This is a genomic window from Actinoplanes sp. GCM10030250 (genome assembly GCF_042666575.1).
GTDB lineage: Bacteria > Actinomycetota > Actinomycetes > Mycobacteriales > Micromonosporaceae > Actinoplanes.
The window spans coordinates 175,015-223,360 of the sequence record NZ_JBHTDO010000011.1; the positions used below are offsets into that span (position 1 = coordinate 175,015).

Here is a 48,346-nt window from a genome sequence, read left to right on the forward strand (position 1 = left end):
GGGGACGTTTACCGATGGGGATGATCAGCGACTGGCCCAGCATGGCGGCGTGTCAGAGTGGCGACCCTGACGCGTTGTTCGTGCAGGGCGCCGAGCAGAACGTGGCGAAGAGGATCTGCCGCAGCTGCCCGGTGCGCTACGAATGCCTCGCCGACGCCCTGGACAACCGCATCGAGTTCGGCGTGTGGGGAGGCATGACGGAACGGGAGCGGCGAGCTCTGTTGCGTCGGCACCCCCATGTGGCGAGCTGGCGGAAGATGTTCGAGGCCGCACTGAAGGAGAAGGGCGCCGACAAGGTGCTCGTCTCCACCCGCTGACCGCCTGTCAGGCGAGCAGTGCTCCGATCGTCCGCAGCCCGTCGACGTCGTGAACGTCGGCGGGCTGCGCGGCGACGGCGGTGGTCGGCACCGAGGGGAATGCCTCGGTGAACGTCGCGGCCACCCGTACCTCACGCTCGGTCTGCCGCAGCAGGGTGGCATGGATGCGCAGGACGTCAGCGGTGATCTGCTGGTCGCCCTCCGCCTCCAGCCGTGCCGCGGCGGCATCGCTCTCGTCGGCCGTCAGGCCGGCCGGCTCGGTCTGGTGCATCCGGTTCAGCACCAGCCCGCCCAGCGGCATCCGCTCGGTCACCAGCCGCTCCGCGAAGTAGGCCGCCTCCCGGATCGCATCCCGTTCCGGCGCCGCGACCAGCAGGAACGCGGTCTGCGGGTCCTGAAGGATGCGGTACGTCTGGTCGGCGCGCTGCCGGAACCCGCCGAACATCGAGTCCAGGGCGGCGACGAAGCCGGACAGGTCGGTGAGCAGCTGGGCGCCCAGCACCTTCTGCACCGCGCGGGAGAACAGCCCGAACGAAGCGGTGACCAGGCTGAACATGCTTCGCCCGCCGGTGCGAGCCGGTGCCAGGAGCATGCGCAGCATCCGGCCGTCGAGAAACCGGGAGAGCCGGGCCGGCGCGTCCAGGAAGTCGAGTGCGGACCGCGACGGCGGGGTGTCGACAACGATCAGGTCCCACTCGCCGCCGGCCCGCAGCTGACCCAGCTTCTCCATCGCCATGTATTCCTGGGTGCCGGAGAACGTGGAGCTCATGGCCTGGTAGAACGGGTTGGCGAAGATCTCCGCCGCGCGCTTCGGGGTGGTGTGCTGCTCGACCACCTCGTCGAAGGTGCGCTTCATGTCCAGCATCATGGCGTGCAGCTCGCCGCCGGTCTCGGTGGCGTCGATGCCCTTCACCTGACGGGGTGTGTTGTCCAGCTCGGTCAGCCCCATCGACTGCGCCAGCCGGCGGGCCGGGTCGATGGTCAGCACGACCGTCCGGCGGCCGTGCACCTCGGCGGCGCGCAGGCCGAGCGCCGCGGCGGTGGTGGTCTTGCCGACACCGCCCGCGCCGCAGCACACCACGATGCGGATGGCGGGGTCGGCGAGAAGGCCATCGACGTCGAGCCGTGGAGCGGTCAAATCAGCCACCGTTCAAGCGTAGTGCGTCTTGATCGGACATTGCCCTGATCAAGCCCGCAACAGCCGGGCGGCGAACTGCTCCAGCCCGGCCATGTCGACGCCGTCCGGCAGCAGCGGAAGCTCGATCATCGGCCGTTTCAGCTCGGCCAACTCCAGCCGCAGCGACTCCTCCAGCTCGCGCCGGGTGAGATGGGCCTGTGCCTCGCCTGCGAGTTGGCTCACCGTTGCCTGAGCGGTCGTCACGCCCGCCGCCGTGAGCCCGCGCTTGATCTCCGCCTTGGTGACCTTGCCGGAGCCGAGCAGGGCCGGCCGGGCGCCGTTGACGATGAGCCGGCCGACCCGGATGCCCAGCGCGCTGAGCTCGGTGATGGCGTCCAGGCTCTCCTGGACCGGCATCTCCTCCAGCAGCGTGACCACGTGCACTGCTGTCATCGGCGAGCGCAGCAGGGAGGCGACACCCTCGCTCTGCGTCTTGATCGGCCCCACCTTGACCAGCCGGGCGGTCTCCTCGGTCACGTTCAGGAAGCGGCCGACCCGGCCGGTCGGCGGAGCGTCGAGGACGACCGCGTCGTACACCCGGCGGCCCTCGTGCGACCGGGTGGTCGCCTCCTTGACCTTGCCGGTGAGCAGCACGTCACGCAGGCCGGGTGCGATGGTCGTGGCGAAGTCGATGGCGCCGACCTTGCGCAGGGCCCGGCCGGCCGCGCCGAGCTTGTAGAACATGTCCAGGTATTCGAGGAGCGCCTCCTCGGGGTCCACGGCCAGGGCGCGGACCTCGCCGCCGCCGGTCGTGGTGGCGACGCGGCGCTCCGCGTAAGGCAGCGGGTCGAGGCCGAACAGCTGGGCGATGCCCTGCCTGCCCTCCACCTCGACGAGCAGCGTGCGCCGGCCGCCCGCCGCGAGTCCCAGGGCCAGGGCGGCGGCGACGCTCGTCTTCCCGGTGCCGCCCTTGCCGGTGACCACGTGCAGTCGCTCCGGCCAGTTCCGGTGTTCACCCATGCGTCAAAGGTACGGCCGTGTGTCAGCCGGACACGTCACAGACCAACCAGCCGGTCTTCCGGATGACAGTGAACTTGAGTTCCTGGGCCGCCGCCTTCTCGTCGTCGGTCGACAGCACGACCCGGACACCGACCAGGGCCTCGTCGTCCTTGCGGTCGGCGACGGCGGGATCGTCCCAGCGGAAGACCGCACCCTGGTAGCTCTTCGCGAAGGTGCTGATCTGCTCCACCCGGTCGGCGAGCTTCTTCTCGTCGCGGGACTTGCGGCACACCAGGTCCTCGGCGGCGGTGGCGTCCTGCTGCGTGTAGACCGCCGTCAGGAATCGGTTGACCGCGGTGGCCGGGTCGGGGGAGCCGGGGTTGTCGGCGTCGCGGAAGAGGAAGTACGCCGAGACCGCACCGCCGCCGCAGAGCACCAGCGTGGCGGCGAAGGCCAGCGAGAGGAAGACGGTCGACCGGCGCCGGGGGTCGGCGGGCAGCATCCCGGCGTGCCCGCTCGGCGGTGCCACCCAGATCGGCTCCGGCTGGGTCTCCGCCGGGGGCGAGTGCTGGAAGGCCAGATGCTCGGGCGGCTGATGCTGCCACTCGCCGGGTTTCTCGTGCCGGGCGTGCCAGGGCCCGGAGGGTGGCGGCTGCTGCCAGCCGGCCGGTGGCGGGAGGTGTGAGATGACCTGGGTGGGGTCGGGTGGCGCGAAGTCCGGCTGGATCGCGGTCCCGGCTGTCTCGCCTGTCTCGCCTGTCTCGCTTGCCTCGGCGGGCACGATCGGGTGCTCCGCTGTCGCTTCCAGGAACGGTCCGGTCGCCCCCGCGGCGGCCGGACCGGCTGAAGGAAAGGCCGGGCCGGCTGACGGGAAGGCCGGCGGCGGTGTGCCGCCGGCGATCGGGAACTCGACCGGCGGTCCGGGCCCGGGCGGGACGGCCAGGTGCGGCGGTTCCGGTACGGGTATCGGCTCGGCGGGCGGGATCGGCATCGGTGGTTCCGGCTCCGGTGACGGCGGTGGCTCGGGATGCCCGTGCCGGCCGCCCTCGGCGTGATGCGTCATGATCACTCTCCAGCGTCGCGCTCAGTGATGGTTCATGCGCGCTCCGTACATTGTTCGGCTCAGCCTAGCCAACCACCCGGACCGCCGGGTCCTAAGCTGTGCCGGTAGCCGACGGATAGGGAGAAGTCCAGCCATGCAGAAGTGGGAGTACGTGACCGTGCCCCTGCTGGTCCACGCGACCAAGCAGATCCTCGACAACTGGGGCGAGGACGGCTGGGAGCTCGTCCAGGTGGTCCCCGGGCCGAACCCGGAGCAGCTGGTGGCGTACATGAAGCGGCCCAAGTCGTGACCACCACTCCGGCGCCGGTCAGCGGCGAGGGCGGGGTCGACGCGTACGCGAAGCTCGCCCAGCTGGGCCTGACGCTGCCCCAGGTGGTCCCGCCACTGGCCGCCTACGTGCCGGCCGTGCAGTCCGGGAACTACGTCTACGTCTCCGGCCAGCTGCCGCTCGTCGACGGCAAGCTGCCGAAGGCCGGCCGGGTCGGCGCCGAGGTCACCCCGGAGGAGGCCGCCGAGCTCGCGAAGATCTGCGGGCTGAACGCTCTCGCCGCGATCGAGGCGCTCGTCGGGCTCGGCCGGCTGGTCAAAATCGTCAAGGTCACCGGGTTCGTGGCGTCGGCGCCGGGCTTCACCGGTCAGCCGCTCGTTGTCAACGGCGCGTCGAACCTGTTCGGCGAGGTGCTCGGTGAGCAGGGGCGGCACGCGCGCAGCGCGGTGGGCGTGGCGGAATTGCCGCTGGGCGCACCGGTGGAGGTCGAGGTCATCGCCGAAGTGGCGTGATCTTGGGGGGATTCGGCCGCTTTTGGTGACCCAAGGTGACCGGATCGGACATCGTGTCTCGGCCATGGCCTTGCGGGCGACGTACGATTCCCGTCATGGGGGGTGCTGATCCCGAGTCGGCGGAAGTCGACCGGTTACCGGGTTGGGTGACGTTGCTGCGAGCGCCCAACCCGGGGCCGATGACGCTGGAGGGCACCAACACCTGGGTCTTGAGGGCTCCCGGTGCGGATTTCGCTGCGGTGATCGATCCCGGGCCGCTCGACGAGGCGCACCTGCGCCGGATCGCTGAGCACGGGCCGTTCCAGTTCATCCTTGTCACGCACGGTCATCATGATCACGTGGAGGGCGCGGAGCGGTTGTCCGAGCTGCTCGGCGGCACCGCTGTGCTGGCCGCCGACCCGGCTCATGCCCGGCACGGTGCGGCGTTCGGCGCGAAGGAGCACCTCGGCGGCAACGGGCTGGAAATACAGGTGCTGAACACTCCGGGACACACGAGTGATTCGGTGTGTTTTCTCGTCGAGTGTGGGAACGACCGCGCGATGTTCACCGGTGACACGATCCTGGGCCGTGGGACCACTGTGGTGGCCCGGCCCGACGGCGACCTCGGTGCATATCTGGGCAGTCTCGAGGTGCTCACCGCGTACCCCCAGATCTTGATGTTGCCGGGCCACGGACCGGCGCGTGCCGACACGGCCGAGCGCGCCCGTTTCTATCTCGACCACCGCAGGCAGCGACTGGCGCAGGTCCGCGCCGCGATGGATGCCGGGGCGCGGACCCCGGCCGCGGTGGTCGACCTGGTCTACCCGGACATCGATCCGGGCGTGCGGTTCGCCGCGGAATGGTCGGCCGCCGCGCAGATCGATTACCTGAACCGGGAATCCGGCACCGGCGTCCATCGGTTGGATCGGCCGTGACCTGCCCCGTGTGCGGGACCGTCGCTGTGCCCGGCGCCCGCTTCTGCCATCACTGTGGCGCCGCGCTGCCCGCAGCCGCCGCGCTGCCCGCAGCCGAGCGCCGGATCGTGACAGTGCTCTTCGGCGACCTCTCCGACTTCACCTCCTGGTCGGAGGACCTCGACCCGGAGCGGGTCGGCGCGGTGACCGACCGGGTGCTCGCCGCGCTGGCCGGTGCGGTGAAGACGTTCGGCGGGCACGTGGACAAGCTGACCGGCGACGGGATCATGGCGGTCTTCGGCGCCCCGGTGGCGCACGAGGACGACGCGGAGCGCGCGGTCCGGGCCGCCCTGAGCATGCAGCGGGCGGTCCGCCGGGTGCTGGACGACGAGCGTGGCGGTGGTGCACCCCTCGGCCTGCGGGTCGGGCTGAACACCGGTGAGGTGGTCGCCGGCATGCAGGCCGGCATCGAATACACCGTCATCGGTGACACCGTGAACACCGCGGCCCGGCTGGCGGACGCCGCCGCGGTGGGCGCCGTCTACGCCGGCGAGCGGACCAGCGCCGGGACCCGGCACGTGGCCTCCTGGCGGCAGCTGCGCCCGCTGCGGCTCAAGGGCAAGAGAGAACCAGTTCCGGCGTACGAGCTACTGGGTCTTCACGACGCGCCGGGCACCCGGTCGGGCCTCGGTGACGAGGCGCCGTTCGTGGGCCGGGAGACCGAGCTGGGCCGGGTCTCCGGCCGGCTCGCGGAGGCGATCGACTCCGGCACCCCGCGGATCATGGTGATGACCGCCGAGGCGGGCATCGGCAAGTCCCGGTTCGCCGGCGAGGTGAAGCGTCTCGCCGCCGGCTTCGAGGCGGGCGGGCCGTACGCGGGACACGGCGCCCGGGTCCTGCGAGTGCGCTGCCGCGCCTTCGGCGAGCGCCGCCGCTACGCACCGCTGGCCGACCTGATCCGCAAGGCGGCCGGCCTGCCCAAGGACATGGCCGCCACGATCGGCCGCTCGGTCGTCGAGGAACGCCTCCGCAAGCTCGCCAACCGGCTCGGTGCCCAGTTCGACACCGACCGGCTGCTGGTGCTCCTCGGCTACGGCGAGGCGCCCGGCAACCCGGTGGGACCGGCGGCGCCCCCCGACTGGCCGCGAAGCGCGAAACGGGTCGACGCGGAGGCCATCTCGATCGCGGTCGCCGACGTGCTCTCCGCGCTGGCCGCCGAGACGCCGCTGATGCTCATCGTGGACGACCTGCACGACGCCACCGCCACCACGCTCGAGGCGCTCGGCAGCACGCTCTCCCGGCTGGACGGCCCGGTGGTGGTGCTCCTGCTCGGCCGGCCCGAACTGGTGCGGACCGCCGGAGCGATGACCCGGCTCGCCGACGCGGAGGTGCACACCCTGCCGCCGCTGCGGGGTGCCGACGCGTCCCGGCTGCTCACGTCGTACCTGCACGGCGGAAAGTTGTTCCAGGCCGACAGCGACCGGCTGCTCGCCACCGCGCAGGGCAACCCGTTCTACCTGGCCGAGATGGTCACGCTGCTGATGGAGCGGGGTGCGCTCACCCCGGCGGTCGGCGCCAACGCGGCCGGCCGGTGGCACCTCGCCGCCGGCTCGCTCGGCCGCCAGCTGCTCTCCCGGGACCTGGCGGCCGTGCTCGCCGCCCGGATAGACGCGCTGCCCAGCGAGCCGCGGTCGGTGCTGCGGGACGCGTCGGTGGCCGGGACGACGGTGCCGAGCGGTGTGTTGGAAGCGCTCCAGGAACGGCGGGCCGGCAGCGACATGCTCCCGGGAGCGGTTGCCGCGGTCGAGCTGGAGAAGGCGATCGACGAGCTGCTCCAGCGCCGCATGCTGCACCGGTCCAGGGGCGGGTTCTCGTTCACCACCCCGCTGATGCGCGAGGCGGCGTACGCGAACATCGGCAAGGCGGATCTCGCCGAGCGGCACGCCTATCTGGCGACGTGGGCGGCACCGGAGTCGGTCCGGGAGGGCCACGATGGAGCGGTCCGGCTGCACCTGACCGAGAACGAGCGGGACGCGTTCATCGCCTCGCACGTGGAGGCGGCCGTCGAGCTGGCCGACGCGGTGCGGCTGCGCCCGGACGCCGTGGCCCGCGAGGTGGCACCGCTCGGTGTCGCGGCGCTCGGCCGGATGGCGCGGCGGGCGCTGGCGAACATCGAGCCGGCCGCGTCGATCGAGTACGCGGAACGTGCCACCGCGCTCACCAAGGATGGCTTGCCGCTGCCCGACCAGCTGGTCCACGCCCGTGCGCTGTTGCGCCTGGGGCGGGCCGAGGAGGCGCTGGCGTACGGCGAGAAGATCACCAAAGCGGCGGCTGACGACCCGGTGTGCCGTGCCGAGGGGACGATCCTCGTCGGCCGGGCGTACGAGGCGCTCGGCGACACCAGCAGTGCCGTGGCGGCGTGGCAGGAAGCCCTTGAGGTGGCGACCGAGGCGCAGTTGCTGCCGGAGCGGGCGAACGCGATGCGCCGCCTGGGCATGGCCGACTTCCTGTCCGGCAAGCTCAGCCAGGCGAGTAGCCGGTTCGCGGCCGCGTATCAGGTCACGCTCGCGGCCGGCGACCGGCACGGACAGGCCTGGGCACTGCAGAACCTGGCGTGGGTGACCACCACCCGGGGCGACTTCGCCGGCACCGACGCCGTGCTCGGCCGGGCCGCGCGGCTCTTCGCCGAACTCGGCGACCCGGTCGGCCGGTCCTGGCTGCGCGGCACCACCGCCTTTGCGAGGCTGCTCGCCGGGCGGCTGCAGGAGGCACGCCGGCTGGCGCGGATCTTCCTGCCGTTCGGTGACCGGGTCGGTGAGGGCTGGGCGGTCGGCACGCTGCGGGTGGTCGAGGCGTACGCGGCCGCCGAACTCGGTGACCTCGGTGCGGCCGACAGCCAGGCCCGCCGGGCGTTCCGCGAGTTCAACGAGCTCAACGACGACTGGGGCCGCGGGCTCGCGATGGTCGTCCGCGGTGCCATCGCCCGCAGCCTCAACGAACTGGACCACGCGGCTGATCTGCTCTCCGACGCCCTCGTCTACGCGGAGCGCACCGGCCACCCGCTGCTGCTCGGCATGGCCGGCACGCTGCACGGTTTCGTGGCGCTGCAACGCGGTGACCTGGCGACCGCGGAGGCCGACGCCCGCCGGGTGATGACCGCAGTCGAACCGCACAACCCGCTCGCACCGGCCCAGGTCGGTCCCCGGGTGCTGCTCGCCGAGGCGCGCAACCGGGCCGGCGACGCGGCCACCGCGATCGGGCTGCTGGCGCCGATCGCGAGCGACACCGCCACTCCGTCGCTGCTCTTCTCACGGCGGCACGCGCTCGCGGCATACGCATCGGCGCTGCTCGCCGAGGGCCGGGTGGAGTCCGCGCTGACGTGGATCGAGCGGGCGCGCGACGTACCGGCCGAGGACGTGCGCAGCGGTGTGATCACCGCCATGATCCGGGCCCGGGTCCTCGCGGCGTCCGACCGGTGCGACGAGGCGCGGGCCGCGGCCGACGAGTCGGTGCGCCTGGCGTGGGCGACAGAGCAGGCGAGCGAGCGGACAGGTGCGGAGGAACTACGCGATACGCTCGAGTTGGCCGGTGTCGAAACGGTTGCAGCCGAAACTGTCGCCTTCGCGTCTGACGTGCCCGGATGATCTCCGTTCCGGCTGGCGTATTTTCTTTAGCGTGACGGATACACCGCCTGGCGCCCTGCCCGTTCCCTACGTGCCAGGCATGTCCGGATTGTCGGTAATGGCCCGCGGTGGTTACGCCACCGTGTATCGAGCGACGCAAGATTCGGTGGGCCGCGAGGTCGCCATCAAGATGGAGAACCGCACCCTCGACAGCGCCCGGGACCAGGCTCGCTTCCTCCGTGAGGCCCGTGCGGCCGGCCGCATGTCCTCACATCCGCACGTCGTCGACCTCTTCGACGTCGGTGTGACCGTGGACCAGCACCCGTACCTGATCATGGAGCTCTGCGACGGGTCGTACCTCGACCGTATGCGCGTCTCCCCGCTGACACCGGCCGAGGCCCGCGATGTGGGCATCAAGATCGCTGATGCGCTGGTGCACTCGCACGCCAACGGTGTGCTGCACCGCGACGTGAAGCCGGCGAACATCCTCTACTCGCAGTTCAACGCGGCAGTTCTCGCCGACTTCGGGCTGGCTGTGCTCGGCGAGATGCGGGATTCGTCGGTCACCCTCGAGGTGCTCACGCCGGCCTATGCGCCGCCGGAGATGTTCCGTCACGACAGTCCGTCCGGTGCTGCTGACGTTTATGCGCTCTGTGCCACGCTTTATGCGGTCATGAGTGGTCGCCCGCCTCGCTGGCAGACCGACCGGAGCCCCAGCCTGATCACGCTGATGGATCTCTTTCATCAGCCGATTCCTGAGCTGCCCAGTGTGCCGCGGGCGCTCACCGACGTACTTCGCTATGGCATGGCCAACGATCCGGCGTCCCGTCCTACCGCCGAGCAGATGCGCGACCTGCTCAACAACCTTCAGCTGGATCCGAATACGCCGCAGCCTCCGCCTACTGTCTATCGGTCCACGTCCACGTCGCCTCCGAATCATCTGCCTCGGCCGCGGCCGGTTGCGCCCAGTACGCCGACTCGTGAGGACGAGACGCCTACTGTTCACAATCCGGGCGCTCGTAAGGGGTTCTTCAGCCGCTGGTTCTCCTAGCGTTGGTAGCTGCACACGTTGGGGTTGCGTGTGCGCTGACGAGGCCCATGACGAGCCCATGACGTGGGTAAACGCGCACGCAACCTCAATGTGCGCGCCTACCCACGCCCGCGCCGCCGCGCCGCCGTGTGTCGCTTGCCGCGCCGCCGCGCCGCCGTGTGTCGCTTGCCGCGCCGTCGGGTCCCCGCTCGCCCGTGTCGTCAGTGGGGGAGGTGGGTCCAGAAGTGGAGTTTGTGGTCGTGGCGGAACTCGGTGGATGTCCAGCGGCCCGAGGTGAGCGACTGGACGTGCGGGCTGCCGGGCTGGAACGGCGCCCAGCCAGGCGTGGCCTCAGCGGCGTAGCGGGTCCAGGTCGCCACCATGCGGGACGCGAGACGGTTCTGGGCGGCGCTGCGAGGCTCGAAGAGGTCAAGGTCGAATAGATAGGCCAATTCGGACATGTGCTGCGCACGCCAGGGGAAGTCGGGCGCCGGATAGCCGACGAACCACGGGGTGTCCCGCTCAGCGAACTCGTACATGTGAGTGCTTGTCCAACGGGTCAGCAGCTCAGCCGTCTGATAGGTGGGCACAGCCCAGCCCCGATCGGTGCTGATGGTCGCCAGAGCCAAGCCTGCCGAATTGTCGTGATCGGACAGTGGATAGCGGGCGAGCACAGCCTCCGACCGCGGGCCGAACTGCTCGCGGACTGTGGGTTCGTAAGCCTCCGCGGCGATCGGCGGCGCGACGGCATACCGGCCGTTCTCCTCGTCGTGGTTGACACCGATCAAAACCGGAACACGGTTGAAGCGCCCGGTGCGGAAGGCCTCGGCGGGGCTCAGCGGCAGCAGCGAGGTCCCGGCGACGGGGCGCGGCTCGTTCCAGGCGCCATACGCGGCGAGCAGCGAAGCGGTGCTGATGCCGGGGGAGCGCAGACAGGCACCCACATCAGGGGCACCTTCACAACCGACGGCCTTGATCACCGCGGTGCTGTCGGCCTCGGCGGCTGATCGGGTACGGGTACCGCCGTCACTCCCCGCGCACGGTGAGCTCTGGATGATCGCTCGATGGAAGAGTCCCGCCGAGCCCGGTGCGGCCAGGTGGTCGCAGACCGCGTACCCGCCACCGGACTGACCCATGATCGTCACGTTGGCGGGGTCGCCGCCGAAGGCTCGGATGTTGGAGCGGACCCAGCGCAGAGCGGCCTGCTGGTCCTCGATCGCGAGGCTGCCGGAGCCGTGCGGCGAGCCGGAGTCCAGGGCGGGATGGGTCAGGAAGGACATCACGCCGAGTCGGTAGTTCATCGAGACCACGACGGCGTCGGCGGCCAGGCGGTCGGGGCGGTACATGTCGCCGGTGCCGAACATCATGCTGCCGCCGTGGATCCAGACGATGACGGGCAGCCGGTTCCGTTCGCCGCCCGACGTAGTGACGCCGCCCGACTTGGTGGCGCCGGCTGGCGTGGTGACGTTCAGGTAGAGGCAGTCCTCGGCATCGCTGGGCACGCCGACGGGTAGCCCGGCGGGCTGGGCGCAGGCCGGGCCGGGCCGGGTGGCGTCGCGGACTCCGGTCCAGGGTGCTGCGGGCCGGGGAGAGGTCCATCGGATGGGCGGTGCCGCGTACGGAATGCCCTGGAAGCTTCGGGTGCCGGCGGCGGTGGTCGTGCCCCGTACAGCGCCCTTGTCCGTCATGACGGTCGTGTTCGCACCTGCCGGCACGACCAGGGCCGCACCGGCCAGAAGCGGGATCAGTGGATTCATGACGGTCACCATACGACCGTCTAAGACGATCGTGCAAGACGTGCGTCTGATACGGTTCGATCATGGGTAACCGGGAAGCGCTCCTCGCCGGAGCCAAGACCTGCCTACTGGAGAAGGGCTTCGACCGGACCAGCGCGCGGGACATCGCCACCACTGCCGGCGTCAGCCTGGCCGCGATCGGCTATCACTTCGGCTCCCGGGAAAACCTGCTCTTCCAGGCGTTGTTCGCGATCCTCGACGAGTGGGGCGACCTGTCCGGGCGCGTTCTGGTGCCGCCGGACGCACCGGGGCTGACACCGGCCCAGGCCTACGAGCGCATGTGGGACGAGTTGCTCGCCCAGGCCCGCGCGCAGCCGAAGATGTGGCTCGCCTCGATGGAGCTGTTCATGCAGGCTCAGCGGCAGCCCGACCTGCTCCCGCATCTCACCGACGGCATCCGGCAGGGACGCAGCGGGGTGACGGCGATCCTGACCAGCACCCCCGAGCCGGATGTGCCGGAGCGGTCCGTGCGCACCCTCGGCATGATCCAGCTGGCCCTGATGTCCGGCGTGATCATGCAGATGATGGCCGATCCCGAACACCCGCCGACCGGCGCCGACGTCATCGCCGGCCTGCGGGCGCTCAGCGAGATAACCAGACACCTTCCGGGGTGACGGTCTGACCTCTCCGGGTGAGCGGGTGAGCGGGTGAGCGGGCGGCAGGGGCGCGGCGAGACAACCGATGCAGGAGCTACTCCGGGTCGAGGACCGCCAGCAGCTCACCGGTGTCCACCTCGGCACCCGGCTGCACCGGAAGCGACGCCACCACCCCGGCCGACGGCGCGTGCACCGGATGCTCGAGCTTCATCGCCTCCAGGGTGAGCAGCAGCTCACCGGCCCGCACCCGCTGACCGGGAACGACCAGAACCCGCCGGACCGCGCCCGGCAGCGGCGCGATCAGCGAGCTCTCCGACGCCTCGGGCGTGGGCAGCGGGAAACGGGAGATCTCGCGCAGCGCCACCGAGCCCTCGGGGCTGTCCACGTACGACACGTCGCCGACCCGGTGCACCAGGACGGTGAGCCGGATGCCCTGCACGTTGAGGACGACCCGGTCGGCGCTCGCCTGCACCACCACGATCGGCGGCAGGTCGTCGGCGACCGGCGCCTGACCGAGACCGGCCAGGTCCAGCTCCTCCGGGTCCACGGCGCGCACCCACCAGCCGGCCAGGTCACCGTGCCGGTTCATCCGGTAGCCGACCTCGACCGGGCCGGTCGGGCCGTCGTAGACAGCGGTCTGCGAGCCGGACGGGACGTTGCGCCAGCCGGAGGGCAGCGAGCCGAGCACGGCGGCGGTGGCGCGGCGGCCGGCGGCTCCGGCCAGGGCGGCCGCGAGGCAGGAGAGGCGTACGGCGTCCACCGAGGACAGCAGCGGGGCGAAGACCTCGGGATGCCGGTCCAGGAAGCCGGTGTCGACGTCGCCGGAGCGGAACGAGTGGTGCCGCAGGACACGTACCAGCAGGTCGCGGTTGGACACGACGCCGTGCAGCTGGGTGCGGGCCAGTGCGGACGCCAGCATCCGGGCGGCCTCCTGGCGGCTCGGTGCCCAGGCGATCAGTTTCGCCAGCATCGGGTCGTGGTGCATGCCGATCACCGAACCGTCGATCACGCCGGCGTCCAGGCGCAGGCCCGGCTGCGGCAGCGGGCGGAAGGCGCCCGCCACGTCCGGCACGGCGAATCGGTGCAGGGTGCCGGCGGCGGGCAGCCAGGCGTACGCCGGATCCTCTGCACTGATTCGCACCTCGATGGCGTGCCCCCGGATGGGTGGCGGTCCCGGCATCGGAAGGCTGCCACCCTCGGCAACCAGCAGTTGCAGGCGCACCATGTCATAACCGGACACGCACTCGGTGACCGCGTGGTCGGCCTGCAGCGTGGGTGTCAGCTCCAGGAACCAGAAGTCGCCGTCGGCGTCCAGCAGGAACTCGACAGCACCGGTGCCGACGTAACCGAGCGCCCGCACGGCGACGATCGCCGCCCGGCACAGTTCCTCGCGCAGGCCGGGGTCGACGGCCGGGGACGGTGTCTCCTCGACGATCTTCTGGTAGCGGCGCTGCACGGAGCATTCCCGCTCACCGAACGGGACGACCGAGCCCTGCGCATCGGCCAGGATCGGTACCTCGATGTGGCGGACGTTGCTCACGTACGGTTCGCAGAACACCTCACCGCCGACCTCGCGGCGGGTCGAGGCCACCGCTTCGGCCAGGGCGGTCGCATCGCGGACGACGCGCATGCCGGTGCCGCCGGTCCCGGTCACGGGCTTGATGAGTACGGGGAAGCCCGGCACCGAGTCCGGATCGGTGAAGGTCGGCAGCACGGGCACCCGGGCCTCGGCGACCAGCTTCTTCATCTCGGTCTTGACGCTGAGCGTACGCAGGATCGCGGCCGGAGCCCCGACCCAGATCAAACCGGCGTCGACCACGGCGGCGGCGAACTCCGGGTCCTCGGCGAGCGCGCCGGTGCCGGGGTGCAGCGCGTTGGCACCGGCCCGCTGGGCGGCCGCGATCAGGACCTCGGTACGCAGGTACGTGGCGGACGGTGTGTTGCCCGGCAGGTGGACCGCGTAGTCGGCCTCGGTGACGTGCGGTGCGTTGGAATCGACGTCGGAGTAGACGGCGACCGTCTCGATGCCGACCAGCCGGCAGGTGGCGAACACCCGGCGGGCGACCTCACCTCGGTCGGCCACCAGAAGTCGTCGGATCACTGGTCTACCTTTCAGGGTCTGAACACGCCGACGTGTCCCGCGCCCTCCACGGCCGCGCTGTGCACGGCGGAGAGGCAGAGGCCGAGGACCGTACGGGTGTCGCGGGGGTCGATGACGCCGTCGTCGGTCGGTGTGCGCTCCGCCGTGGGCCAGCTGAACTGGAAGCGGGGCTCGTCGGGGCGGTCTGCGAGGTCACAGGCGGCCGCGCCGACGCTGAGGACCAGGTGCGGTACAGCCGACCTGGCCACCGCGTGCACGAGCGGTGCGTCGTGCCGGGCGTCGGGCGGTTCCGCACCGGCGGCCGGTGGAGTGCCGGTGTGCCGCAGGAAGAGCAGCGGGGTGGCTGTCGCGTTGGCCAGGTGCAGGAAGTGCACGGCCTTCTGCGCCTCGGCGACCGAGCACGGGTTGCCCGGGGTGGCGAGCACTCCTACCGGGTATCCGTGCAGCTCACCCCAGCCGGCGATCAGGGCGGTGGCGCCGGGGCCGGGTTTGAACTCGTCGAAGTCGCTGTCGTCGAGGATTCGGGCGAGCACCTCACGCGGTTCGAAGTCGGCCGGCTTCAGAGCTGCCAGGGTCAGCAGGTCCTCGGCGTCGTGGCGGGGCGGTGCCGGGTGCTGGGTGCGTGGTGGCGGTCCGTGCTTGTGCCAGTTGAGGCGGCGTACGCACTGGCGGGCCAGCCGCAGCCCGTCGCGTTCGTCCTCGGCGAGCTGGTCGGCGGGTCCGGTGGGTCCGGCGGGCACGACCGGGGTGGCCCGTACCTCGACGCCGCCGTGGCCGTTCGCCGTGCCGCGTACCGGTTGCGGGTGGATGGTGAGTACCTTGGCGTGCCCGCGCACCATGATCGTGTAATCGGACAGTGCCGGCAGGTAGGCCGCGTCACCCGTGGTGACGCCGAAGATCACACAAACGGTGGGCACCCGGTCCGGGGTGAGCCGGCTCAGCTCGCGGGCGATCCCGCCGCCCGGCTTCTGCCCGCCGACCGACTCCACGAGGTTCACCATCGGCAGCCGGTTCACCGAGGCGATCCGCGCGGCCCGGCGGATCTTCTCCGCGGTGTACGGGTTGACCGCGCCGCCGTCCACCGTCGGATCGTTCGCGATCACGAGGCATTCGATGCCCTCGACGACGCCCACCCCGGTGACCACGCTCGCGCCGACCGGGTACTCGGACCCCCTGGCCGCCGCCGGCGCCAGCTCGAGGAACGGGCTGTCCTGGTCGAGCAGCATCTCGATGCGCTCACGGGGGAGCAGCTTGCCGCGCGCGTGATGCCGGGTGACCCACTTCTCGCCACCGCCACCGCGTGCCTCGTCGAGCACGGCCTCCAGGTCGGCGAGGAGTTGCAGGGTGGAGCTGCGCCCCTCCAGATAGGCGGGATCGCGGGGGTCCAGCGTGGTGTCGAGCACGGTCATGAAGACACCCCGATGCCCGCCACGCGCCTACCTGCGTTCAAAGCCGCGCCCTTCCCTGTCACGCCGGTGCCTCTCGGCCACCTCCGTAACGAGCGTCCGTGTGGGTGCGACACGGATTCGGCTGTGGAGGCCCGGTACCTCGAACAGGTGGATCAGGCACGTTTAAGGGCCTGTCCGTATGGACAGGCCCTTATTGAGCGCAGTACAAAATCAGACGCGGGCGCGGCGTGCCAGGCGCTCGGGGTCCAGAATGATCACGCTCTTGCCGTCGAGCCGGAGCCAGGCGCGGGACGCGAAGTCGGCCAGAGCCTTGTTCACCGTCTCGCGGGAGGCGCCGACGAGCTGGGCCAGCTCCTCCTGGGTCAGGTCGTGCGTGACCCGCAGGACGCCACCGTCGCGGGTGCCGAACCGGCCCGCCATCTGCAGCAGGTTTTTCGCGACCCGGCCGGGCACGTCCGTGAAGATCAGGTCGGCCAGCGCGTCGTTGGTCCGGCGCAGCCGGCGGGCGAGCACCCGCAGGAGCTGCTCGGCGATCTCGGGCCGGTTGTTCAGCCAGGGGCGCAGCGACGACTTCTTCAGCCGGGCCAGCCGGCTGTCGGTCACCGCGGTGGCGGTCGCCGTCCGCGGGCCGGGGTCGAAGAGCGAGAGCTCACCGAGCATGTCGGACGGGCCCATGATGGAGACGAGATTCTGCCGCCCGTCCGCCGCCCGGCGCCCGAGCTTGATCTTGCCGGACAGAACGATATACAGGCTGTCCCCGGCCTCGCCCTCGTTGAAGACCACGTCGCCCTTGCGGACTTCGATCGTGTCCATCTCCTTGGCGAGCGCCTCGGCGGCTTCCGGGTCAACGCCCTGGAAGATTCCGCTGCGAGCCAGTACCTCATCCATCGCCGCACCTCCGAAAACGCGCAACGTCTGCGCTCGATCAGTCTAGGCGCACGCGGGCGGGAAACGGGCGGCCACCCCTTGATCCAGATACCGGACGGTAACCAGGTTTGCCCTGACCGCCCGAGATGAATAGGCGGTACGGGCATATCAGGACAGGCCTTTCGTCGGTCGATCCCGCTTGCGACCCGACGGTATCGTCCCGGTCGATGAATTCGCATCCCCCCTCCCCCCGCCAGGGCCTTTTCGGACGGCCCGCTCTCACCGTCACGATTGCGGTGGCCGCCCTGATTGGTGCTGGATTGGGAGGAATCGCCCTGGCGAAACGGGGCGACGGAGACGCTCCCCGCTGGAGCGCGCCGGCGGCATCCGGTCCGGCGGGGGAGCCGGTCACGCGCCCCCCGATCGAGGAGTCCGGCGCCGTCGAGTCGATCACGCTCTCCGCCACCGGCGACATCATCATGGGCAGCGCGCCGAACCGGTTGCCGGCCGACGCGGGCAACGGCTTCTTCGACTCCGTCCAGGAGGGGCTCGCCTCCGACCTGGTGATGGGCAACCTGGAACAGCCGCTCACCGGCGACACCGGCACCTCCAAATGCGGTTCGCCGCCGCGGCCCAACTGTTTCGCCTTCCGGTCGCCGCCGTCCTACGCCGCGCACCTCAAGGACGCCGGATTCCAGCTGCTCAACACGGCCAACAACCACTCCAAGGACTACGGCACCCAGGGATATCGCAACACGGTGAAGGCGCTGGAGGAGGCCGGGCTCGCACACACCGGCGCCGAGGACCAGATCACCGTCGTGGACGTCAAGGGAATCAAGGTCGCGGTGGTCGGTTTTTCACCGTACGCGGGAGCGAACAACCTGAACGACCTGGAGGCTGCCGCCGCCGTGGTGACCGAGGCGAAGTCACAGGCCGACCTCGTCGTGGTGCAGGTGCACATGGGCGCGGAGGGCTCCGACAAGACGCACGTGAAGCCGGGCACCGAGCTGTTCTTCGGGGAGAACCGGGGCGATCCGATCAAGTTCAGTCACACGGTTGTCGACGCCGGGGCGGATCTGGTTGTCGGGCACGGACCGCACGTCCTGCGCGGGATGGAGTTCTACCAGGGCAAGCTGATCGCCTACAGCCTCGGGAACTTCGCCGGTGGCGGGCGGACGCTGTCCCGCAGCGGTGACCTCAAGTACGCCGGGATCCTGCACGTGTCGCTGACCAAACAGGGTGAGTACGCGGGTGGCAGGTTCCTCTCGACGTATCTGAACAGCGTCGGCGTACCGGTCCGGGACGACGGCGACGAGCGCGGCCGCAAGATGGTCGACCGGCTCTCGGCATCCGACTTCGAGGACTCCGCCGTCACGATCGGTGACGACGGGGCGATCAAGCCCTCGGCGTGACGGATGATCTCGACCTGCCGAAGTACTCTTTACCGGTGACCGAACCCCGCGCAGCGACTGCTTCCCGCTTCGCGCGGGAGACGGAGCTCGGCCGCAAACGCCGGGCCCGCAGAATGGCCCGGGTGCTGGCCGAGACCCACCCCGACGCGCACTGCGAGCTCGACTTCACCAACCCGCTCGAGCTGGCGGTCGCGACGATTCTGTCCGCGCAGACCACCGACGTGCGGGTCAACCAGGTGACACCGAAACTGTTCCAGCAGTACCCGACGGCTGCCGACTACGCCGCCGCGGACCGCGCCGAGATGGAGCTGCTGCTGCGGCCCACGGGCTTCTTCCGCGCCAAGACCAACTCGCTGATCCGGCTGGGGCAGGCCCTCCTCGAGAAGCACGACGGCAGCATTCCGAACCGGCTGGACGCTCTGGTGAAGCTGCCCGGGATCGGGCGGAAGACGGCCAATGTGATCCTGGGCAACGCTTTCGGCGTACCGGGCATCACCGTGGACACCCATTTCCGCCGGCTCACCAACCGTTTCGGCTGGGTCGACGAGATGGACGAGGTGAAGATCGAGTTCCTGGTCGCCGGCATGATCGAGAAACGCGACTGGACGATGCTGTCGCACCGGGTGATCTTCCACGGGCGGCGGGTGTGCCACTCACGGACTCCGGCATGCGGCGCCTGCACGCTGGCGAGCATGTGCCCGTCGTACGGGACAGGGCCCACCGAAGCGGCGCCGGCGGCGAAACTGCTCAAGGGCCCCCGGGCCCGCGAGCTCGCCGAGGCCGCCGGCGTCGACCCCGGTCTGGTGCCGGCCGCCGCGGTGCTCGCGCCGGAGGAACCGTGAGCCGGTCCCTCGGGCTGCCGGCGGCTGTCGCCGCCCGGGTGGCGCGGTTGGCGGCTGTCGCCGCCCGGGTGGCTCTGTCGGCGGCCGCCGTCCTGGTGGTGCTGTCAGCCTGCACGGCCGCCGTCGAGCCGGACGAACCGGAGATACCGTCGCCATTCACTGACTGCGCCGCGCTGACCGGCTCGGCACCGGCCGCCACCGAGCTTCCGGAGGTCGTGTTGCCCTGCTTCACCGGCGGCGCAGAGGTGAGCATGGGTGACCTGCGCCTGCCCGCTGTGATCAACATCTGGGCGTCGTTCTGCGCGCCCTGCCGCGACGAGCTGCCGGTGATGCAGGGGCTCGCCGACCGCGCCGACGGGCGGTACACGGTGGTCGGTGTGGACAGCGGGGACGGCCGATCGGCCGCAGCGTCGTTCGCCGCCGACCACGATGTCAGCTTTCCGACCCTGTTCGACCCGGAGCGCCGGTTCGCCAGCGCCCTCGGGCAGGCCACCCTCCCGGTCACCGTGTTCGTCGGCGCCGACGGCAGGATGTACGTGCATCGTGAAGCCGTGAACGTCGACGACCTGATCAAGCTGATGCCGGAGCACACCGGCGTGACGGTGAAGCGATGAGCGAGCTTGCGAGCGAGTCATCAGGCTCAGTTTTTCGCTCATGGCGGCGCCGGAGCGAAGCGGAGGTGATGGCATGAGCCAGGGACGGGTTCTCGCCCGGCCGGACGGTCTGCCGTCCTGGTTCGAGCCGCTGCTGACCCGGGCCGGCCAATGCCGGACCGAGGACTTCACCCCGCTGCGCGAGCCGGTCGGCGGCGGAGGCCGGGCCAGTGCCGTGCTGGTGCTGCTCGGCGAGAGCGAGCCGGGCCCCGACACCCCGGGCGGGCCCGACCTGCTCATCCTCCAGCGAGCCGCGACCATGCGGAACCACGCCGGTCAGCCCGCCTTCCCGGGCGGTGCCACCGACCCGGAGGACGCCGACGCCACAGTCACCGCGTTGCGGGAGGCGAGCGAGGAGGTCGGCCTCGACCGGTCCAGCGCGGAGGTGCTCGCGCTGCTGCCGGACCTGTGGATCCCGGTCAGCCGGTTCGTCGTCACCCCGGTGCTGGCGTGGTGGCGCCACCCGCACGAGGTGCACCCCTTGCAGCCCGCCGAAGTCGCCCATGTCGCACGTCTGCCGATCAGTGAACTGGCCGACCCCGCGAACCGTATCCGGGTGCGACATCCGAGCGGTTGGATCGGGCCCGCGTTCCAGGTCCGTGGGCTGCTCGTCTGGGGCTTCACGGCGGGGGTGATCTCAGTTCTGCTCGACATGGCCGGGTGGTCCCAACCGTGGGAGCAGGGCCGCGTCGTCGAACTTCCCGACGCCTCGGCACCCGTACCGGCGGCGCGCGGCGGAGCGCCCGACGAGGTGGTGTCGTGAGGTGGCCCCCGACTTCTACTCTGAGTGAGTGCCCGTGGTCGATGTAATTCTGATCGTGCTGATGCTGCTCTTCGCGATCAGCGGATACCGGCAGGGCTTCGTGATCGGTGCGCTCTCGCTGGGTGGCTTCTTCAGCGGCGTTCTGATCGGCCTCCAACTGGGGCCGCTGCTCGCCCGGCAGTTCGCCGACGGCACGGTCCGGCTGGTGGTCGCCCTCGCGGTGATCCTCATCCTGGCGGTCCTCGGTCAGACCCTGGCCGGCTGGCTCGGCACCAACCTGCGCCGCGGCATCTTCAGCAAGCCGCTGCAGCACCTCGACGACGCCGGCGGCGCGGTCATCTCGGTGGTCGCCCTGCTGCTGGCCTCCTGGCTGGTCGCGGTGCCGCTCGGCTCCACCCCGTTCCCCGCGATCAACCGCGAGTTCCGCAGCAGTGCGATCCTCACCGGCATCAACGGCCTGATGCCGGAGGAGGCCCAGACCCTCTCCTCGGCACTGCAGGACACCCTGGACACCAGCGGCTTCCCCGACGTGTTCGGCGGGCTGGCCCGGACCCAGGCCAAGGAGGTCGCCGAGCCGGACAAGCGGCTGGCGAGCTCCAAGGTGGTGCAGGATTCGAAGCGGTCGGTCCTCAAGGTGCTCGGCGCGGCGCCGAGCTGCTCACGGCGCATCGAGGGCACCGGCTTCGTGTACGCCCAGGAGCGCGTCATGACCAACGCGCACGTGGTGGCCGGCACCGAAGAGGTGGTCGTGGAGACCTCTCGCGGCCAGCTCGAGGGCACCGTGGTGGTGTACGACCCGAAACGTGACCTCGCCGTCCTGCACGTGCCCGGCCTGCGTGCCCCGGTCATGCCCTTCGTCCAGAAGGAAGCCACCACGGGGGCGAACGCGATCGTGCTCGGATACCCCCAGGACGGTCCGTACAACGCCCAGTCCGCCCGCGTCCGCGACGTCAGCCGCATCACCGGCCCGGACATTTACGACTCGGGCGACGTGACCCGCGAGATCTACACGATCAAGTCGTATGTCCGCAGTGGCAACTCGGGCGGCCCCCTGATCGACCCGAACGGCGACGTCCTCGGCGTGATCTTCGCAGCGGCGGCGGACGACAAGAACGTCGGCTTCGCCCTCACCGCGGACGAGGCCGCCGGCACCGCGAAAGCAGGCCGCGAGAACACGAAGGGCGTCCGCACCGGCGAGTGCGCCTGACACGAACGGGGACCTGCCGCGCTCAGCCCGGCTCCCGGCTCCGCCGCGCTCAGCCCGGCTCCCGGCTCAGCCCGGCTCCCGGCTCAGCCCGGCTCCCGGCTCCGCCCGGCTCCCGGCTCCGCCGCGCTCAGCCCGACCCAGGCGGCTGAGATCTCCCGCTCGCGCTCAACCCGCGCCCGGCGGCCTGAGATGTGCGTTCGCGCAGTCCACGGCCCGCCGGGCTTCGCGCTCAGCCCGCCGTCAGCTCGTGGCCCGGGCGAACCGGCGAACGGTCACCGCAGCGGCGACCGCCGACAGCAGGAACAGCATCAGGGCGACCAGCCGGGCATAGCTGGCCCCTTCAGTAGCCGGAGCCGACGGGCCGGCCCAGCCGCCACCGTGTGACCCCGGCTCACCGGTGGGAGCGCCCGGCTGCCCCGACGCCTCAGGCGCCGACTGCGCCTCTCCCGAGACCGGCGCACTGCCGAACCGCGCCACACCCTGAGGCGGCGTGTTGTCCAGCGGGTTGTCCAGCGCGGCCTGCACCTCGGTCGACGTCAGGGCCGCCACGGGGTCGACAAGACCGAAACCGTACTGCGGGTCGCGGCCGGTGGCGCCCCGATCCTTGGCCGTCCGGATGATCCGGTTGACCACCTCGCCGGCCGGCATGTCGGGCCACCTCGACCGCAGCAGAGCGGCAGTGCCGGCCACCATCGGTGCGGCGAAGCTGGTGCCCTGTACGCGCCAGTAACCGTCCGGGCCGCGGGCGCCGACCAGCTGTGTGGCCGGGGCCGTGATCACGGTCTCCTTGCCGGTGATCGAACCGGACCAGAGCACGTCACCGTCGCGTTCCATGCCGGCGACGGCCAGGACGCCCGGTTCGCGGGCCGGGTACCAGACGCCGGTGGACGACGAGCTGTTCGAGGCGTTCGCGTTGCCGGTGCAGGCGATCACCACCACGTCCTTGGCGAACGCGTAGTCGAGGGCCGCGGCCAGGGTGGCGCTGGAACCGCTGCCGCCGAGCGACAGGTTCAGCACCTTGGCGCCCTTGTCGACGGCCCAGCGGACGGCTTTCGCAACAACAAGGGCGTCGTTGTAGCGGTTGTCCGCGTCGAGCACGCGGATCGGCAGGATCTTGGCCTTGGGGGCGATCCCGACGACTCCCGCGGTGTCGTCGGAGCGGCCGGCGATGATGGCCGAGACCGTGGTGCCGTGGCCGACCGGGTCGGTCTGGCCGTCGCCGTCCCCGGCGACCAGGTCGATGCCGGGCAGCACCTGACCCTGCAGGTCGGGGTGGCGCCCGTCGACGCCGGAGTCGATGACCGCGACCGTCACGCCGGCGCCGTTCGCATAGGTCCAGGCGCCGGGCACGTTGAGGGTTTTCAGGTGCCACTGCTCGGCCCGCACCCAGTCGGTGGCGGCACCGGCGGCGGGCTCCGCGAGGGGGCCGACAGCGGGCGCAGCGAGCGGGCCGGCAGCGGGCGCAGCGAGGGCCGCGGTGGCGGGTGCGCCAACGGCCAGCAGGCCGGCCAGCGTTGCCGCGCTCAGCCGCTGCACGCCCGGCCGGCTCAGCACGCCCGGCCGGCTCAGCACCGGGCACCGCCGAGGGGCGCACGACATCGCGGCCGCAACGGCCGGGATTCTTCGCTCACTCTGCTCACGGGTCGGCGTCGCCATTTCAGTCGGTCAGTCGATGGAGGGAGATTACTCCCAACGGAGGGCGTGTCGCTGCGGTCCTGAGTGGCTAATCGCACTCCGAGTCTGTTCATTTCGCCGAATCCCGGAAGGGCGGCAGGTGTGCGAGCTGGATCAGCCGAACCCCTTCACGTCGAGTGACCAGGTGACCACGCCCTGGTGGCAGCGTGGAAGGCCGGACGGTACCCAGCAGCGCGCCCTCCTCCGGCGCACCGGACATCACCAGGCCCGGTGCGGAGAGCTCGCGCAGCCGCTGGATGACCGGCTCATAGAGCGACCGCCCGGCGCCACCCGCCCGGCGGGTGAGGATCAGGTGCAGGCCGATGTCGCGGGCCTGCGGAAGGTGTTCGAGGAGCGGCGTCAGCGGGTTGACCGGCCCGGAGACGACCAGGTCGTAGTCGTCGATCAGGACGAACAGCTCCGGCCCGGTCCACCAGGATCGCTCCCGCAGCTGTTGAGCCGTCACGTCCGGGCCGGGCAGCCGGCGTTCCATGTATCCGGCGACGGACTGCATCAGGTCCAGCGTCTGTGGCGCCTGTATCCCGTACCCGATGCGGTGTTCTGTCTCCGGAAGGTCCATCAGGCTGCGGCGGTAGTCGACCAGGATGATCCGCGCCTGCTCGGGCTCGAACCGCGAGGTCACCGAGGTGGCGAGCGCCCGCAGGAACGACGACTTACCGCACTCCGCGTCGCCGAAGAGCAGGAAGTGCGGATCGGCCGCGAAGTCGATCGTCACCGGGCGCAGGTCGGCCTCGGCGATGCCGATCGGGATGCGCAGATCGGAGCCGCTGTCGGGCTCGACCTCGGCATAGGGCACAGCGGCCGGCAACAACCGCACCCGCGGCGTCGACGGACCGGTCCAGGCCGCCGCGACTGCCTTGACCAGCCCGGTGGTGTCGCCGAGCGCGCTCACCTCGGGCTTCACGGTGAGCAGGTGCAGGCCGCGGCTGCGGTCCGTGGGGTGTTCCAGCACGCCCCGGCCCGGCTCCTCCGGCACGGCGGCGGCCGCCCGCCGGTTGACGATCGAGTCGGCCGGGTCGCCGAGCCGCAGCTCCAGCCGGGAGCCGAAGAGGTCCCGCACGGCCGGTCGGAAGTCCAGCCAGCGGGAAGCCGTGGCCACCAGGTGGATGCCGTAGGACAGGCCACGGGTCGCCAGATCGGTGAGCACCGGCTCCAGTTCCTCGAAGTCCTTGCGCACGGTCGACCAGCCGTCCACCACCAGGAAGACGTCGGTGCCCTGCCGCTGCCGGTACGCCGCCATCGACTCCACCCCGGCTTCGGCGAAGAGCCGCTCCCTCTCGGCCAGCAGCGTCACCACCTCACCCGCGGTACGCCGGACCCCCTCCGCCTCCAGCCGCCCGAACACCCCGCCCACGTGCGGCAGGTCCCGCACCGCCCCGAGCGCACCGCCACCGAAATCCAGGCAGTACACCCGCACCTCGGCCGGGGTGTGTGTGAGCGCGAGTCCGCAGATCAGCGTCCGCAGCACAGTGGACTTGCCGCTGAGCGTCCCGCCCACCACCGCGACGTGTCCCGCCGACCCGGCCAGCTGAAACCACATGACGTCGCGCAACTGCTCCCGTGGCTTGTCGACGAGCGCGACCGGCACCTGCAACTTCGCGTGCAGGGCGGGGTTGGTGACGGTCAGCCCGCGCTCCGGATCAGCGCCGACCGGGCCGAGCAGCTCGTCCAGCGTGGCCGGCCGGTCGAGCGGGGGCAGCCACACCTGATGCGCCGGCGGCCCCTGACCCGCGAGCCGGCTCACCAGTACGCCGAGCAGGCTCTCACCCGCCGGACGCTCCTCGCGCCTCACGGGCACCGGCGCCGGAACAGACCGTGTCGACCACGGCAGCACCCGTCTCCCCGGCGCGAGCTCCAGCTCCTTACCCACCCGCCGCACCGGGCCCGACGCGTACGCCACCTTGAACCGGCTCAGTACCTCGGTACCCGACTTGACGTAGCCGTGCCCCGGCATGCGCGGCAGCTCGTACGCATCCGGCACGCCCAGCACCGCCCGTGACTCCAGGGCCGAGAACGTCCGCAACCCGATCCGGTACGACAGGTGGGTGTCCAGCCCGCGCAACCGCCCGTCCTCCAGCCGCTGACTGGCGAGCAGCAGGTGCACACCGAGCGACCGCCCCAGCCGCCCGATCTGCAGGAACAGCTCGATGAACTCGGGCTTCTTCTGCAACAGCTCGGAGAACTCGTCGCAGACCACCAGCAGCGACGGCAGCGGTGGCAGCGGCACACCGTCGGCCCGCGCCCGCTCGTAGTCCCGCAGGCCCGCGTAGTTGCCCGCCTTGCGCAGCACCTCCTGCCGCCGGGTCAGCTCGCCGTCGATGGCGTCGGCCATCCGGTCGACGAGCGGGAGCGCGTCCTCCAGGTTCGTGATCAGGGCGGCGGTGTGCGGCAGCCGGTCCATCGAGGCGAACGTCGCACCCCCTTTGAAGTCGATCAGAACGAAGTTGAGCGTCTCGGACGAGTGGGTGGCCGCGAGCGCCAGCACGAGCGTGCGCAGCAGCTCCGACTTGCCCGAGCCGGTGGCGCCGATCAGCAGGCCGTGCGGACCCATCCCGTCCTGCGCCGACTCCTTCAGATCAAGCTCGACCGGTGAACCGTCCTCGCTCCTGCCGATCGGCACTCGCAGGCGCTCCCGGTTGCGCCGGGGCTGCCAGCCGCCGGTCGCGGTGAAGCTCTCCGGATCGTTGATGCCGAGCAGCTCGGCCAGCCCCGCCTCGGCGGCGGGAGAGACGCCGGCCAGGTCGGCCGCGCCGGCCAGACGCAACGGCGCGAGACGCCGGGCGACGGCTTCGACCTCCGCTGTGGACAGACCGTCGGCACGCCCGGCTTCGATGCGCTGATCCGATGTGTACGTCGAGAGCGCCCCGCCCGCAGCGATCGTCAGGACCAGCTCCGACCGATCCGGCATCCGCGGCGGTGTGGCGTCCAGATCGAGCACGGTCACCCCGGCCGTCCCGTCGCCGACCGGGTCGGTGCCGTCCCGCACGATCACCAGGTGTGGCACGGTCTCGCCCGCCTCGCCGGGCTGGAACCGCGGCCGATCGGCAACCAGATCGTCGATCAGCGACGCGAGCTCCGCGCTCGAAGCGGCCACCAGCCGAACCGCTCCGAGCGCGTCGGCCCGGACCGGATGCCGCCCGTGCGGAAGCCATTTCACCCACTCCCAGTCCGCCCGCCGCTCCGGCCCCGCGCACACCGCGATCACCAGATCGTCAGGTGGGTGGAACACCGCGAGCTGAGTCAGCACCGCCCTGATCAGGGCGCGGCCGTCGTCGCTCTCCTGGCTGACGGGGCGGACGAACACCCGAGCGAAACCGCGCAACGACATCGCCACCGGCATGTCGGGCACCACCGAATAGGCGTCGAGGAAGCGGCGCATCGCTCCCGCGGTCATCGGCTCCAGCTCGTCGACCGGACGGGTCTCCGGCGCCACCAGCGGCGTCGCCAGGGTCTGCGGCCCCAGCCCGACCCGGACCACCCCGAAGTCGGAATCGCCCGAGCGGCGCTCCCAGACCCGATGACTGACCACCGTGGACCAGAGCCGCCCCGGATCCGGATGCCGATAGAGCAGACCGGCCCGCTGGCGGTGTGCGGTCTCGCGCACCCGCCGGCGCAGTGCCGCGAGATGTCGCAGATACTCCCTGCGGGCGGCCACCATCTCGGCCTTGCGCGGGCCACCGGACGCACCGAACGACAGGAACAGCATGGCCAGCGCCGAGACACCGAAGAGGCCACCGATCACATACGCATAGGGGCCGCTGCGCCCCTGCCCCATCATCATGGCCATCGCGAGGGTGCCGCCCAGCATCGGCAGCGCCATCAGCCACTGGTGCCAGCGCCCCGCCACCTCCCGCGGGATCTCCGGCGGCGGATCGACGTGCAGGTCGCCGGACGGGATCTCCGGGGCCGGCCGGCGAGCGGACCGCGTGATCGTCACGGTGCCCATCGCTCACCCCCCGCATCGTCGCTTTGCGTGTCCCGAATGGTTACGGGGCATCACCGGTCCGCTCATGCTAGGTAAAGTTCGGGCTTCCCCGCAGGACCATCTTCTTCGATGTGGATAACCCCGGAATCGGGCTGTGGACAGTCCTGTGGATAACGAAGGGATCCTGGTGAGCACCGGTCTCGCCCGCGTCACGATCAATGCGCCGCAGCGCCGCGTCGACGTTGCTCTCCCCGAGCACGTGCCCCTCGCCGAGCTGCTGCCGGACGTTCTGCGGCACGCCGGCGAGGACCTCGCCGACGAGGGCGAGAAGCACGGTGGGTGGCTGCTCAGGCGCGCCGACGGTGTCACCCTGCGCGAGGGTCAGGATCTACACCATCAGGGTGTACGGGACGGCGAAGTCCTCCACCTCGTCCCCGCCGCCGACGAGTGGCCCGAACTCGATTACGACGACGTCGTCGAGGCGATCGCCGAGGGCGCCCGTCGTCGCGGCGGCGTCTGGACCCCCGCCACCACCAGGACAGCCACCCTCGTCGCCGCTGCCGTCCCCCTGACGCTCGGCCTCCTGCCGTTGCTCGCCAGCGCCGGCCGGAACAGCACCGGCTTCGTGGGCCTCGGCCTGGCCGCGCTGCTCACCCTCACCGGGACGATCGCTTCGCGGGCGTACGCCTACGCCGCGGCCGGCATCACCCTGACCGCCTGCGCCCTGCCCTATGCCTTCCTCGGCGCTGCCACGGTAGTCACCTCGTACGACAAATTCACCCCGTACGACAACTCCGGCCCGCTCGCCTGGATCGGCGCTCCCGAAACGGTGGCCGGCTCGGTCGCGGTACTCCTCTTCGCGGCCTTCGGCGCCGCGGGTGTCGCCGCCGGGACCCGGTTCTTCGCCGCCGCGATGACGACCGCCCTGCTCACCGCGCTCACGGCCGTGATCAGCCTCGTCCTACCGGCCGTCGCCGCCGCCGCGGTGCTGATCTCGGTGCTGGTCTGCGGGATCGCCCTGCTGCCCCTCCTGGCCGTACGCCTCGGCCGCGCTCCCCGCCCCCCGATCACGCTGCCCGCTGAGACCGGCCCGGCCGACACCCTCGACCGTGCCGCGGTCTTCAAGGCCGTGGCCCGCACCGACGAACTCCTGGCCGGGATGCTCCTCGGCCACGCCGTCCTGGCCGCCGGCGCCTTCATCCTGCTGGCCACCGCCGGTACCCTTTCCGCACGCCTCCTGACAGCAGTCAGCGCGATCGCCCTACTGCTGCGCTGCCGCCTCTTCGTCACCCGCCGCCAGCGCCTCCCGTTACTGGCCGGCGGACTGATCGGCCTGCTCACCCTCGGCGTAGACCTTCTCCACCCACCATCCGGCGTGCCCTTCTCGAACTTGATCGGCTCGGACGTCGCCTCAGCCGCCGCGCTGACCACCGGCGCCGCCCTGATCGCCCTGCTCATAGTCGTCGCCGGCGCCACCTACGCCGACCGCCCGCCATCGCCCTACATGAGCCGCGCCGCCGACCTGCTCGACACCGCCGCCGTCATCTCGGTGATCCCCGTCGCCTGCGCCGTGACCGGCCTCTACACCGCGGTCTCCGGCCTCACCTGACGGCTCCAGCCACGCGACAGGGTCAACGGGCGCGCACGGACGCCTATCGTGCGCGTTGACTCACGTGATCCCTCGCAGACGCACACGCAACCCCACTGTGTGCGCCCATCCCCTCGCCGCTGTCCGGAGCACTCTCAGCGGTGCATGAATGGGCGGAATGGGTTTAGTGACGCCAAAAGACCGCACCTGCGGGCGCGGGGCTCGCAGGTGCGGTCGTCAGCGGTGCGTGGGGAAGCCGGTTGTCAGTGGTGTTCGCCCTCGGCGGCCTCGGCCGCCTCGTGAACTTCGGCGCGCTTGAAGGAGGCAAGGATCTCCGCCTCCGCCTCGATGCGGCCGACCCAGGTGGCACCCTCGACGGACTTGCCGGGTTCCAGGTCCTTGTAGACCGTGAAGAAGTGCTGGATCTCCATCCGGTCGAACTCGCCCAGGTGGTGGATGTCGCGCAGGTGCTCCTGACGCGGGTCCTCGTAAGGCACGCAGAGGACCTTGTCGTCGCGGCCCTTCTCGTCGGTCATCCGGTACATGCCGATCGCACGGGCGCGGACCAGGCAGCCGGGGAAGGTCGGCTCCTGGATCAGCACCAACGCGTCCAGCGGGTCGCCGTCCTGGCCCAGGGTGCCCTCGATGAAGCCGTAGTCCGCGGGATACTGTGTCGCGGTGAAGAGGGTCCGGTCCAGCCGGATTCGACCCGTCTTGTGGTCGACCTCGTACTTGTTGCGCTGCCCCTTGGGGATCTCAACCAGAACGTCGAAATCCATTATTCGCTCCCCTTTTGCTTGCCCGCCTGAATAGACCGGGTCCGCCGGGCGGGAGCGGGGCGTGGAAGCAGGGGCCCACAGGATCCGCGCGCAACGGTGTGCCGGATGTCGCTAGTCTCCCCTAAGTCTGACGCCACGGGCGAGGAGGGGCGTGTGACGAGGCAAGATTCACATAACAGTGCGGACAATACCCGCGTGTCGGGTTCGCAAACCGGCGCCGAAGACGCTAGTCCGGCATCCGGTCAGGCCAGTGTGCCCCCGTCTGTCCCGAACCAGACCTCTGCGCCGTCAGCCGCCCAGGGCCAGGCCGCTGTGCCATCGCCCACCCAGGGCCCGCCGGCTGGTTTCCCCACACAAGCTCAGTCTCCTGTACGCCAACGCACTTCTCCGGGAAATCCACCGTCATCAACGTGGCCCGAGGCGGCTCCCGCGCAGCCGACGACCTCGCCGTGGTCCCCGGCATCTCCTCCGCAGGCCTCACCGTGGGCGCCTGCTTCCCCTCCGCCGCAGCAGCCGCACAACTCGCCTTGGGCGACGGCGCCGGCGAACTCCGGGCACGCGGCAGTGCCGGCACCGCGGTCAGCGCCAGGATCTGGGCAGCCGCCTGTGTCCGGGCAGCCGCCTGTGTCCGGGCAGCTGCCCGCGCCTCAGCCGGGGCCCGGAGTGAGTCCGGCGACCTCGCCTGGCTATCCGCCCAGCGGTCCCAATCCGGCGGGGCCGTGGAGTTCGCCTCCGGCATCCCAGCAGGGGATCGTCGCTGATCCGGATCGGACGCAGCAGATCGGTCTGACGGGCGATCGGAATCAGCCGAGCGGCACGGCGGCGGCGGGCGGCCCGGTTGCGGGAGCAGGCAGGGCCACGGGAGCAGGTAGCGCGGTGGCAGGCACTGCGGCTGTAGCTGGCAGTGCGGGAGCGGCTAGTGGGGCTCTGGCAGGCGCGACGGTTCAGGTGAGTGGGATAGCGGATGTACTCGCTGGAGGGCCCGCTCAGGGGAACGTCTCGGCTGGCGATCAGAGTCGTGTGAGCGGACCTTCCGTTGATCCGGCGAAAGCGGGTGACCCGGCGCGAGCGGGTGAGTTGGATCACTCCGGGAGCAAGTCTGTGACGGCGGCGCCGACGGTGGGAGAGGCGGTAGCTGAGGGCTACGGGCGGGCGTCGGTTCCGTTGAACACCACTCGGACGGCGGCTGGGAGTGTGGGTTCGGCGGGGACTCGGGCGCCGGTGCCGGCAGCTCCGCCCGGCGCGGGCGGCAAAGGCGTTACCGGCGACGAAGATCGCCCGGTGGCGGCGGGACCCTTCGTGTCTCGTACGAAAAAGGTCTCTGTTCTTTCGGTATTGATCTTGGCTTTGGTGGCAGCGGTCGGGCTGGTGGTGCGGCCGGGGCCGGTGGATGGGTGGCTCGGTGCTTCGGAGACCACCGCGCCCACTACTCCGCCGCCGTCGCCTGATCCGGATCCGACGCCGGTGTTGGCTGCTGCGGAGGCGCAGGGCACGACGCCGGACACGGCCGCGGTGAAGGCGGCACTCGACCCGCTGGTGGGTGCGAGCGCGCTCGGGTCGGTGAACGTGCAGGTGCTCGATGTGGCTTCGGACACGGTGCTCTACGAGCGGAAGCCGGACGGTATGACCACTCCGGCCTCGACCACGAAGGTGCTGACCGCGGCGACGGCGCTTGCCGCGCGGGGGCCCGCCTACCGGTTCGAGACGCGGGTGGTGGCGGGTGAGAATCCCGGCGAGATCGTGATCGTCGGGGGCGGTGACGTGACGCTCGGTGTGAACAAGAAGACGCTCTTCCCGGGTGCGGCCCGCCTGGATGATCTGGCCGCGCAGGTGCGCAGGAAGCTCGGTAGCGCCGAGGTGACGAAGGTGCTGGTGGACACGTCGCTGTTCACCGGGCCGGAGACCGCTACCGGCTGGGGTGGCGGTGACATCGGGGACGGGCAGGTGGCCCGGGTGCAGTCGCTGATGACCAACGGTGGCCGGGTGGCACCGGTGCACAACGACCAGGGTGGTGATCCGCGGTTCTCGGATCCGGCGCTGGCCGCGGGTAAGGCGTTCGCGAAGTTCCTCGGTGTGACGTCGGTGAGCAGGGGGACGGCTCCCGAGGGGGAGGCGAGTGCGCCGACTGAGGGCGAGGCGAGTGCCCCGGCTGAGGCTGAGGGTGAGATGGCGCCGGGGACCGAGCTGGGGAAGGTCGAATCGCCGCCGCTCGTGCAGGTCGTCGAGTGGATGTTGCAGATGAGCGACAACGTGCTGGCCGAGGCGATCGGGAGGCAGGTGGCGCTGGCCGCTGACAAGCCGGCGAGCTTCGAGGGTACGGCCGACGCAATGGGCGAGAAGCTGACCGAGCTGGGGCTGCCCGCCGAGGAGGCCCTGCTGTACGACGCCAGCGGCCTCTCCAACCGGAATGCGATCAGCCCGGCCCTGCTGGTGCGGACGCTGGCCCTGGCAGCCGGCGGCGAGCAGGCCGCGCTGAGCAACCTGTTCAACGGTCTGCCGGTGGCCGGCTGGTCCGGGACCCTGCGGACGCGGTTCGTCACGCCCAGCCCGAACCGGAGCGCGCAGGGCATCGTGCGGGCCAAGACCGGGACGCTGAGTGGGGTGAACACCCTGGCCGGTGTGCTGATCACCAGGGACGGGCGGGTGCTGGCCTTCGCGATCATGGCGAAGGGCGGGCCGAGCGCGAGTGCGGCGAAGGTTGCCCTGGACAGGGTCGCCGCCCGGCTGGTGCAGTGCGGCTGCTGATCCCGGGGGTTTCACCTGAGTGCGGCCTGGAGTCGCGCGGGTACGGTGGGCTGCATGGCGCAGTTCGTTGACTGGGATCTTGCCGCCGCGACCGCGGGCGCGCTCTCCAAGACAGGCCCCGCGGTTTCGCTGGACGAGGCGACTCAGGTGGTGTCCGAGCTGCGGGATCTCACCGACGAGGCGGCCGGGCACGTCGCGGCTTACACGGGTCTGGTTCCGCAGGTGGAGGTGCCGCCGGTCCGGGTGGTCGACCGGCGCGACTGGGCGAAGGTGAACATCGCCGGGCTGAAGCAGGTGATCGGCCCGCTGGTGAGCCGGATCTCCGGTGACAAGCCGCCGGGGCAGTTCGCCGACGCGATCGGGTCGCGGGTCACCGGTGTGCAGGCCGGGACGATCCTGGCGTTCCTCTCCGGCCGCGTGCTCGGGCAGTATGAGGTGTTCTCCAGCGACCCCGGTCAGCTGCTGCTGAACGCTCCGAACATCGTCGATGTCGAACGCAAGATCAACGCGGATTCCCGGGACTTCCGGCTCTGGGTGTGCCTGCACGAGGTGACGCACCGCACACAGTTCACCGCGGTGCCGTGGATGCGCGGTTACTTCCTCGGTGAGGTGCAGGCGTTCGTCGACGCCTCGCAGGGCGGCGAGCACGTCCTGGAGCGGCTGCGCCGCGGCGTCGCCACGCTGTCCGACTCGCTGCGCAACCCGGACAGCCGCGTCTCCGTGCTCGACATCGTGCAGACACCGGGGCAGAAGGCCGTGCTGGACCGGCTGACCGCGCTGATGACCCTCCTCGAGGGGCACGCCGAGTTCGTGATGGACGGCGTCGGCCCCGAGGTGATCCCGTCGGTCGAGTCGATCCGGGCCAAGTTCAACCGCCGCCGCGAGACCGGCAACCCGATGGAGAAGGCGATTCGCCGCCTGCTCGGCGTCGAGGTCAAGATGCGGCAGTACGCGGAGGGCCGCAAGTTCGTCCACGGTGTCGTCGAGCGGGTCGGCATGACCGGCTTCAACCAGATCTTCACCTCACCGCTGTCGCTGCCCCGGCTGGAGGAGCTGGGCGACCCGGACGCGTGGGTCACCCGGGTTCACGGCTGAGATGGCACGGATTCCCCCTCCGGTTGCGGCCGTCCGCACCGCGGTTCGCCGCGGCCTGGCCGACCTGCCGGAGGACGCCCTGGTGCTTGTCGCCTGTTCGGGCGGTGCCGATTCGCTGGCCCTGGCCTCGGCGGCCCGGTTCGCCCGCCGCCGGGCCGGCCTGGTCACCGTCGACCACGGCCTGCAGGAGGGTTCCGATCGGCGGGCCCGGTCGGTGGCCGCGTGGGCGCGCGACGCCGGGTTCGACCCGGTGCGGATCGAGACCGTCTCGGTGGCCGGCCTGACCGGTGGACCGGAGGCGGCCGCCCGCACAGCGCGCTACACGGCCCTGACCACCGCCGCCGCCGAGCTCGGCGCCGCGGCGGTGCTGCTCGGGCACACCCGGGACGACCAGGCGGAGACGGTGTTGCTGGCGCTGGCCCGCGGTGCCGGGCCGCGCGGGCTCGCCGGGATGCCGGTCCGTCGCGGGGTGTTGCGCCGGCCGCTGCTCGACGTGGCGCGGGCGGACACCCGCAAGGCGTGCGCGGCGCTGGGCCTGGCGCCCTGGGAGGACCCGCACAACACCGACCCGGCGTATGCGAGGTCCCGTGTCCGCGCCACGGTCCTGCCCGCCCTGGTCGACGCGCTCGGCCCGGCGGTGCTGGGAAACCTGGCCCGGACGGCGTCCCTCGCGGCGGCGGACACGGCCGCGCTGGACGAGCTGGCCGGTGCGGCTCTGGAGCAGTCCCGCTCGGAGGCGGGGCTGTCGGTGGCTGTTCTGACCGGTCTGCTGCCCGCGGTGCGGGGGCGGGTGCTGCACAGCTGGGCCCGGGAGCTGGGTGCGCCGGGTGGTGCGCTGGCGTACCGGCATGTGGTCGCCCTGGACGCTCTGGTGACCGGCTGGCACGGGCAGGGCAGCGTGCATCTGCCCGGCGGGATCGAGGTGGCACGCCGTTCGGGCGACCTCGTCCGGGTGGTTCCGGCACATATCAAGTGAGGCCGCCGGAACGGAATCCGGCCCCGTTAGAGAATCCGTAACCTCCATGGGGCAGGCTTAGCCCCATGGCTGATGGCTCTTGGTACGACGCCGACATCGACCACGTGATCATCTCGGAGGAACAGATCCGGGAAAAGATCGACGAACTGGCCAAACAGGTCTCCGCGGACCACATGGAAGCCGCTGACGGAATCCTGCTGGTCTGCGTGCTGAAGGGTGCGGTCATGTTCATGGCCGATTTCGCCCGGTCCCTCGGGCGGCACGGGCCGTCCACCGAGATGGAGTTCATGGCCGTCTCGTCGTACGGGCAGGGCACCACCTCGTCCGGTGTCGTCCGCATCCTCAAGGACCTGGACCGGGACATCGCCGGCCGGCACGTCCTGGTGGTCGAGGACATCGTCGACTCCGGACTGACGCTCTCCTGGCTGATGAAGTACCTCGAGTCGCGTTCCCCCGCGAGTGTCGAGGTGGTGGCGCTCTTCCGTAAGCCGGACGCGGTGAAGGTGCAGGTCCCGGTCCGCTACGTGGGCTTCGACATCCCGAACGAGTTCGTCGTCGGTTACGGCCTGGACTTCGCGGAGCGTTACCGGGAGTTGCCCTACGTGGGTGTTCTCCGGCCTGAGGTGTACGCCCGTAGCTGAACCGCTTTCTCAGCGTGTTCTCAGTAATGGTCGTTATGGGCGGTTTTACACCTGAACCGCCCTGACTTACCGCCGTTTACGCGTGGTTCGCCCTGGAGCCTCACGGGTTCGTAAAGGGCACCTACGGTGTACGGTCGAGTGACCGATGGCGTGGTAGTCACGAACGCCGGAGGGGCTGGATACCGAAAGCGGATCCGGCAGCCGCCGGTGGGCGGTGACGTTGAGGTGACCAGGACGCCGATCAGGAGGGTCCGGGCGCTTGGCGCCCGACAACAGTATGGAACGTACGCGTTTCTTCCGCCGCCCGGTGGTCTGGATCATTCTGGTGATCATCGGCGTAGTCGCGCTGAGCTCATTCTTCACCAGTGGTCCCAGCTACCAGAGGGTAGACACTTCGGTCGCTCTTGAGCGCCTGAACCAGCCCGGTATCGAGAAGATCGTCCAAAAGGACAAGGAGCAGACGCTCCAGATCGATCTCGCGCAGTCCGAGCGGTTCAACGGCAAGATGACCGACAAGATCGAGACTCAGTACCCGTACGAGGTCACTGAGGCCATCTGGGATGACATCCAGCAGGCCAAGGCCGCCGGCCGGGTGACCGGGACGATCAACGCCACGGTCTCCGGCGACAACATCCTCCTCAGCCTGCTGATCAACCTGCTGCCGATCGCGATCCTCGTGGTTCTGCTGCTGCTGTTCATGTCGCAGATGCAGGGTGGCGGCTCGCGGGTGCTCAACTTTGGCAAGTCCAAAGCGAAGATGATCACCAAAGACACGCCGAAGACGACGTTCGCCGACGTGGCGGGCGCCGACGAGGCGGTCGAGGAGCTCCACGAGATCAAGGACTTCCTGCAGAACCCGGCGAAGTACCAGGCTCTCGGCGCCAAGATCCCGAAGGGGGTGCTGCTCTTCGGCAGCCCCGGTACGGGTAAGACGCTGCTGGCCCGTGCCGTCGCCGGTGAGGCGGGAGTGCCCTTCTACTCCATCTCCGGCTCGGACTTCGTGGAGATGTTCGTCGGTGTCGGCGCGAGCCGGGTCCGCGACCTCTTCGAGCAGGCCAAGTCGAACGCGCCGGCGATCGTCTTCGTCGACGAGATCGACGCTGTCGGCCGGCACCGTGGCGCCGGCATGGGCGGTGGCCACGACGAGCGTGAGCAGACGCTCAACCAGCTGCTCGTCGAGATGGACGGCTTCGACACCAAGGGCGGCGTGATCCTGATCGCCGCCACCAACCGGCCGGACATCCTGGACCCCGCGCTGCTGCGCCCGGGCCGTTTCGACAGGCAGATCCCGGTGGACAACCCCGACATGGAGGGCCGCAAGGCGATCCTGCGGGTGCACGCCAAGGGCAAGCCGTTCACGCCCGACGTCGACCTCGACGCGGTGGCCCGCCGCACCCCCGGTTTCTCGGGTGCCGACCTGGCCAACGTGATCAACGAGTCCGCGCTGCTGACCGCCCGTAACGAGAAGCGGGCGATCTCCAACGAGTTCCTCGAGGAGGCGATCGACCGGGTCATCGCCGGCCCCGAGCGCCGGACCCGGGCGATGAGCGACAAGGAAAAGAAGATCACCGCCTACCACGAGGGTGGGCACGCGCTGGTGGCGTTCGCGCTTCCGCACTCCGCGCCGGTGCACAAGGTGACGATCCTTCCGCGTGGCCGCTCGCTGGGTCACACGCTCGTCCTGCCGACCGAGGACAAGTACACCCAGACCCGCGCCGAGATGATCGACACCTTGGCGTATGCGCTGGGTGGCCGGGCCGCCGAGGAGCTCGTCTTCCACGAGCCCACGACCGGTGCCGGCAACGACATCGAAAAGGCCACCGGCCTCGCCAAGGCCATGGTCACGCAGTACGGCATGAGTTCCAAGCTGGGCGCCGTGAAGTACGGCACCACCGGCGACGAGCCGTTCATGGGCCGCAGCATGGGCCATGAGAAGGCGTACTCGGACGCGGTCGCCGCCGACATCGACGGCGAGGTGCGCGCGCTCATCGAGCTCGCTCACGACGAGGCCTGGGAGATCCTGGTCGAGTACCGCGACGTGCTCGACAACATGGTCCTCGAGCTGATGGAGAAGGAAACCATCACTCAGGACGACATGAACCGGATCTGTGCCCGGGTGCAGAAGCGCCCGCCGATGTCGCCGTTCAACGGCTTCGGCAAGCGACTGCCCTCCGAGGCGCCCCCGGTGCTCACGCCGGCCGAGCGGGACAAGCTCAAGGCACAGGCGGAGGCGGACGGGCAGATCGCCGTCGGGCCGAACCCGAACGCCAGCGCGAACGGCGCGGAAGGCAGCAACTGATCAGCAAGCGAGACGAACTCGACTACCTCGCCGCCCGTTTGGTCGACGGCAAGCTCACCGGTACCCCGGTCGAGCAGGCCGTCGACCTCGGGCGGATCGAGAAAGCGGTCCGGGAGATCCTCATCGCGGTCGGTGAGGACCCGGACCGTGACGGTCTCCAGCGCACACCGGCCCGGGTGGCCCGGGCCTACGCTGAACTGTTCGCCGGCCTCCGGGTGGACCCGGCGACCGTGCTCACCACCAGCTTCGAGGCGGACCACGAGGAACTCGTCCTGGTCCGCGACATCGAGCTGCAGAGCATGTGCGAGCACCACCTGCTGCCGTTCAAGGGTGTCGCGCACATCGGCTACATCCCCGGCACCGACGGGCGCATCACCGGCCTGTCGAAGCTGGCCCGCCTCGTCGAGGTCTTCGCCCGCCGCCCGCAGGTGCAGGAGCGGCTCACCTCGCAGATCGCCGACCTGCTCATGGCCCAGCTGGGCGCGCGCGGTGCGATAGTCGTCCTCGAGTGCGAGCACCTCTGCATGGAGATGCGCGGCATCCGCAAGGCCGGCGCGCGGACCGTGACGAGCGCGGTGCGCGGCGGCTTCAAGACCGACGGCAAGGTCCGCGCCGAGGCGATGGCCCTGATAAACGCTAGATGAGGCTCCTGAACTGGTTCGCGGAATCCATCGCGGCCCGGGTCAGCTGAGTCGCCTCGTCAAGACGCTCCCGGGCCTGCTGGAGGCTCGCGATCGCGGCGGCGGCGGCCGGGTGCAGTGAGCCGACCGCGGTCAGCCGTAGCAGGGCCAGCGACTGGTCCATCTGCTCCGCGACGGCCTGGATGCCGACGATCGCCCGCTCCGAGCCGGCCACCGACGTCGCTAGATTGACCTTGACCTCTTCGACGTTCGCCACAGCTGTGCCTCCCCTTGGTTTGAGCAGTGCTTCGAGCCGGCCAGTTCAGCAGCGGTTCGAATGCGGCTAGTTCAGCAGCGGTTCGAATGCGGCTAGTTCAGCAGCGCTTCGAGGCCGGCGCCCATGCAGGTGAGCAGCACCGGCGTGAGGCAGGTGATCACGCCGAGGATCGGGGTGCGATCCGCCTTCACCTCGTCGTCGCCCCCGTAGACGAAACCGATCGTGGCCCATCCCAGCCCGAACGCCAGCAGCGGCATGCTCAGCCCGCAGATCAGCGCATAGGTCGGCGGTGAGCCCGGCGGGGCGACCAGGAACAGCAGCACCTGCACGATCAGCACGGCGGCCGCGAACGGGCCGTAGATCAGCAGGTTGCGCACCCAGGGACGATCCGGGCCGGTCGGCGCGGGGCCGACGAAGGCGTGATCCGCGGCGTCCGCGGTGACGCGGGCCTCCCGCAGGGCGGCGAGCACGGCGGCAGGACCGCCGGTCACCCTTTCCATCGCTTCGGCCTGGTCGTCCGGCTGCGGCGTCAGTTCCATTTCCGGTACGCCGAAATCGCGCACCAACCTCGCCCGCTGAGGTGCCAGCCGTGCGCGTACCGAAGAAAGCTCCTGTCTTGCAGCGGTGACCGTCGCGGCGTGCTCGCCCGCCGCCGAGCTCGCCGCACGCCGGACCGCGTCCAGCTCACGGGCGGCCGTCAGGTAGTCGCCCCACGGGTCGGTCGGTGCCGCCGCCTGCGCCGGCACGACGCCGCGCTGTTCGGCCTGATCCGTCACGGCGTATCACTCTCGGGATGAACGAACGGGACCACGGTGACCATGCGATCGGCGTGGCGATCGTGCAGCAGCGCCCGGTTGGGCCGCGGGTGCCAGTCCACCGGCCGGCCCAGCAGCAGCATCACGTCGGACTGGGGAACGTTCAGGAAGAGCAGGCCCGCCACGTCCTCACGGCCCATGCTGCCGCCGGTCTCCTCACCGAACCGGCGCACCCCGCGCCACCAGGACAGCAGGTGCGCACCGTGGCTCGGGCCCTCCCGCAACAGCTTCCGCAGGCCGCTCAGGCTCCCCGGTGCCGCGGCGTCCATCCCGAACACCACCCGGTAACCGGGCTGGTCGGCGTCGAGCTCGGCGGCGAGGCCCGCGGCGTCGACCACCACCACCTCCTGGCGGAGTGCGATCTCCGCGGCCAGCTCGTCGGCCACCGCGTCGCTCTCCGCCACCAACGAGGCGATCACGAACCGTGCGGTACGCGGAGCGTGGCCCGCTGCCACACTGCGGGCCGCGGCGTCCAGCACCTCGGCGCCGCCCGTGTGTGAGCCCAGGATCGCCAGGTGGCGGCCGGGCGACGAGTCCAGCGGGAAGGTGGCAGTCGACAGGTTCACGTCGATCACCCGGCCGACCAGGGCCGCGGGACGGCCCAGCCGGCCGGCGAGAGCGGCGCGGTAGGTGGGATCGTCTACGAGATGCTGGCTGGCATATCCCGCGAAGACGCGCGGGGGCTGGGCCTCGGGGTCGCGGCCGCCCCACAGCCGATGCCGCAGGTCGCTCAGCAGCGGCTGGTCGGAGTGCGGATCGGGGAAGCGGACCACCCGTTCGTGACCGCGGGTGGCACCACGCGGGCCGCCCAGGCCACCGGCCGTGTTCACCACGGCGCTGCCCATCGGCAGACCGGCCGCCGAGTCGTTCGTCGGCTCCAGCACGTCACCGCCGCCCGGCAGCGCGATCCGCACCGGGAACTGCCCGAAGATCGAGTCACGTTTCGCGTAGAGCGCTTCCACACCGAGCACGGTCTGACTGGCGAGAACCAGATGGATACCGTACGACCGGCCCTTGCGCGCCAGCGACTCCAGCAGGCCCACGGCTTCCGAGGCCATCGGATCGTTGCCGGCCAGCAGCACCTGGAACTCGTCGATCACGCAGAGGATCCGTGGCAGCGGAGTGCCCCGGCCCTCCTCGGCGACGACCTCCCGCAGGTCCGTGAAGCGCGACACCCCCGCCCGCTTGTACGCCAGCGACCGGCGGCCCATCTCGGCGTCCAGCTCGCGGAGGACCGCCAGCCCGTACTCCCGGTCGGACTCGACACCGACGGCCCGGGCGTGCGGCAGCCAGGTGCGGTCACGCTGGGTGGGGACGAACTCCGCGAAGGAGACGCCCTCCTTGAAGTCGAGCAGGTAGAGGGCGAGCTGGTCGGGGCCGTAGCGGGCACCCAACCCGTACAGCACGTTGATCAGGAAGGCGGTCTTGCCGGCACCGGAGCGGCCGCCCACCATCCAGTGCGGAGTCAGGTCGTTGAAGCGCAGGATCAGCGGCACGTCACCGTGATGCCCCACCACTGTCTCGACGCCGGTCGCCGCGTCACCGCCCCAGAGCTCCTCGCTCGCATCGGGCAGCAGGTCGGAGAGGGTGACCCGGGACGCCTCCAGGGTGTCCGCGGCAAGCGCGTGGCAGACCGCGTCGATCAGATGCGGAGGCGGATCCTCGTCGAGGAACACGGGCGCGTTGAGCCACAGAGCGTCCGCACGGGAGCCGAACGTGCCGCCCGGCGGATCCCCGATGATGGCGAACGGGTTACGCACGGAGATGGCCGTCGTCCGCGGCAGCGGCGCCTGAGTGCTCTCCGCGGTCAGCGGCGGAGGCGGCCAGCCGGCCACGATCAGGTGCAACCCGGAATCGGGCCCCTGCTGCGCGAGCGCCGCGATCCGGCGCAACTCCTCACCCTCGGTCAGCTCCGGCAGGCTGGCGATCACCACGAGCATCAGCCGGTCACGCCGGGACCGCCGGGTGTTCCCGCCACGCACCGGCCGCAGCCATTTCTCGGCCTCCGACAGCACGTCACGCAGGCCCTGCCGGTCGGTTGCCGTCGGCGACAGCAGGCCTGCGTCGGCCAGCTCCTCGAACGGCGCGAACACCGACCCACCGCCGACCCCGTCCACCGTGCGCACCAGCAGCGAACCCGCCGGAGCGGCCGCCAGCAGGCGCAGCAGCAGCGAACGCAGCAACCCGAACACCCGCGGGTCGGTGGCGGTCGCGTCGACCGTCAGATGGCCCGTGCCGAGCAGCGGCACGACCGCTGGAAACCGGACATCGTCCAGCGGCTGGGCGATCCCCAGCCGGACGAACTGCGGCGGGCCGTCGCCACCCAGCGGGGCGGCCGCCGACAACGCCTCCAGGCCGGCACCCAGCCACCCCGGCGCCAGCTGCGCCGCCGCCACCCGCAACCGCTCGGCGAGCCGATGCTGCTCCCGGGGGTCGGCAGCGGTGGCCGGCGCATAGGCCTCCAACGCGGCACCAGCCGCATCCACCGTGGCCACCGCCTGCCGGTGCAAGGCAGCGGCCTGCCGGACCCGCAGAGTCGAATCCGCCACTGCCACCACCTCCTGTCCGCGGATAAAACTTATCCCAGACCCGCTCGGACGCCGCGTTGCGTCCCCGGTGCGACTTTCGCGCCGGAGCGTGCTCCCTTGAACCCGGAGCGTGTCGCAGTGGTATTCGTCATCGTCCGGCTCGTGTGGTTGTCGATGGTTCGATCTGCTGCTGATGGAGGGCCGTCATGGGTTCCGGTTACGAGGGCACGGCCGCTGACGGGCGGATACGGGTCGAACTCGACGGCGACGGGCGGCTCGCCGATCTGAACCTCGACCCGCGGGTCACCCACCTGCCGGTGGACGAGCTGCGCGTGGCGCTCATCGACGCGTTCACCCGGGCGCAGGACCAGTTGTACGACGAGGTCTCCGAGGCTGCGTCGGCGTACAAAACAGATCTTCTTCTCATGAAGGCGGAAGCCACTCTTCTTCTCGTGAAGGCGGAAGCCACCGAGATCGCGGACCGCAGGTTCGCGGAGATCTCCACCGCGTTGTACGACCTGTCACGACGGGCGGGCCGGCAATGGTGAGCGTGCGGCTGCAGATGGATCCGGAGTCGGTGGCTGCGGCGGGTCGTGCGCTGGCCGGGGTGGCGCAGCGGATGGCCGAGGATGTCGCGGCGCTGGAGACGACGGTGCTGGGTGCGGGGAATCCGTGGGGCGGTGACGAGAGCGGGTCGGCGTTCGCGATGGCCTATCAGGGCGTTCTGGGGCACGCGCTCGGGGCGCTGGGGTCTTATGTGCAGCAGGTGGGCGACGCTGCGGTGACGTTGGCTCTGCAGGCGCGGTCGGTCGGTGAGGTCGACTCCTCCTCGGCTGCCTCCATCTCATTTGACGGGGGTGGGCCGTGACCATCGAGTTGCCCGCTGAACTCACCGAGCCGCTCGGCTGGGTCGGTCTGACCTGGCCGCAGGCCGACGAGGACCGGCTCTACGCCGACGGGCGGGCCTGGATCGAGCACGGCGGCCGGCTGCGCGCCCACGCGGCGGAGGCGAACGACGCGGCCCGCCGCGTGTGGATGGAGAACGAAGGCGCCTCCGTCGACGCCTTCGAACAATGGTGGAACGGCTCCGACGGGCCAGGCAGACATCTCGAGGACGCCGCCACCGCTGTCGAGCTGATCGGCGCCGGCCTGATCGCGATGGCCGGCGTGACCATCGCGGCCAAGACGGCGTTCATCGCCCAGCTGACCATCCTGGCGTTCCAGGTCGGCCAGGCCGTCGCCACCGCGTTCGTGACGGCCGGCGCCACCCTCGTCGAAGTCCCCCTCTTCATCGCCGCCACGAGGCTGGCCTGCCGCGAGATCATCCACAAATCGCTACAGGTGGTGGAGGGCGAGGTCGCCCAGACGTTCACCCGCGCCGCGGATCTGCTGCAGACCGCCGGCAGCAAAGCCGCAGCACAGAGCGCCGGCCAGTTGGCCCGCCACTTCGGACAGAACTCCGACTTCCACCGTCTGATGCGCGAGGTCGAAAACGCCGACGTCCGCAGCCCCTTCAACGGCGCCAACTTCTACTCCGGCCGAAGCGGCGACGGCACCCCGATGCGCCTGTTCGCCGAGAAGAACGCGGACGGTGTTTCCTCGGTAACGTTGGAGCAGACCCCCGGCGGCAGAACCTTCGACGACATGCGACTCTTCGCCGACAACTCACCGGTCCGCGAAGGCCATGCGCGGGACATCTGGGGCCGGTTGTCGGAACGCTACGCCCAGACGGCAACGGGTGATGTGACGGCTTGGACGCACAACTCCAGGGCCGACAGCATTTGGAACGCGGTGGAACGAAAAGCGCTGGCCAGGAATCCGGACGTGGCGGCGGTGACGGAGATCGATCCGGTGGCGGGGGTGGCGTGAGAGGGGAGATGGCATGGGTGTCGAGAACATCCGTAGTCAGGCTGCTCGTACCGACAACGGCGTTGTCCTGCGCAACGTCGACCGGGAGACGATGCGGGTGGAGTATGGCGGCCGGGTGATGGACGTGCAGGTGGAGCGGGGGGTGGAGCGCAGCGGCATCTATCTGCCGCCGTCACCCACCTGGAACGACGGCGAGGTGGTTGAGGAGGAGACGCTGGTCCTGATCAAGGGGGCCATTGTGGAGATTCAGGAGTATTGGGGGTTCGCGGCCGACTTCCTGGTCCTTGAGGTGTGAGATCAGGGGACGGCCAGGCTGCGCCCGGACAGGAGCACACGGTGCGGACGAATTACTGTCGTATGTATGCAGCCGCAAGAGTCCGAGCCGGAAGCCACGCCGCCGACTCAGCCTGGGAAGGACGGTGAAGCCATGGTGACGTCGAAGCCCATGCGCAGCCGACCCGGCGGCGGGTGGAAACGCGGGCGCTTGCAGAGCAGACGAGCGCGACTTGCGTTGGCGCTGGGCGCAGGCGTCATGGCGCTACTGTGTTTGGGTGGGGTGGGCGTGTTCATCGCCCTTTACGACGAGGCCACAGAAGTTAAGCGCACGGCACCCGATGCGGTGGTCGACAACTTTCTCGGGGCGTATCTTGTCAACCGCAATGACAGTGAGGCCAAACTCTATCAGTGCGAGGAAGGGGGTGACTTCGCCGAAATCGATGCGTTCAGGTCGCAGATTCAATCTCGCGAAAGAGAGAAGAGCGCGGTTATTTCGGTGAGTTGGTCATCATTCACGGTGACCGTGAGTGGAGGTCGAGGCACGGTTACTACTGATTTAACCCGATCTGCCCGAAATGGGCAGGAAAGCAAGACTGCGCCTTGGTCTTTCGTGGTTGTGGATCAAAATGGCTGGAGGGTTTGCGGCGCAACTCAGCTACCTTGATACCTACTCGACCCACAGAAAATGTGCCGGGACCGACATGGTTCGCGGGATCTTCCCGGACCAAGTCCATTGATACCATTCAGACTCACGGGCAACACGCGCGCAGATGGCGTTGGAGTCGCTCATGAATAGTTCGGTGACCGCCCTTAGGTCCCGGCGTTCAGAACCATCACTCTGGATTTCAACCACTCGCCGTCCCGTCAGTGACTTAGTGTCCAATGAGTTGGCTGGATTGCGGCGCGGCGGTTCGTCGAGGGAGGCAAGCAGCGAGGAGTCGCTACCTGGGTCAGTGTTCATGATGGCGATGCCTAGGTCCTCAACCCAGACGCGTTCAATAGGTATCAACGGTGCGAAAACCTCAGACTGCTCCGTCTCTGCCCGATACCACTCACCTTCGGCCATAATCGGTATGTAGGTCCTACTGCCCTGGACGACCTTGTTGTCAGCGCGCAGATCACCTCGCCAACCATTTCCCGGCAGCCCAATCAGAACTCTTCGGCCACGTGTCTCACCACTCATTGAGGCGGGCACGGGAATGATTGGACGTGGCTTTATAGAGCTGCGGCGGTCCGGTTCTGTGAACGGGTCCGGAACTGAATCGCGCGTCATTCTTCATTACCTAGCGGTGCGCCTTGTTCTCGCATGAACTGCACGGGATCGATTGCGCCAATCTTTGAGCGGTCGTTATCCAGGTGCACCTCGAAGTGCAAGTGTGGGCCTGAGGAGTTGCCGCTTGAGCCGACCCGTCCAATGATGTCGCCAGCTGTTACCTGCTGGTTCTGCCGAACGAAGGGTCGTTGGATGAGGTGACAGTAGCGCGTCATGACATCGCCAGCATGCAAAATCTCGACCATCCAACCACAGCCTCCCTTGCCCGGATAGCCGTCCACGTTGCAACTTTTGCGACCGTTGAAATCCTCGTCGCACTTGACTAAGGAGACGACACCACTGGCGACGGCGGCGATCGGTGTGTATTTGCCGATGATCAGGTCAACACCCTGGTGGTTAGGACGAGAAGCGCTGCGGAAACCTGAACCGACACCAGCACGCAGCGGAATTGTCCAGCCAGAGGCAGCCACCTGCCCCGAAGCCGCACAGACCATGGTGACCGAGTTGCCGACCGCGTTCGCTGCACCGTCAGCGAGCGAGTTGACTATTCGCGTGGCCAATTGTTCGTGTTTGGCATAGGCATCGGGATAGGCGCTAATTTGCACGGCCTGAGCCGCCCTAGTTAGCGACATTCTTTCCCAACCCTCGACTGTCCGGAGTTTGTTGTAGAACTTCGTGCTCGCGTACACCGGATCCCGAACCTGGTCGGGCGTTCCCCACCCTGAGCTCGGGCGCTGCTGGAAGAGGCCCTGCGAATCATGGTCGTTTCGAGAGCCAAGGTGCCCGAGATTGATCAGACGTGATTCCTGCATCGCAGTTGCTACCGCGATGACCCATGCGCGGGGAGGCAATTTCATATCTGAACCCACGTCGATGATGATCGCAGCGTTCCGGATCTGGTTCGCGCCGTAGGGGCGGATACGCGGGAGCTTAGAGTCGGGATCAATTACCCCGCCCTGTCCGCAGCCTAGCGCTGTATTTAGGTTGGTTTGCTTGTCGTCACCAACGTTGCCGAGCAGTAGAATGGTGAGGCTCCCACCACAGCAAAGCAAAGCGAGGGTGATCACCAGAGCGACCAGGAGAACTGCTTTGCGTGGCCGTGGCACTTTCACGCCGGCTCCCAGTCGATGCCGTCGACGAGCCATGTTCCTTCCGGTGCCACAAGGCGAAGGCTCAGCTTGCCGGAGTCCATGGTGACGATTGCATTCACCAGCGACTCATTGGCCGCTATTAGGTCGGGCTTGCCAATCACCCGGTCGGCAGGGACCCCGGCCGGATCTACACCACGAAGTTGGCTAGAGAGGTCTTTAGTGGCGTTCGGCAGCAGTCGATCGAGCCACTTCTTCGCGGTGATGTCGTTATGATCGACCCAGGCTGATGCGAACGCGTACGCAACCTGCTCTGGTTCAGCGCGGCCCGGACTGGTCTTCGGAATCGGCGGTGGCTCGGGCGAAACGACGCTGTCGTCGTCGGCGGGATCCACGCTAATCGCTGGCGCAGAGCTTCCGCCCCTGAGCGAAGGTGTTGGCTCACCATCTGAGAAGAGTCGCCCGATTCCTACCACCGCCAGCACCATGGCGGCGAGGACGATGGCAACACCCCACCGGGACCGGAAGATTCCGGTCAGGCCCCGCTCCAGTATTCCGGCCACTCAACTCACCTTGCCTCGGAACGCACCCGTGGGCTGGCCGGCTCTTGTGTCGTCGAACCGGTCTCCGGTCGGTAAATCGCGTAGGACGTGGGGCGCTCGACAACATCTGGTGCAGTCCAAGCGGAGGAATTCTGAGCACGTGCCGGGGCGGGCAGATTACGTGGCTCCGAGGCGTCGTCCCGCACCGATTCAGTGCCATCTGGACGTGTAGCTACGGTCGTCGAGGAGCTTTCGTCAACCTTCTCGCTCCGGCTCGTTGCCGCGTGCGACGGGTCCTCGAGACGAGCCTCTGGGCGGAGGTTTCGTTGCTCGATGAAGACTGTTCGTCCGTCCTTGCCGAAGATTGGTTCTCGGGTTCCGCCACCCTCAGCGACCTCCAACTTGGCAGCTTCCCGCATATCCCGGAAGAACCGCCGATGCCACGAGCCAGCGGACGCGATCGCCGCAGCGCCGTCCTTGCCGCCGAGTTGGGTAATTCGGCGATAAGGACGAAGCAATAGCCATCCAACTATTCCCGTAAGCCACACCAGCACCACCTGTAGCCAACCAGCAAGGCTGGCGGTGTTCATGATTAGGTCAACAGCGAACAAGTAGATTGCTGCGCCAGTGCCGAAGATTGCGACGTTGAAGACTGCAGCGACCACGGCATTTCCCAGCCGTCGAATTCCGGCGCTTGCTGGACGGAGTAGACCGACCGTCCCAAGGATGGGAGCTGCGATGACAGCCCACCGGAAGATGAGGAATCCTAGGAGGACGAGCAGTGAAGCCGTCAAATCGAACATTGCGAAGAGGATCGCTGCGAGAACGGCGATGAACCCGGCACCGATGCGCTCCATGCCATTTTTGCCCTGGAGGTACTCGTATGCCTCAGGGTCTTCAGCCCGAATCTGTTCGGCGACTCTTTCCCACTGAGCCTGTTTCCTATCGAATGTTCCGGGCCGGGTATCTGGGTTTTCCCGGACTCTTTCCGCCTCGGCCCATGACAGGGATCTTGCGTCGTACAGTGCCATACCATATTTCTGGGCGGTCTCACTATCCGCTGATCCCAAGAGACCGCGAACCCAGTTTCGGTAGAGCATGGTCTCAGTTGCGGTGTCACTAGCGCGTACCGCAGGGGGCCTGTTGTCCTTACATGCATCCGGATCGCCTAGTACGCAATCATTTGGATCAATATTTTTGGGTCGAGGGCCAACGGCCTCATGGACCACTGAGAGAGTGCTGATTAGGGTGTTGTCTGCGATGTTGGCGGATCTGGTTGGCCAAGCCGCGATAGCAGTTACGACGACCATGACGAGAATGGCCCACCCGGTCGTTGTCGTCGCTGCACCCATGTCGGCCTGCTGCGATCGCCAGATCAGGTAAATGCCGATAACTGCTAACGTGACAACGCCGAAGACTGTAAATACCTTTTCGTAGACCGATTTGGTCGCCTGCTCTACGAGGGGATTCGCCCAGCCCCAGAGTGATTCAGGATTCCAGGCTCTCTCGCGTAGTGCGTTGGATGCGCCGATGATTGCTGTAGCAATCATGATCTCGCCATTTGCAATCGTTGTCTCAAGCTTTTGATCGGCTTCGGTGAAGTTGCCGGCGCACCCGTTATCTAGATCGTATGTAACATACGGGTATCCGGCATAGCCGTATCTGCTGTAGAGGCCTTGAGTTCCTTGGGCTGAAGCCGACGTCGGGCGTTCTGCGAACCAGCCGGCCAGCCCAGCGTCAGGACTAGTCGGTATGGGGGCGTCGAGACATTGAGCCTTTTTCATCCTGCGTAGCGGTTGGCTTCGACGTGGTGCAGAACGAGGATGGCCTGCACGATCGCGGTCGCT

General features: G+C 69.5%; 41 protein-coding genes. 24 read left to right on the forward strand and 17 right to left on the reverse strand.

Features of this window, described 5'->3' with window-relative positions; translation table 11 throughout:
* The first annotated feature begins 14 nt into the window (after positions 1–14).
* Entirely contained in the window at positions 15–317 is a 303-nt protein-coding gene (locus ACFQV6_RS17005) for a WhiB family transcriptional regulator (RefSeq protein WP_014695048.1), read from the forward strand.
* A 7-nt stretch (positions 318–324) separates the two neighbouring features.
* Here the strand turns inward: ACFQV6_RS17005 and ACFQV6_RS17010 are convergent, their stop codons facing one another.
* The 3 genes from ACFQV6_RS17010 to ACFQV6_RS17020 are packed head-to-tail and all read right to left on the reverse strand — an operon-like array spanning position 325 to position 3,496.
* Complete coding sequence (locus tag ACFQV6_RS17010; RefSeq protein WP_378028495.1) at positions 325–1,455, reverse strand: ArsA family ATPase; 1,131 nt, start codon at positions 1,453–1,455, stop codon at positions 325–327.
* 48 nt (positions 1,456–1,503) lie between these two features.
* Complete coding sequence (locus ACFQV6_RS17015; RefSeq protein WP_378028453.1) at positions 1,504–2,454, reverse strand: ArsA-related P-loop ATPase; 951 nt, start codon at positions 2,452–2,454, stop codon at positions 1,504–1,506.
* 22 nt (positions 2,455–2,476) lie between these two features.
* Positions 2,477–3,496 (reverse strand): hypothetical protein, encoded by a 1,020-nt coding sequence (locus tag ACFQV6_RS17020; RefSeq protein ID WP_378028454.1) that lies wholly within the window; start codon positions 3,494–3,496, stop codon positions 2,477–2,479.
* Between the two features lie 133 nt (positions 3,497–3,629).
* Here ACFQV6_RS17020 and ACFQV6_RS17025 point away from each other — a divergent pair, with 133 nt between their 5' ends.
* The 5 genes from ACFQV6_RS17025 (at position 3,630) to ACFQV6_RS17045 (ending at position 9,843) form a co-directional block, all read left to right on the forward strand.
* Entirely contained in the window at positions 3,630–3,785 is a 156-nt protein-coding gene (locus ACFQV6_RS17025; protein ID WP_185038204.1) for a DUF4177 domain-containing protein, read from the forward strand.
* Complete coding sequence (locus ACFQV6_RS17030) at positions 3,782–4,276, forward strand: RidA family protein (protein ID WP_378028455.1); 495 nt, start codon at positions 3,782–3,784, stop codon at positions 4,274–4,276. Before ACFQV6_RS17025 ends, ACFQV6_RS17030 begins: the two co-directional genes overlap by 4 nt.
* 95 nt (positions 4,277–4,371) lie before the next feature.
* Positions 4,372–5,190: an MBL fold metallo-hydrolase gene (locus ACFQV6_RS17035; RefSeq protein WP_378028456.1), complete on the forward strand. Its 819-nt coding sequence runs from the start codon at positions 4,372–4,374 to the stop codon at positions 5,188–5,190.
* The gene (locus ACFQV6_RS17040) at positions 5,187–8,813 is read left to right on the forward strand and encodes an adenylate/guanylate cyclase domain-containing protein (RefSeq protein ID WP_378028457.1); all 3,627 of its coding nucleotides are present in this window, start codon (positions 5,187–5,189) and stop codon (positions 8,811–8,813) included. The genes ACFQV6_RS17035 and ACFQV6_RS17040 overlap by 4 nt, the downstream gene beginning before the upstream one ends.
* Before the next feature lie 31 nt (positions 8,814–8,844).
* Entirely contained in the window at positions 8,845–9,843 is a 999-nt protein-coding gene (locus tag ACFQV6_RS17045) for a serine/threonine-protein kinase (RefSeq protein WP_378028496.1), read from the forward strand.
* 200 nt (positions 9,844–10,043) lie between these two features.
* Here the strand turns inward: ACFQV6_RS17045 and ACFQV6_RS17050 are convergent, their stop codons facing one another.
* Positions 10,044–11,579: a carboxylesterase/lipase family protein gene (locus ACFQV6_RS17050; protein ID WP_378028458.1), complete on the reverse strand. Its 1,536-nt coding sequence runs from the start codon at positions 11,577–11,579 to the stop codon at positions 10,044–10,046.
* 62 nt (positions 11,580–11,641) lie between these two features.
* Here ACFQV6_RS17050 and ACFQV6_RS17055 point away from each other — a divergent pair, with 62 nt between their 5' ends.
* Entirely contained in the window at positions 11,642–12,232 is a 591-nt protein-coding gene (locus ACFQV6_RS17055; protein WP_378028459.1) for a TetR/AcrR family transcriptional regulator, read from the forward strand.
* A 76-nt stretch (positions 12,233–12,308) separates the two neighbouring features.
* Here the strand turns inward: ACFQV6_RS17055 and ACFQV6_RS17060 are convergent, their stop codons facing one another.
* The 3 genes from ACFQV6_RS17060 to ACFQV6_RS17070 form a co-directional block, all read right to left on the reverse strand.
* A complete protein-coding gene (locus ACFQV6_RS17060; RefSeq protein WP_378028460.1) occupies positions 12,309–14,315 on the reverse strand; it encodes a biotin carboxylase N-terminal domain-containing protein in 2,007 nt (668 codons plus the stop codon).
* A gap of 11 nt (positions 14,316–14,326) precedes the next feature.
* A complete protein-coding gene (locus tag ACFQV6_RS17065) occupies positions 14,327–15,724 on the reverse strand; it encodes a carboxyl transferase domain-containing protein (RefSeq protein WP_378028461.1) in 1,398 nt (465 codons plus the stop codon).
* Positions 15,725–15,934: 210 nt separating this feature from the next.
* Entirely contained in the window at positions 15,935–16,612 is a 678-nt protein-coding gene (locus ACFQV6_RS17070; RefSeq protein ID WP_014447921.1) for a Crp/Fnr family transcriptional regulator, read from the reverse strand.
* Between the two features lie 206 nt (positions 16,613–16,818).
* Between ACFQV6_RS17070 and ACFQV6_RS17075 the strand changes: the two genes are divergently transcribed.
* The 5 genes from ACFQV6_RS17075 to ACFQV6_RS17095 all read left to right on the forward strand — a co-directional run bounded on the left by ACFQV6_RS17075 (position 16,819) and on the right by ACFQV6_RS17095 (position 21,468).
* On the forward strand, positions 16,819–18,003 hold the full coding sequence (locus tag ACFQV6_RS17075) for a CapA family protein (RefSeq protein WP_378028462.1): 1,185 nt from the start codon (positions 16,819–16,821) through the stop codon (positions 18,001–18,003).
* Between the two features lie 35 nt (positions 18,004–18,038).
* A complete protein-coding gene (nth, locus tag ACFQV6_RS17080; protein WP_378028463.1) occupies positions 18,039–18,845 on the forward strand; it encodes an endonuclease III in 807 nt (268 codons plus the stop codon).
* On the forward strand, positions 18,842–19,459 hold the full coding sequence (locus ACFQV6_RS17085) for a TlpA family protein disulfide reductase (protein ID WP_378028464.1): 618 nt from the start codon (positions 18,842–18,844) through the stop codon (positions 19,457–19,459). The genes nth and ACFQV6_RS17085 overlap by 4 nt, the downstream gene beginning before the upstream one ends.
* Positions 19,460–19,532: 73 nt before the next feature.
* A complete protein-coding gene (locus ACFQV6_RS17090; protein WP_378028465.1) occupies positions 19,533–20,261 on the forward strand; it encodes an NUDIX hydrolase in 729 nt (242 codons plus the stop codon).
* Between the two features lie 28 nt (positions 20,262–20,289).
* Positions 20,290–21,468, forward strand: a complete 1,179-nt coding sequence (locus ACFQV6_RS17095; protein WP_378028466.1) for a MarP family serine protease — start codon at positions 20,290–20,292, stop codon at positions 21,466–21,468.
* 240 nt (positions 21,469–21,708) lie between these two features.
* On the opposite strand, the gene mycP is transcribed toward ACFQV6_RS17095, so the two are convergent.
* The gene (gene mycP, locus ACFQV6_RS17100) at positions 21,709–23,040 is read right to left on the reverse strand and encodes a type VII secretion-associated serine protease mycosin (RefSeq protein ID WP_378028467.1); all 1,332 of its coding nucleotides are present in this window, start codon (positions 23,038–23,040) and stop codon (positions 21,709–21,711) included.
* Between the two features lie 172 nt (positions 23,041–23,212).
* Positions 23,213–27,109 (reverse strand): type VII secretion protein EccCa, encoded by a 3,897-nt coding sequence (eccCa, locus tag ACFQV6_RS17105; RefSeq protein ID WP_378028468.1) that lies wholly within the window; start codon positions 27,107–27,109, stop codon positions 23,213–23,215.
* A 166-nt stretch (positions 27,110–27,275) separates the two neighbouring features.
* Between eccCa and eccD the strand changes: the two genes are divergently transcribed.
* The gene (gene eccD, locus ACFQV6_RS17110; protein WP_378028497.1) at positions 27,276–28,697 is read left to right on the forward strand and encodes a type VII secretion integral membrane protein EccD; all 1,422 of its coding nucleotides are present in this window, start codon (positions 27,276–27,278) and stop codon (positions 28,695–28,697) included.
* A gap of 242 nt (positions 28,698–28,939) precedes the next feature.
* On the opposite strand, the gene ACFQV6_RS17115 is transcribed toward eccD, so the two are convergent.
* Complete coding sequence (locus ACFQV6_RS17115; protein WP_378028469.1) at positions 28,940–29,455, reverse strand: inorganic diphosphatase; 516 nt, start codon at positions 29,453–29,455, stop codon at positions 28,940–28,942.
* A gap of 1,350 nt (positions 29,456–30,805) precedes the next feature.
* On the opposite strand from ACFQV6_RS17115, the gene dacB reads away from it, so the two are divergent.
* From dacB to folE, 6 genes are all read left to right on the forward strand, one after another.
* A complete protein-coding gene (dacB, locus tag ACFQV6_RS17120) occupies positions 30,806–32,200 on the forward strand; it encodes a D-alanyl-D-alanine carboxypeptidase/D-alanyl-D-alanine-endopeptidase (RefSeq protein WP_378028470.1) in 1,395 nt (464 codons plus the stop codon).
* A 54-nt stretch (positions 32,201–32,254) separates the two neighbouring features.
* The gene (locus tag ACFQV6_RS17125; RefSeq protein WP_378028471.1) at positions 32,255–33,295 is read left to right on the forward strand and encodes a zinc-dependent metalloprotease; all 1,041 of its coding nucleotides are present in this window, start codon (positions 32,255–32,257) and stop codon (positions 33,293–33,295) included.
* A gap of 1 nt (position 33,296) precedes the next feature.
* Positions 33,297–34,271, forward strand: a complete 975-nt coding sequence (gene tilS / locus ACFQV6_RS17130) for a tRNA lysidine(34) synthetase TilS (RefSeq protein ID WP_378028472.1) — start codon at positions 33,297–33,299, stop codon at positions 34,269–34,271.
* Positions 34,272–34,336: 65 nt separating this feature from the next.
* Positions 34,337–34,912, forward strand: a complete 576-nt coding sequence (hpt, locus tag ACFQV6_RS17135) for a hypoxanthine phosphoribosyltransferase (RefSeq protein WP_378028473.1) — start codon at positions 34,337–34,339, stop codon at positions 34,910–34,912.
* Positions 34,913–35,189: 277 nt separating this feature from the next.
* Positions 35,190–37,211: an ATP-dependent zinc metalloprotease FtsH gene (gene ftsH / locus ACFQV6_RS17140; RefSeq protein ID WP_378028474.1), complete on the forward strand. Its 2,022-nt coding sequence runs from the start codon at positions 35,190–35,192 to the stop codon at positions 37,209–37,211.
* Positions 37,208–37,855, forward strand: a complete 648-nt coding sequence (gene folE, locus ACFQV6_RS17145; RefSeq protein WP_378028498.1) for a GTP cyclohydrolase I FolE — start codon at positions 37,208–37,210, stop codon at positions 37,853–37,855. Before ftsH ends, folE begins: the two co-directional genes overlap by 4 nt.
* Here folE and ACFQV6_RS17150 read toward each other — a convergent pair.
* From ACFQV6_RS17150 to ACFQV6_RS17160, 3 genes are all read right to left on the reverse strand, one after another.
* A complete protein-coding gene (locus tag ACFQV6_RS17150) occupies positions 37,848–38,108 on the reverse strand; it encodes a hypothetical protein (RefSeq protein ID WP_378028475.1) in 261 nt (86 codons plus the stop codon). The two genes, folE and ACFQV6_RS17150, sit on opposite strands and share 8 nt — an antisense overlap.
* Positions 38,109–38,200: 92 nt before the next feature.
* Complete coding sequence (locus ACFQV6_RS17155; protein ID WP_378028476.1) at positions 38,201–38,884, reverse strand: hypothetical protein; 684 nt, start codon at positions 38,882–38,884, stop codon at positions 38,201–38,203.
* A complete protein-coding gene (locus tag ACFQV6_RS17160; RefSeq protein ID WP_378028477.1) occupies positions 38,881–41,481 on the reverse strand; it encodes an FtsK/SpoIIIE domain-containing protein in 2,601 nt (866 codons plus the stop codon). The genes ACFQV6_RS17155 and ACFQV6_RS17160 overlap by 4 nt, the downstream gene beginning before the upstream one ends.
* 176 nt (positions 41,482–41,657) lie before the next feature.
* Here ACFQV6_RS17160 and ACFQV6_RS17165 point away from each other — a divergent pair, with 176 nt between their 5' ends.
* The 5 genes from ACFQV6_RS17165 to ACFQV6_RS17185 all read left to right on the forward strand — a co-directional run bounded on the left by ACFQV6_RS17165 (position 41,658) and on the right by ACFQV6_RS17185 (position 44,260).
* On the forward strand, positions 41,658–41,999 hold the full coding sequence (locus tag ACFQV6_RS17165; RefSeq protein WP_378028478.1) for a YbaB/EbfC family nucleoid-associated protein: 342 nt from the start codon (positions 41,658–41,660) through the stop codon (positions 41,997–41,999).
* A 2-nt stretch (positions 42,000–42,001) separates the two neighbouring features.
* On the forward strand, positions 42,002–42,319 hold the full coding sequence (locus ACFQV6_RS17170; protein WP_378028479.1) for a hypothetical protein: 318 nt from the start codon (positions 42,002–42,004) through the stop codon (positions 42,317–42,319).
* A complete protein-coding gene (locus ACFQV6_RS17175) occupies positions 42,316–43,320 on the forward strand; it encodes a hypothetical protein (RefSeq protein WP_378028480.1) in 1,005 nt (334 codons plus the stop codon). Before ACFQV6_RS17170 ends, ACFQV6_RS17175 begins: the two co-directional genes overlap by 4 nt.
* A 13-nt stretch (positions 43,321–43,333) precedes the next feature.
* On the forward strand, positions 43,334–43,615 hold the full coding sequence (locus tag ACFQV6_RS17180; protein WP_378028481.1) for a hypothetical protein: 282 nt from the start codon (positions 43,334–43,336) through the stop codon (positions 43,613–43,615).
* A 66-nt stretch (positions 43,616–43,681) separates the two neighbouring features.
* Entirely contained in the window at positions 43,682–44,260 is a 579-nt protein-coding gene (locus ACFQV6_RS17185; protein ID WP_378028482.1) for a hypothetical protein, read from the forward strand.
* A gap of 3 nt (positions 44,261–44,263) precedes the next feature.
* On the opposite strand, the gene ACFQV6_RS17190 is transcribed toward ACFQV6_RS17185, so the two are convergent.
* From ACFQV6_RS17190 to ACFQV6_RS17205, 4 genes are read right to left on the reverse strand one after another with little or no spacing between them, the layout of a single operon-like run.
* A complete protein-coding gene (locus tag ACFQV6_RS17190; protein WP_378028483.1) occupies positions 44,264–44,869 on the reverse strand; it encodes a hypothetical protein in 606 nt (201 codons plus the stop codon).
* Entirely contained in the window at positions 44,866–46,014 is a 1,149-nt protein-coding gene (locus tag ACFQV6_RS17195) for a M23 family metallopeptidase (protein WP_378028484.1), read from the reverse strand. The genes ACFQV6_RS17190 and ACFQV6_RS17195 overlap by 4 nt, the downstream gene beginning before the upstream one ends.
* The gene (locus ACFQV6_RS17200; protein WP_378028485.1) at positions 45,978–46,520 is read right to left on the reverse strand and encodes a hypothetical protein; all 543 of its coding nucleotides are present in this window, start codon (positions 46,518–46,520) and stop codon (positions 45,978–45,980) included. The genes ACFQV6_RS17195 and ACFQV6_RS17200 overlap by 37 nt, the downstream gene beginning before the upstream one ends.
* 5 nt (positions 46,521–46,525) lie before the next feature.
* Positions 46,526–48,283 (reverse strand): MFS transporter, encoded by a 1,758-nt coding sequence (locus tag ACFQV6_RS17205; protein WP_378028499.1) that lies wholly within the window; start codon positions 48,281–48,283, stop codon positions 46,526–46,528.
* Positions 48,284–48,346 lie beyond the last annotated feature (63 nt).

Excerpts from the sequence above, each read along its gene's own strand:
- ftsH (WP_378028474.1), top strand. The coding sequence starts at position 35,190 with ATGGAACGTACGCGTTTCTTCCGCCGCCCGGTGGTCTGGATCATTCTG.
- ACFQV6_RS17035 (WP_378028456.1), top strand. The coding sequence starts at position 4,372 with ATGGGGGGTGCTGATCCCGAGTCGGCGGAAGTCGACCGGTTACCGGGT.
- ACFQV6_RS17020 (WP_378028454.1), bottom strand. The coding sequence starts at position 3,496 with ATGACGCATCACGCCGAGGGCGGCCGGCACGGGCATCCCGAGCCACCG.
- ACFQV6_RS17180 (WP_378028481.1), top strand. The coding sequence starts at position 43,334 with ATGGGTGTCGAGAACATCCGTAGTCAGGCTGCTCGTACCGACAACGGC.
- ACFQV6_RS17075 (WP_378028462.1), top strand. The coding sequence starts at position 16,819 with ATGAATTCGCATCCCCCCTCCCCCCGCCAGGGCCTTTTCGGACGGCCC.
- ACFQV6_RS17090 (WP_378028465.1), top strand. The coding sequence starts at position 19,533 with ATGAGCCAGGGACGGGTTCTCGCCCGGCCGGACGGTCTGCCGTCCTGG.
- ACFQV6_RS17025 (WP_185038204.1), top strand. The coding sequence starts at position 3,630 with ATGCAGAAGTGGGAGTACGTGACCGTGCCCCTGCTGGTCCACGCGACC.
- ACFQV6_RS17070 (WP_014447921.1), bottom strand. The coding sequence starts at position 16,612 with ATGGATGAGGTACTGGCTCGCAGCGGAATCTTCCAGGGCGTTGACCCG.
- ACFQV6_RS17015 (WP_378028453.1), bottom strand. The coding sequence starts at position 2,454 with ATGGGTGAACACCGGAACTGGCCGGAGCGACTGCACGTGGTCACCGGC.
- ACFQV6_RS17050 (WP_378028458.1), bottom strand. The coding sequence starts at position 11,579 with ATGAATCCACTGATCCCGCTTCTGGCCGGTGCGGCCCTGGTCGTGCCG.
- ACFQV6_RS17205 (WP_378028499.1), bottom strand. The coding sequence starts at position 48,283 with ATGAAAAAGGCTCAATGTCTCGACGCCCCCATACCGACTAGTCCTGAC.
- ACFQV6_RS17195 (WP_378028484.1), bottom strand. The coding sequence starts at position 46,014 with ATGGCTCGTCGACGGCATCGACTGGGAGCCGGCGTGAAAGTGCCACGG.
- hpt (WP_378028473.1), top strand. The coding sequence starts at position 34,337 with ATGGCTGATGGCTCTTGGTACGACGCCGACATCGACCACGTGATCATC.
- ACFQV6_RS17165 (WP_378028478.1), top strand. The coding sequence starts at position 41,658 with ATGGGTTCCGGTTACGAGGGCACGGCCGCTGACGGGCGGATACGGGTC.
- ACFQV6_RS17055 (WP_378028459.1), top strand. The coding sequence starts at position 11,642 with ATGGGTAACCGGGAAGCGCTCCTCGCCGGAGCCAAGACCTGCCTACTG.
- ACFQV6_RS17190 (WP_378028483.1), bottom strand. The coding sequence starts at position 44,869 with ATGACGCGCGATTCAGTTCCGGACCCGTTCACAGAACCGGACCGCCGC.
- ACFQV6_RS17185 (WP_378028482.1), top strand. The coding sequence starts at position 43,682 with ATGCAGCCGCAAGAGTCCGAGCCGGAAGCCACGCCGCCGACTCAGCCT.
- ACFQV6_RS17065 (WP_378028461.1), bottom strand. The coding sequence starts at position 15,724 with ATGACCGTGCTCGACACCACGCTGGACCCCCGCGATCCCGCCTATCTG.
- ACFQV6_RS17115 (WP_378028469.1), bottom strand. The coding sequence starts at position 29,455 with ATGGATTTCGACGTTCTGGTTGAGATCCCCAAGGGGCAGCGCAACAAG.
- ACFQV6_RS17125 (WP_378028471.1), top strand. The coding sequence starts at position 32,255 with ATGGCGCAGTTCGTTGACTGGGATCTTGCCGCCGCGACCGCGGGCGCG.
- tilS (WP_378028472.1), top strand. The coding sequence starts at position 33,297 with ATGGCACGGATTCCCCCTCCGGTTGCGGCCGTCCGCACCGCGGTTCGC.
- ACFQV6_RS17005 (WP_014695048.1), top strand. The coding sequence starts at position 15 with ATGGGGATGATCAGCGACTGGCCCAGCATGGCGGCGTGTCAGAGTGGC.
- eccCa (WP_378028468.1), bottom strand. The coding sequence starts at position 27,109 with ATGGGCACCGTGACGATCACGCGGTCCGCTCGCCGGCCGGCCCCGGAG.